At 61.5% G+C, this 42393-nt stretch carries 33 protein-coding genes, 1 tRNA gene and 2 pseudogenes; 22 read left to right on the top strand and 14 right to left on the bottom strand.

Features of this window, described 5'->3' with window-relative positions; genetic code table 11:
* The 11 genes and pseudogenes from tuf to ACIQ36_RS03560 form a co-directional block, all read left to right on the top strand.
* Positions 1-128: pseudogene (gene tuf / locus ACIQ36_RS03610) on the top strand (elongation factor Tu); the annotation flags it as partial.
* A gap of 104 nt (positions 129-232) precedes the next feature.
* Positions 233-308: transfer RNA gene (locus tag ACIQ36_RS03605), tRNA-Trp, on the top strand.
* A gap of 108 nt (positions 309-416) precedes the next feature.
* Entirely contained in the window at positions 417-614 is a 198-nt protein-coding gene (gene secE, locus ACIQ36_RS03600) for a preprotein translocase subunit SecE (RefSeq protein WP_395825982.1), read from the top strand.
* 4 nt (positions 615-618) lie between these two features.
* A complete protein-coding gene (gene nusG / locus ACIQ36_RS03595; protein WP_395825979.1) occupies positions 619-1149 on the top strand; it encodes a transcription termination/antitermination protein NusG in 531 nt (176 codons plus the stop codon).
* Positions 1150-1219: 70 nt separating this feature from the next.
* Complete coding sequence (gene rplK / locus ACIQ36_RS03590) at positions 1220-1651, top strand: 50S ribosomal protein L11 (RefSeq protein ID WP_395825976.1); 432 nt, start codon at positions 1220-1222, stop codon at positions 1649-1651.
* Positions 1652-1654: 3 nt separating this feature from the next.
* On the top strand, positions 1655-2353 hold the full coding sequence (gene rplA, locus ACIQ36_RS03585) for a 50S ribosomal protein L1 (RefSeq protein ID WP_395825973.1): 699 nt from the start codon (positions 1655-1657) through the stop codon (positions 2351-2353).
* A gap of 321 nt (positions 2354-2674) precedes the next feature.
* A complete protein-coding gene (gene rplJ / locus ACIQ36_RS03580) occupies positions 2675-3196 on the top strand; it encodes a 50S ribosomal protein L10 (protein WP_395825970.1) in 522 nt (173 codons plus the stop codon).
* A gap of 49 nt (positions 3197-3245) precedes the next feature.
* On the top strand, positions 3246-3620 hold the full coding sequence (gene rplL, locus ACIQ36_RS03575; RefSeq protein ID WP_395825967.1) for a 50S ribosomal protein L7/L12: 375 nt from the start codon (positions 3246-3248) through the stop codon (positions 3618-3620).
* Between the two features lie 245 nt (positions 3621-3865).
* Positions 3866-8038 carry a DNA-directed RNA polymerase subunit beta gene (rpoB, locus tag ACIQ36_RS03570; RefSeq protein ID WP_395825964.1) on the top strand — a complete coding sequence of 1391 codons (4173 nt, stop codon included), beginning with the start codon at positions 3866-3868 and terminating at the stop codon, positions 8036-8038.
* A gap of 81 nt (positions 8039-8119) precedes the next feature.
* Positions 8120-12364, top strand: a pseudogene (rpoC, locus tag ACIQ36_RS03565) (DNA-directed RNA polymerase subunit beta'); the annotation flags it as partial.
* A 192-nt stretch (positions 12365-12556) separates the two neighbouring features.
* A complete protein-coding gene (locus ACIQ36_RS03560; protein ID WP_395825962.1) occupies positions 12557-13459 on the top strand; it encodes a hypothetical protein in 903 nt (300 codons plus the stop codon).
* Here the strand turns inward: ACIQ36_RS03560 and ACIQ36_RS03555 are convergent.
* From ACIQ36_RS03555 to ACIQ36_RS03540, 4 genes are all read right to left on the bottom strand, one after another.
* A complete protein-coding gene (locus tag ACIQ36_RS03555; RefSeq protein WP_395825959.1) occupies positions 13456-14856 on the bottom strand; it encodes an FAD-dependent oxidoreductase in 1401 nt (466 codons plus the stop codon). The genes ACIQ36_RS03560 and ACIQ36_RS03555 overlap by 4 nt on opposite strands.
* 4 nt (positions 14857-14860) lie before the next feature.
* Positions 14861-16087 (bottom strand): Bcr/CflA family multidrug efflux MFS transporter, encoded by a 1227-nt coding sequence (locus ACIQ36_RS03550; protein ID WP_395825957.1) that lies wholly within the window; start codon positions 16085-16087, stop codon positions 14861-14863.
* A gap of 75 nt (positions 16088-16162) precedes the next feature.
* Positions 16163-17227, bottom strand: a complete 1065-nt coding sequence (locus tag ACIQ36_RS03545) for a threonine aldolase family protein (RefSeq protein ID WP_395825954.1) — start codon at positions 17225-17227, stop codon at positions 16163-16165.
* Entirely contained in the window at positions 17224-17505 is a 282-nt protein-coding gene (locus ACIQ36_RS03540) for a DUF6476 family protein (protein WP_395825951.1), read from the bottom strand. Before ACIQ36_RS03540 ends, ACIQ36_RS03545 begins: the two co-directional genes overlap by 4 nt.
* A 21-nt stretch (positions 17506-17526) precedes the next feature.
* Here ACIQ36_RS03540 and ACIQ36_RS03535 point away from each other — a divergent pair, with 21 nt between their 5' ends.
* A complete protein-coding gene (locus tag ACIQ36_RS03535; protein WP_395825948.1) occupies positions 17527-18576 on the top strand; it encodes an RluA family pseudouridine synthase in 1050 nt (349 codons plus the stop codon).
* A gap of 182 nt (positions 18577-18758) precedes the next feature.
* Positions 18759-19643, top strand: coding sequence for an RNA polymerase sigma factor RpoH (gene rpoH, locus ACIQ36_RS03530; protein ID WP_395825945.1), 885 nt, complete (start codon positions 18759-18761; stop codon positions 19641-19643).
* Between the two features lie 11 nt (positions 19644-19654).
* On the opposite strand, the gene ACIQ36_RS03525 is transcribed toward rpoH, so the two are convergent.
* Positions 19655-20290: a TetR/AcrR family transcriptional regulator gene (locus ACIQ36_RS03525; RefSeq protein ID WP_395825942.1), complete on the bottom strand. Its 636-nt coding sequence runs from the start codon at positions 20288-20290 to the stop codon at positions 19655-19657.
* 127 nt (positions 20291-20417) lie between these two features.
* On the opposite strand from ACIQ36_RS03525, the gene ACIQ36_RS03520 reads away from it, so the two are divergent.
* Positions 20418-21167, top strand: a complete 750-nt coding sequence (locus ACIQ36_RS03520; RefSeq protein WP_395825939.1) for an SDR family NAD(P)-dependent oxidoreductase — start codon at positions 20418-20420, stop codon at positions 21165-21167.
* 58 nt (positions 21168-21225) lie between these two features.
* Here ACIQ36_RS03520 and ACIQ36_RS03515 read toward each other — a convergent pair whose 3' ends face one another.
* Both ACIQ36_RS03515 and ACIQ36_RS03510 read right to left on the bottom strand, forming a co-directional pair.
* The gene (locus tag ACIQ36_RS03515) at positions 21226-21867 is read right to left on the bottom strand and encodes an SGNH/GDSL hydrolase family protein (RefSeq protein ID WP_395825936.1); all 642 of its coding nucleotides are present in this window, start codon (positions 21865-21867) and stop codon (positions 21226-21228) included.
* A gap of 67 nt (positions 21868-21934) precedes the next feature.
* The gene (locus ACIQ36_RS03510; RefSeq protein WP_395825932.1) at positions 21935-22951 is read right to left on the bottom strand and encodes an NAD(P)/FAD-dependent oxidoreductase; all 1017 of its coding nucleotides are present in this window, start codon (positions 22949-22951) and stop codon (positions 21935-21937) included.
* Between the two features lie 156 nt (positions 22952-23107).
* Here ACIQ36_RS03510 and tsaE point away from each other — a divergent pair, with 156 nt between their 5' ends.
* From tsaE to ACIQ36_RS03485, 5 genes are all read left to right on the top strand, one after another.
* Complete coding sequence (gene tsaE / locus ACIQ36_RS03505; RefSeq protein WP_395825929.1) at positions 23108-23596, top strand: tRNA (adenosine(37)-N6)-threonylcarbamoyltransferase complex ATPase subunit type 1 TsaE; 489 nt, start codon at positions 23108-23110, stop codon at positions 23594-23596.
* An 18-nt stretch (positions 23597-23614) separates the two neighbouring features.
* The gene (gene addB / locus ACIQ36_RS03500) at positions 23615-26578 is read left to right on the top strand and encodes a double-strand break repair protein AddB (protein ID WP_395825926.1); all 2964 of its coding nucleotides are present in this window, start codon (positions 23615-23617) and stop codon (positions 26576-26578) included.
* Positions 26575-30135 (top strand): double-strand break repair helicase AddA, encoded by a 3561-nt coding sequence (gene addA, locus ACIQ36_RS03495; RefSeq protein WP_395825923.1) that lies wholly within the window; start codon positions 26575-26577, stop codon positions 30133-30135. The genes addB and addA overlap by 4 nt, the downstream gene beginning before the upstream one ends.
* Positions 30136-30233: 98 nt before the next feature.
* On the top strand, positions 30234-30554 hold the full coding sequence (trxA, locus tag ACIQ36_RS03490) for a thioredoxin TrxA (protein ID WP_395825920.1): 321 nt from the start codon (positions 30234-30236) through the stop codon (positions 30552-30554).
* A gap of 130 nt (positions 30555-30684) precedes the next feature.
* Positions 30685-31128 (top strand): DUF29 domain-containing protein, encoded by a 444-nt coding sequence (locus ACIQ36_RS03485; protein ID WP_395825917.1) that lies wholly within the window; start codon positions 30685-30687, stop codon positions 31126-31128.
* Between the two features lie 79 nt (positions 31129-31207).
* On the opposite strand, the gene ACIQ36_RS03480 is transcribed toward ACIQ36_RS03485, so the two are convergent.
* Entirely contained in the window at positions 31208-32407 is a 1200-nt protein-coding gene (locus ACIQ36_RS03480) for an MFS transporter (protein WP_395825914.1), read from the bottom strand.
* A 112-nt stretch (positions 32408-32519) separates the two neighbouring features.
* Here ACIQ36_RS03480 and ACIQ36_RS03475 point away from each other — a divergent pair, with 112 nt between their 5' ends.
* Positions 32520-33563, top strand: coding sequence for a GlxA family transcriptional regulator (locus ACIQ36_RS03475; RefSeq protein WP_395825911.1), 1044 nt, complete (start codon positions 32520-32522; stop codon positions 33561-33563).
* Here ACIQ36_RS03475 and ACIQ36_RS03470 read toward each other — a convergent pair.
* The gene (locus tag ACIQ36_RS03470; RefSeq protein WP_395825908.1) at positions 33475-34752 is read right to left on the bottom strand and encodes an ATP-binding protein; all 1278 of its coding nucleotides are present in this window, start codon (positions 34750-34752) and stop codon (positions 33475-33477) included. The two genes, ACIQ36_RS03475 and ACIQ36_RS03470, sit on opposite strands and share 89 nt — an antisense overlap.
* Positions 34753-34832: 80 nt before the next feature.
* On the opposite strand from ACIQ36_RS03470, the gene ACIQ36_RS03465 reads away from it, so the two are divergent.
* Together ACIQ36_RS03465 and ACIQ36_RS03460 are read left to right on the top strand one after the other, a co-directional pair.
* A complete protein-coding gene (locus ACIQ36_RS03465; RefSeq protein ID WP_395825905.1) occupies positions 34833-35615 on the top strand; it encodes a hypothetical protein in 783 nt (260 codons plus the stop codon).
* A complete protein-coding gene (locus ACIQ36_RS03460) occupies positions 35612-36502 on the top strand; it encodes a BadF/BadG/BcrA/BcrD ATPase family protein (RefSeq protein ID WP_395825902.1) in 891 nt (296 codons plus the stop codon). Before ACIQ36_RS03465 ends, ACIQ36_RS03460 begins: the two co-directional genes overlap by 4 nt.
* A gap of 2 nt (positions 36503-36504) precedes the next feature.
* On the opposite strand, the gene ACIQ36_RS03455 is transcribed toward ACIQ36_RS03460, so the two are convergent.
* From ACIQ36_RS03455 to ACIQ36_RS03435, 5 genes are all read right to left on the bottom strand, one after another.
* Positions 36505-38124 (bottom strand): methyl-accepting chemotaxis protein, encoded by a 1620-nt coding sequence (locus tag ACIQ36_RS03455; RefSeq protein WP_395825899.1) that lies wholly within the window; start codon positions 38122-38124, stop codon positions 36505-36507.
* 304 nt (positions 38125-38428) lie between these two features.
* The gene (locus ACIQ36_RS03450) at positions 38429-40123 is read right to left on the bottom strand and encodes a methyl-accepting chemotaxis protein (protein WP_395825896.1); all 1695 of its coding nucleotides are present in this window, start codon (positions 40121-40123) and stop codon (positions 38429-38431) included.
* A 200-nt stretch (positions 40124-40323) separates the two neighbouring features.
* A complete protein-coding gene (gene phoB, locus ACIQ36_RS03445; protein ID WP_395825893.1) occupies positions 40324-41034 on the bottom strand; it encodes a phosphate regulon transcriptional regulator PhoB in 711 nt (236 codons plus the stop codon).
* A gap of 4 nt (positions 41035-41038) precedes the next feature.
* Positions 41039-41782 carry a phosphate signaling complex protein PhoU gene (gene phoU / locus ACIQ36_RS03440; RefSeq protein ID WP_395825890.1) on the bottom strand — a complete coding sequence of 248 codons (744 nt, stop codon included), beginning with the start codon at positions 41780-41782 and terminating at the stop codon, positions 41039-41041.
* A gap of 32 nt (positions 41783-41814) precedes the next feature.
* Positions 41815-42393: phosphate ABC transporter ATP-binding protein (locus ACIQ36_RS03435; RefSeq protein WP_395825887.1), on the bottom strand; the 579-nt coding region annotated here is incomplete at its 5' end.

Genomic DNA, 42393 nt, shown 5'->3' with positions numbered 1-42393 from the left:
CGGGCGATAACGTCTCGATGGATGTGGAACTCATCCAACCGATCGCGATGGACGAAGGCTTGCGCTTCGCTATCCGCGAAGGCGGCCGCACCGTTGGTGCAGGCGTCGTCGCATCGATCGTTGCGTAAGACTGCTTAAACGAGATGCCAGGGTCGCGTAGCGTCCCTGGCTTTTTCGTAACAAAAGCCTTGCAATGCGGGTTGGCCCTTGGTAAATCCAGCGGCCCATCTGGAGGAGCATAGCTCAACTGGTAGAGCACCGGTCTCCAAAACCGGGGGTTGGGGGTTCGATCCCCTCTGCTCCTGCCATTCTTCCAAAAAGAATGGTATCCGCCAGCAGGGCACATATAGGACCGATTGAGGCGGCGGAACCCTTCCCCGCCTTATCCATTCGGACCGGAGATGTTGAGTAAGCGCATGGCGAAGACTAGCCCGGTTCAATTTTTCAAGGAAGTACGGCTCGAAGCCCGCAAGGTGACGTGGCCGACCTGGAAAGAAACGTGGATCAGCACCGCAATGGTGTTCGTGATGGGGCTGCTTGCGGCCTTATTCTTCTTTCTGGTGGATCAAGGCCTGTCGTATGGCATTCGCCTGATTCTCGGTCTGGGAAAGTAGGGCTATGACGCAGCGCTGGTACGTGGTTCACGTCTATTCCGGTTTTGAAAAAAAGGTGGCCCAGGCCATCCGCGAGACCGCCGAGCAAAAAGGTATGGCCGATTTGATCGGCGATATCATGGTTCCGACTGAAGAAGTCGTTGAAGTCCGGCGCGGCGCGAAAGTGAATTCGGAGCGTAAGCTCATTCCCGGCTATGTGCTGGTGAAGATGGAAATGAACGACCAGACTTGGCACATCGTCACCTCGACGGCGAAAGTGACCGGGTTCTTGGGTGCTAAGGGCAAGCCGTCGCCGGTGAGCGATGCCGAAGCCGAACGGCTGGCCCGCCAAGTGAAGGAAGGCACGAACCGTCCGCGTCCGTCTGTCCGCTTCGAAATCGGCGAACAGGTGCGGGTGGCAGATGGTCCGTTCGCGTCCTTCAATGGGATGGTGGAAGAAGTGGACGAAGAGCGCTCGCGCCTCAAGGTAGCGGTGTCGATCTTTGGGCGCTCGACCCCAGTGGAATTGGAATACAGCCAGGTCGAAAAAGTCTAAGACCAGGCTGGTGATGCGCGGGAGGCTCGCCATGGCCGCACCGCGCCCCTATCTCGTGTGAGAGGACCAAATGGCAAAAAAGATTGTTGGCTACATCAAGCTACAGGTGCCGGCGGGCAAAGCAAATCCGTCGCCGCCCATCGGCCCGGCGCTGGGTCAGCGCGGTCTGAACATTATGGAATTCTGCAAAGCGTTCAATGCGCAGACGCAGCAACTTGAAGTCGGCATGCCGATTCCGGTGGTAATCACCGCCTACGGCGACCGTACCTTCACGTTCGTAATGAAGACCCCGCCCGTGACCTACTTCGTCAAGAAGGCCGCCGGGATCGACAAAGGCTCCCAGACCACCGGTAAGGGTGCCAAAGTCGGCAAAATCACCATGGATCAGATTCGCGAAATCGCCGCGAAGAAGATGCAGGACCTCAATGCCAATGACATTGACGCCGCTGCAACCATGATCGTCGGCTCGGCCCGGTCCGTGGGCCTGGAAGTGGTGGAGTAACCGATGGCCCGCATTGGCAAGCGTCTGAAGAAGGCGTACGAGGGCGTTGATTCCGAAGCGATGGTATCGCTGGAACAAGCCGTTAGCATGATTAAAGGTCGGGCGACCGCAAAGTTCGATGAAACCATCGAAATTGCGATGAACCTGAACATCGATCCCCGCAAGGCCGATCAGGCGCTGCGCGGTGTTGTCTCGCTGCCGAATGGCACGGGCAAGACCTTGCGCGTCGGTGTTTTTGCGCGCGGTGCCAAGGCTGAAGAAGCCAAGGCCGCCGGGGCCGATGTTGTCGGTGCCGAAGACCTGATGGAAATCGTCCAAGGCGGCAAGATCGAATTCGATCGCTGCATTGCGACCCCGGACATGATGGCGATTGTCGGCCGTCTCGGTAAGGTGCTCGGGCCGCGCGGTCTGATGCCGAACCCGAAGCTCGGCACCGTCACCACCGATGTGGCTGCCGCCGTGGCTGCTGCAAAGGGCGGTCAGGTTCAGTTCCGCGCCGAAAAAGCCGGGATTGTCCATGCCGGTGTTGGCAAGGCGAGCTTCTCCGAAGAAGCGCTGCTGGAAAATGTCAAAGCGTTCGTTGGCGCGATCAATCGCAACAAGCCGACCGGCGTGAAGGGCATTTACATTAAAAAAGTCAGCTTGAGCTCGACCATGGGTCCGGGCGTAAAGCTGGAAATCGGCACGCTGTCGGCCCTCTAGGCCGATAGTAATCCGATAAAAGTTCCCCGAAGCGCTTCGGCGCTTCGGTCGGACTGAAGAGAAAGGGGCGACCCCAAAACTTCAGTCCCCTGTCCAAGACCATTGGTGCCAAAGAGCCTAGCTCCAAAGCTTAATTTTCCAACGGTAGACGGGAAGTGAAACGAACCAAAGCCTTAGGGATGTTGGGGAAAGACTTCTCGCGGACAGGCGAACCTTGGATGACCTTCGGGTCATCATTGTGTGCCTCGGGGATTTTTTGAAATCCTTGGGTCGAATCGGGAAGGCAGATTGTCTGCCCTCCCTTGATGACGGAGACGAGACGTGGACCGTTCCGAGAAAAAGGAGCTGGTTTCGTCCTTGCACAATGCGTTGCTGAACGCCGGTTTGGTGGTCGTTACCCAACAAAAGGGTATGACGGTTGCTGAAACGACGAATCTGCGGCGCAAGATGCGGGCCGGACAGGCTTCCTTCAAAGTTGCGAAGAACAGGCTCGCTAAGCTCGCCCTCGTCGGCACGCCTTACGAAAACCTCAGCCATCTGCTGAAGGGTCCGACTGCGCTTGCGTATTCGACCGACCCGGTTGCAGCGGCCAAGGTGATCGTCGAGTTCGCCAAGACAAACGACAAGCTCACCGTTGTCGGCGGTGCCCTTCCGGGCACGGTGCTGAATACCGACGGTGTGAAGGCCCTGGCTACGCTGCCGTCGCTCGACGAGCTGCGCGGCAAGCTCATTGGTGTTCTGCAAGCCCCGGCCCAAAAGGTCGCTGCGGTTATTCAGGCTCCGGTCAGCCAGTTGGCCCGTGTTGTCAAGGCGTATGCCGACAAGGACGAAGCAGCGGCCTAATTGTCGCAAGCTTAACCTTTCCCAAACTTACCCTCCTAGGAGATAGACCATGGCTGATTTGGCCAAAATCGTTGACGATCTCTCGGCGCTGACCGTTCTGGAAGCCGCTGAGCTTGCAAAGCTGCTCGAAGAAAAGTGGGGCGTCACCGCCGCCGCTCCGGTTGCCGTTGCTGCTGCCGGTCCGGCCGCTGCCGCTGCTCCGGTTGAAGAGCAGACCGAATTCAACGTGATCCTCGTTGATGCCGGCGAAAAGAAGATCAACGTGATTAAGGAAGTTCGCGCGATCACGGGCCTCGGCCTGAAGGAAGCGAAAGACCTGGTTGAAGGCGCACCGAAGCCCGTCAAGGAAGCCGTCTCGAAGGACGAAGCTGCCAAGATTAAGAAGGTGCTTGAAGAAGCCGGTGCTAAGGTCGAAGTAAAGTAAGTTTCTTGCGGCCTTAGGGCGGCAAGGTGCTAAGCTGTTCGGCTAGCTTTGGGGGTATGGTGGCGTTCGCGTGAGCGCCCCATATCCTCAACCGAGCAGCAGAGTGTGCGTACTGCAGAGCGGGCCTGCGGGGCGCCGGATAATCCGGGGCAGCAAGGGCCTGTTCCCGTTTGCGGAAGAATCGACGGCCACGCGAGGCCCGATTCCGGGCGCGGCGGCGGAACATAGACGATTGAGGGGCAGCAATGGCGAAGTCGTTCACGGGTCGGAAGCGGGTTCGGAAGAGCTTCGGGCGTATCCCGGAAGTGGCACAAATGCCGAATCTGATCGAGGTGCAAAAAAGCTCCTACGATCACTTCCTGCAAATGAACGTCGCGCCGGAACAGCGCGCCGCAGTTGGGCTCCAAGAAGTGTTCCGGTCGGTCTTCCCGATTAAGGACTTCTCCGAGCGCTCGCAGCTTGAGTTCGTGAAATACGAACTGGAAGAGCCGAAATATGACGTTGAAGAGTGCCAACAGCGCGGCATTACCTTTGCTGCACCGCTGAAGGTTACGCTCCGTCTGGTCGTGTGGGATATCGACGAGGACACGGGTGCCCGGTCGATCCGCGACATTAAAGAACAAGAAGTTTACATGGGCGATATGCCCCTGATGACCGGCAACGGGACGTTTATTATTAACGGCACCGAGCGTGTGATTGTCAGCCAGATGCACCGGTCGCCGGGCGTGTTCTTCGATCACGATCGCGGCAAGACCCATTCCTCCGGGAAATACCTGTTTGCCGCGCGCGTTATCCCCTATCGCGGCTCCTGGCTCGATTTCGAGTTCGACGCGAAGGATATCGTCTACGTCCGTATCGACCGCCGCCGCAAATTGCCCGCGACCACGCTGATGCTGGCGCTCGATTCGGCGATGACCGAAGAGCTGCGCGTGAAGCGCGCGGAAGACGGTGGCACTTTGGCCCCGTTTGAAGCGACGGGGATGCCCGCCGAAGAAATTTTGCAGCATTTCTACGAAACGCTCCCGTTCGAGCGCACGCCGGGCGGCTGGAAAATGCCGTTCCGTCCCGAACAGTTCAAGGGCATGAAGCTGGCCTATGATCTGGTCGATGCGACGACCGGCGAAGTCCGCCTGCCCAAAGAAACCAAGATCACGCCGCGCCTTGCGAATAAGCTTGTCGCCGAAGGTCTTGAAGCCGTTATCGTGCCGACCGATGATCTGGTTGGGCGCTATGTGGCGGCCGATATCATCAATGAAATCACGGGCGAAATTTACGTCGAAGCCGGGGAAGAGGTTAGCGAACAGCTTCTCGAAACTCTGGCTGATGTGAATGTGAATGACCTGCCAACGCTGAATATCGATCATGTGAACGTGGGTCCCTACATCCGCAACACGCTGGCCGTGGACCGGAATAAGACCCGCGAAGACGCGCTGATCGATATCTACCGCGTCATGCGCCCCGGCGAGCCGCCGACCCTCGAGACGGCGGAAAAGCTGTTCGGCGATCTGTTCTTTGATTCGGAACGTTATGATCTGTCGGCGGTGGGCCGCGTGAAGATGAACGCGCGCTTGGGCCTGGATGTGCCGGACACGATGCGCGTGCTGCGCAAGCATGACGTGCTCGCCATCGTCAAGCTGCTCTGCGATCTGAAAGACGGTCGCGGCGAAATCGACGATATCGACCATCTCGGCAACCGCCGTGTTCGCTCGGTCGGCGAGTTGATGGAAAATCAATATCGTCTCGGCCTGCTGCGCATGGAACGCGCCATTCGCGAGCGCATGTCGTCGGTGGAAATCGACACGGTCATGCCCCACGATCTGATCAACGCCAAGCCGGCAGCGGCGGCAGTGCGCGAGTTCTTTGGCTCGTCGCAGCTCAGCCAGTTTATGGATCAGACCAACCCGCTTTCGGAAATCACCCATAAGCGCCGCCTGTCGGCGCTTGGGCCGGGCGGTTTGACGCGTGAGCGCGCGGGCTTCGAAGTCCGCGACGTGCATCCGACCCATTATGGCCGTATCTGCCCGATTGAAACGCCGGAAGGCCCGAATATCGGTCTCATCAACTCGCTCGCCACTTACGCGCGGGTGAACCAATACGGGTTTATCGAAAGCCCTTATCGCAAGGTCAAAGACGGGGTCGTCTCCAGCGACGTCGTCTACCTCTCCGCGATGGAAGAAGGCCGCTACACGATTGCTGAAGCGAATGCGGAACTTGATTCCGATATGCGCTTCGTCAGCGAGTTGGTGCCGAGCCGTCAGGGCGGCGAATATATCGTGGCCCGTCCGGTCGATATCGATCTCATCGACGTGTCGCCGAAGCAGTTGGTGTCGGTTGCGGCAGCGCTCATTCCCTTCCTTGAAAACGACGATGCGAACCGCGCCCTCATGGGCTCGAACATGCAACGTCAGGCTGTGCCGCTGATCCGGGCCGAAGCGCCGCTGGTTGGCACCGGCATGGAAGCGACTGTGGCGCGCGACTCGGGCGTGGCGATTTCGGCCAAACGCGGCGGGATCGTCGATCAGATCGACGCGACGCGTATCGTGATCCGGGTGACGGATGCGACCGACGCTTCGACCTCGGCGGTGGATATTTATAATCTGCTGAAGTTCCAGCGCTCCAACCAGAATACCTGCATCAATCAGCGTCCGCTGGTGAAGGTGGGCGATATTGTGGACGCGGGCGATATCATCGCCGATGGCCCTTCCACCGAACTGGGCGAACTCGCGCTGGGCCGGAACGTGCTCGTCGCGTTCATGCCCTGGAACGGTTACAACTTCGAAGATTCGATCCTGATCTCCGAGCGCATCGTGTCGGAAGACGTGTTTACGTCGATCCACATCGAAGAGTTCGAAGTGATGGCGCGCGATACTAAGCTTGGCCAAGAAGATATCACCCGTGATATCCCCAACGTCGGTGAAGAAGCGCTGAAGAACCTCGACGAAGCCGGGATCGTTTACATCGGTGCCGAAGTGAAGGCGGGCGATATTCTGGTGGGTAAGGTGACGCCGAAGGGCGAATCGCCGATGACGCCGGAAGAAAAACTGCTGCGCGCCATCTTCGGGGAAAAAGCTTCGGACGTGCGCGATACGTCGCTGCGGGTTCCGCCCGGCGTGACGGGCACCATCGTTGAAGTCCGCGTCTTCTCGCGGCGCGGCGTCGATAAGGACGAGCGCGCGATTGCCATCGAACGCTTGGAAATCGAACGCCTCGCCAAGGATCGCGACGACGAACGCGCCATTCTGGAGCGCAGCTTCAATGGTCGTTTGAAGGAACTGCTGCTGGGTCAAACCATTGCCTCGGGTCCGCGCGGGGTGAAGGCTGGCGCGATTGTCGATACCGAAACGCTGGCGGGTCTCACGCCGGGTCAATGGCGTCAAATCGCCGTGTCCGACGATAAGGTGCTGGACGATCTCGAAGCCTTGAAGAAGCAGATGGATGCCTCCATCGATCGCCTCAACAAGCGTTTTGAAAACAAGGTCGAAAAGCTCCAGCGCGGCGACGAACTGCCGCCGGGCGTGATGAAGATGGTCAAAGTGTTCGTCGCGGTGAAGCGCAAGCTGCAACCGGGCGATAAGATGGCCGGTCGTCACGGTAACAAGGGGGTTATCAGCCGCATTACGCCGATCGAAGATATGCCCTATCTCGAAGACGGCACGGCGGTCGATATCGTCTTGAACCCGCTGGGCGTGCCAAGCCGCATGAACGTCGGGCAGATTCTCGAAACCCATTTGGGTTGGGCGTCCGCTGGTTTGGGCCGTCAGATCAAAGACCTGATGGATACCTTCCGCCGCGAAGGCAAACACGATACCGGCCCGCTGCACGCTTACTTCAAAGATATCTACGGCGATAAGGTCTATGGCGAAGATATCGCCGACCTTAACGAAGGCGAGACTTTGGAACTGGCGCAGAATTTGACGCGCGGTATTCCTTTCGCCACCCCGGTTTTCGACGGGGCGCGGGAAGAAGACATTGTTCATATGCTGGAGAAAGCCGGTATCCATCGCTCGGGTCAGATGACCCTGGTCGATGGTCGTACCGGTGAGCCCTTCGACCGCTCCGTGACCGTTGGCTACATCTATATGTTGAAGCTGCATCACTTGGTCGACGACAAGATCCATGCGCGTTCCATCGGCCCGTACAGCCTTGTTACCCAGCAGCCGCTGGGCGGTAAGGCGCAGTTCGGTGGTCAGCGCTTCGGGGAAATGGAAGTGTGGGCGCTCGAAGCTTACGGCGCGGCCTATACGCTCCAGGAAATGCTCACCGTGAAGTCGGATGACGTGTCGGGTCGTACCAAAGTGTACGAAGCCATCGTGCGCGGCGACGATAACTTCGAGGCGGGTATCCCTGAATCCTTCAACGTGCTCGTGAAGGAACTGCGGTCGCTGTGCTTGAATGTGGAACTGGAAAACCGCGCTTAGTCGCGCGGTTCTTTCAGCGTCTCGGACCTTAGAAGTACGAGTCTTCTAACAGGCTGGCCCGAGGGCTAGCAGGAGTAAGACATGAACGAGTTGATGAATCTCTTTGGTCAAGTGACCAGCCCGCAGAGCTTTGACGAGATCAAGATCTCGATCGCCAGCCCGGAGCGCATCCGGTCCTGGTCGTTCGGCGAAGTCAAAAAGCCTGAGACCATCAACTATCGTACCTTCAAGCCGGAACGGGACGGTTTGTTCTGCGCCCGCATTTTCGGCCCGATTAAGGATTACGAATGCTTGTGCGGTAAGTACAAGCGCATGAAGTATCGCGGCATTATCTGCGAAAAATGCGGCGTTGAAGTAACGCTCGCCAAGGTTCGGCGCGAGCGGATGGGCCATATCGAACTGGCCTCGCCGGTTGCGCATATTTGGTTCTTGAAGTCGCTCCCCAGCCGTATCGGCCTGCTGCTCGATATGACGCTGAAAGATCTCGAGCGCGTTCTGTACTTCGAAAACTACGTCGTCATCGAGCCGGGCCTGACCCCACTGAAGCTGAAGCAGCTTCTGTCGGAAGAAGATTACCTGAAGGCCCAGGATGATTACGGCGAAGAGAATTTCACCGCCAAGATTGGTGCGGAAGCGCTGCGCGATATGCTCGTGCAGATCGATCTGGAAGATGAAGTTGAAACGCTGAAGGTTGAGCTGCGCGAAACCGCCTCGGAAGCGCGCCGCAAGAAGCTGGTGAAGCGCCTGAAGCTGGTCGAAGCCTTCCACGCCTCGGGCTCGCGCCCGGAATGGATGATTCTGGAAGTCGTTCCGGTCATTCCGCCCGAGTTGCGCCCGCTGGTGCCGCTGGATGGTGGCCGCTTTGCCACCTCCGATCTGAACGATCTCTACCGCCGCGTTATCAACCGTAACAACCGCTTGAAGCGGCTGATCGAGTTGAAGGCGCCGGACATTATCGTCCGCAACGAAAAGCGCATGCTGCAAGAAGCGGTGGATGCGCTGTTCGATAACGGCCGCCGTGGCCGCGTCATCACCGGCGCGAACAAGCGTCCGCTGAAGTCGCTGTCCGACATGCTGAAGGGTAAGCAGGGCCGCTTCCGTCAGAACTTGCTCGGGAAACGCGTCGATTATTCGGGCCGTTCGGTTATCGTCGTCGGGCCGGAATTGAAGCTGCATCAGTGCGGCTTGCCGAAGAAGATGGCGCTCGAACTCTTCAAGCCGTTCATCTACGCCAAGCTTGAGCTTTACGGTCACGCTAGCACCATCAAAGCGGCAAAGCGCATGGTGGAAAAAGAGCGCCCGGAAGTGTGGGATATCCTCGAAGAGGTGATCCGCGAACATCCGGTGATGCTGAACCGCGCGCCGACGCTGCATCGCCTTGGCATTCAAGCCTTTGAGCCGACGCTGATCGAAGGCAAGGCCATCCAACTGCATCCGCTCGTTTGTACGGCGTTTAATGCCGACTTCGACGGGGACCAAATGGCCGTTCACGTGCCGCTCTCGCTGGAAGCCCAGCTTGAAGCCCGCGTGTTGATGATGTCGACCAACAACATCCTCTCGCCCGCGAACGGCAAGCCGATCATCGTGCCGAGCCAGGATATTGTTCTGGGTCTCTATTACCTCTCGATGGAAGATTTCCGCCGCCTGACGGATGAAATCGACATCAGCGGGCTGACCGACGCCGAGATTGATGCCGCCATCACCAATGGCAAGCTCATCCTGCGCGAAGGCGATACTAATTATCCGAAGCCCTTGGGTGCCGAACTTGCCGCAAAACGCAGCAAGCTGGTTGGCCTGCGCGTGCCTTACTATTCCAACATCTCGGAAATCGAAGCGGCTTTGCAGGAAAAGACCCTGCATCTGCACACGCCGGTTCGGGGCCGTTGGACGACGGTGGATGCAGCGGGCAAGCCCGTGCAGCTCGACGTGCGCGCCACGGCGGGCCGTATGATTATGGCCGAAATTCTGCCGAAAAGTGTTCTGGTCAGCTTCGATCTGGTGAACCGTCAGCTCACCAAGAAGGAAGTTTCGTCGATCATCGATATCGTCTACCGCCATTGCGGTCAGAAAGAGACCGTGATCTTCGCCGACCGCATGATGGCGCTGGGCTTCGGCCACGCCTGCCGGTCGGGGATTTCCTTCGGTAAGGACGATATGATTATCCCCGAAGCCAAGGGCGGTTTGGTGGATGAAGCCCAGGAAAAGATCAAAGAATACGAACAACAGTATCTCGATGGTCTGATCACCCAGGGCGAAAAATACAATAAGGTCGTGGACGTCTGGTCGCAGTGCACTGAAAAGGTCGCTGACGCCATGATGAAGACCATGCAGGCCGTTCACGGCTCGGGCAAACTGAACTCGGTTTACATGATGGCCCACTCCGGGGCGCGTGGTTCGGCGGCGCAGATTAAGCAGCTTGCTGGGATGCGCGGCTTGATGGCGAAGCCGTCGGGTGAAATCATCGAAACCCCGATTATTTCGAACTTTAAAGAAGGCCTGACCGTGCTGGAGTACTTCAACTCCACCCACGGTGCGCGTAAGGGCTTGGCCGATACCGCGCTCAAAACCGCGAACTCCGGGTATCTTACCCGCCGTCTCGTGGACGTGGCGCAGGATTGTATCATCACCGAAGATGATTGCGGCACGCAGCAGGGCATCACCATCCGCGCCGTCGTGGACGGCGGTGAAGTGATCTCGCCGCTCGCCGAACGCATCCTCGGGCGCTGCTCGGTGGCCGATATCGTTCACCCGAAGACCAAGCAATTGATTTGTAAGGCTGGGGTGATCCTCGACGAAGACGCGGTGGAGCAGGTCGAGAAAGCCGGGATCGACTCGATCCTGATCCGCTCGGTGCTGACCTGCGAAAGCCATGTCGGCGTTTGCGCCACCTGCTACGGGCGCGATCTGGCGCGCGGCACCCAGGTTAACCAGGGCGAAGCGGTCGGTGTTATTGCCGCGCAATCCATCGGCGAGCCGGGCACCCAGCTTACGATGCGTACCTTCCACATCGGCGGCGCGGTGCAGCGCGGGGCGGAACAATCCTCGATCGAAGCCACCCATGACGGGACGATCAAGTTCATCAACCGCACGGTTGTGATGAATGGTCAGGGCTTCCAGATCGTCATGGGCCGCAATGTCGAGCTGATTTTGCAAGATGCTGAAGGGCGCGACCGTGCCCGTCATCGCCTGCCCTATGGCTCGAAGCTGATGTTCGACGAAACCAAGCCGGTTGTTAAAGGTCAGCGCTTGGCCGAGTGGGACCCCTACACCCTGCCGATCATCGCCGAGCAGGAGGGCGTCGCCCATTACGTCGACCTCGTCGATGGTCTCTCCATCCGCGAAGTCATGGACGAAGCGACCGGAATTTCGAACCGCGTCGTCACCGACTGGCGTCAGCAGACGCGCGGTGCGGACCTCAAGCCGCGCATTATGCTGCGCGACGAAAAGGGCGAGGCGATTAAGCTGCAAAACGGCCTCGAAGCCCGGTATTTCCTGCCCGTCGATGCCATTCTCTCCATCGAGAATGCGCAGCGGGTGAAGGCCGGGGACGTGGTGGCGCGTATCCCGCGCGAAAGCTCCAAGACCCGCGATATCACCGGGGGTCTGCCGCGCGTCGCCGAACTCTTCGAAGCGCGCAAGCCGAAAGATTATGCGATCATCTCGGAATCCGAGGGCCGCGTTGAATTTGGCCGCGATTATAAGACCAAGCGCCGCATTCTGGTGGTCCCGACCGAGGAAGGCCGCGAAGCCGTCGAATATATGATCCCCAAGGGCAAGCATATCAGCGTGCACGAAGGCGATTATGTGCAGAAGGGCGACCTTCTGATGGACGGGAATCCGGTTCCGCACGATATTCTGCGCGTGCTCGGCATCGAAGCCTTGGCCAATTATCTGACCAATGAAATCCAGGACGTGTATCGTCTGCAGGGCGTGAAGATCAACGATAAGCATATCGAAGTGATCGTCCGGCAGATGTTGCAAAAGATCGAAATCGACGAAGTGGGTGATAGCACTTACCTCGTCGGCGAACAGGTCGATAAGCTGGAATATGACGCCGAAAACCGGAAGTTGGTAAAGGAAGGCCTGCGCCCCGCGCACGGGCATCCGGTGCTGCAAGGCATCACCAAGGCGTCGCTGCAGACGAACTCGTTCATCTCGGCGGCCTCCTTCCAGGAAACCACCCGCGTGCTGACCGAAGCCGCAGTATCGGGCAAAACCGATACGCTGAACGGTCTGAAGGAAAACGTCATCGTCGGTCGCCTCATCCCGGCGGGGACGGGCTCCATCGTGGCGGAATTCCGCCGCGTGGCCGCCGAGCGCGACAAGGTCGTCCTTGCCGCCGAAGCCCCTGGCGAGGCGCTGACGGACGAACGCGAAAGCGCGTAAATAGACGTTTAAGACACGAAACCCCCGGTAGCGCCTGCTGCCGGGGGTTTTCTTTTTTTTGGCGAAGGGGCTTGGTGATTACTCGCGCAATAGGATAGGCTGTTACCCTGTTAACGGCTTGGTCTAGGTGCAATGACACTCCCTTTGCCTGCGGCTCCCGTACCCGATTCCGATTCGCACGCCTTTCTGGCCACGAAAATCGACGCGCTTCAGCGCATGATTCTCTATTGCGCCCAATCGCAAAAATTCGAGTTGGGCAGCGATATCATTCAAAAATACGCCGCTGTGCGCACGCAGTTTAACGATCCGCAGCAGGCTGGAACGGCGGTGTTTTTAGCGGATGTGATCGGGCTGTACGATCAACTCTCGCGCCTGATCGCGCCGGTTACGCCAACCTCCATTGCCGTTGCCCATGATTTTGAGAGTGACGGGCTGCGCGATCCCGTGAGCCACTTGATCCGCGTTCAGATCGCGATTCTCTTGGGTGCCTTGGTTCTCGTTATTCTGAACCCACTCCTGGCGAACTTACGGATAGACACGGGCAAAGCTATCGCCTGGGGGTTCGAGCCATGGGTGTGGCAGGATATTTTTCAAAGCTTTTTCTATTTTATGATCGGCGTTCTCGCCTCTTCGATTTATTCGATGCGACTGCTGTATGCCCGGGTTCGGGACCGAACGCTGTATATTACCGATGCCTATTATTACATCGTGCGAAACCTGATCGGCGGCGTTATGGCGTTTGCTTTCGTCAGCTACTTCCGCCCGTTCTTGGGCGATGAAAGCGTGCTTTCGAACCTCGCCCAAGCCCCCGTGAACCCCACCGATCCGGTCGCGGCTGGGGCGATTGCCTTTTTGGCGGGCTATGGTGTCGAAGTGATTTACACGGCCCTTGACTCAATGGTCCTGCGTTTGCGTGATCTATTGGCGAGTTTGCCGAAACTGCCGGGCCTCCCGGCTTCGGTAAAAGTATCGCTGCCCCAGGGGCAAGCCCCGGCCCCGATTGACGACGGAACGGGGAAAACGCCGCAAAGCTAATCGCCGCCCCCACCGCCGTCGCCCCCATCCGCGCTGGAACTATTGCCGCCGCCTACATCCCCGCCATCGACAAGAATCGACGCGAAGCTGAGGGCTACCCCCACATCGCGAAAGCCGGACGCGCGCGCTTGGCCAGGGGCGCTGAGGCCATAGGCCGGGGCCCAACCCGCCGGATCGATGCGGGAGAATATCCCCGTTTTCACCCCTGCGAGCACCTGCGCGCCGATCCACTGGGTTAGCGGAAACCAGCAGGGCAGGGCACAGAGCGGGTACCGCAGCCAGGGCAGCAGGCGCGAGTCCGACTGAAAGAAGGGCGTCAGCGCGCGGCTGGCCCATTGGTAGAAGCGCTGGTGCCGGTGGCGGGTCTTTCGGTAGCGGATGAGCGCCTGTTTGAGCGTGTGGGAGCCCTCGGCCAGCACCCGGCTGAGCACCAGGGCGTCGAGCAGGGCGAGGTTCGCGCCTTGCCCCAGTTGCGGGCTGGTGCAATGGGCGGCATCGCCGATGAACAGCAACCGCCCATTATCGGGCCGCGCCAGCATCACGTCACTATAGGCGGCGCGGGCAAGTTGATCATGGTCGGTAATCTGGGCCAACAGGGGGGCGGTTTCCGGCCACAGGCGGCGCACCGCGTCGCGCCAAACCGTCAGCGGGGTTTCCCGCCAAGGGGTGAAATCTTGCGTCGGAAGGCTCCAGAAGAAAGCGCCGCGCAGCCCTGTGCCATCGGCGCGCGGCCCCACGGGCAGAACGCCAATCATATGGCGGGCACGGGCGTAGCGCTGGTCGAGCCGGTCGGCGGCAAAGTCGGTTCCGGTAAGATCGACCAAGCCCCAGAGCGCGCCGAAGGGATAGGGCCGGTCGCGTAGGATGTCGCCGAACTGCGGGCGCAGGCGCGAGTTGGTGCCGCTGGCGTCGATCACCAGATCGAAGGGGCCGAAGCGCTGGCGGCGGGTTATCACCGTCACGCCGGGGCCGTTGAGGTCGAGCCCGTCCAGGGTCAAGACCGGCGCATCGGTTTCGATCTGAACGCCATAATCTTGCGCGGCTTGAAGCAGGGTCTCGAATAACGCCGCGCGCGTCGTGCCGATGCCGAAGAGATTGGGCGCGAGTGCATCATAGCGCACGTTCAGCAGCGCTAACTTTCCACCCACCGCGCGCCCGTAGAGATTGGAAATCCGGCTGCCCTGGGCGATCACGGGTCGGTCGAGCCCGAGTAGGGAGAGCGCGGCAAGGCCAATGGGTTGCAACAGCAGGCCGGAGCCGAGCGGCTTCGGTTCGGCGAAAGCTTCGATCAGCGTTACCCGATGCCCGCTTTCCGCCAGAAAACACGCTGCTGCCAATCCGCCAACGCCCGCCCCAATCACCGCTATCGTCAGGGGATCATAGGCAGGGTCCGGCATGGGATTAGCTCGCGTTGGTCTTTACAACCAGAAGACGGTGCGTGAGAACGCCCAAAACCACCAGCGTAAACATTATAATCGCCATCGGTCGGGCCGAGGCATCGTGAAAAAGCCCCAGCACGAAGCCCGCGCCGGTGCCCACAACGAAGGGCAGCACGCCGCCTAAGGCCGACGCCGCCCCGGCCATCGTCGGAAAAGCGGCGAGCGCCCCCGCCGTTCCGTTCGCGCCAACCATCCCGAGGGACGCCAGCAAAATAAATAAGGGCACGGCAATCCCCGGAATACCGAACAGGCCGCCAAGTCCGGTGATGAGCAGCAGCACGGCCCCTAACAACATCAGCATGAGCCCGTAGGTCAACATCCGGTCCGAACCGACGCGGGTGACAATGCGGCTGTTGATGGCGGAGAGAATCATCATCCCGACCACATTCACCCCAAAGAGGTAGCCGAAGTTCTGCGGGCTCACCCCCATCACCGTGATGTAAACGTGCGGCGTGCCGGAAATATAGGTGAACATGGCGGCATAGACGAACCCAAGGGTTAGGCTATAGCCGAGAAACCGGCGGGAATGCAGCAGGTCGCGGTAATGGTGCAGCGCTGTGAGGATTGATCCCCGGCTGCGGCGCGTGCGCGGCAGGGTCTCGGGCGCGAAGACGGACGCCACGATGAGGCAGAGAGTGCCGAACGCCGTCAGCGTCCAGAAAATCGCCCGCCAGTCAAAATAGACCAGCAACTGCCCGCCCGCGACCGGGGCAATCATTGGCGCGGCCCCCATCAGCAGCATCAGAATCGAGTACATTTTCGCCGATTCGTCGCGGCTATACAGGTCGCGCACCATTGCCCGCGCCATCACCGGCCCGGCGGACGCGCCAAGGCCCTGCAACAGCCGGGCGACGACGAGCGAGGCGGCGGTGTCGGCGGTCGCACACAGAATGCTGCCGATAATGTACAGAAGGATACCGCCAATCAGCACCGGCCGCCGCCCGATGGAATCGGACAGCGGGCCGAACAGCAGTTGCGCCAGCCCAAAGCCGAGCAAAAACCCGCCGAGCGTCATTTGAATCAGCGCCGGATCGGCCTGCAATGCCGCCTCCAGCGCGGGCAGCGCCGGAAGATACATATCGATGGAAATGGCCCCGAACATCGACATCAGGCCAAGCACGGCGGCCAGGAGCGGAAAGGGCAGGGGTTTCGGTGCAGCCGCGATGGCGGCGGACGATTGGTTATCCATGCAACCAGTTAGCGGGGTTAAGCGCGGGGCGACAAGCGGTTTTCCGGCAAGGCGGGATTGCGCTTTGGAGCCAATCTAAGCGGTTCGCCCCCCGCGCGCCGCGTGCATCAGCGCCCGATCCACAAGATAATCGACATCCTCCGGCTTCGTCCCCCAGTTGGTGACAAACCGCAGGTCCGACGACCCCGGCCCGCCCCAGCGGTAGAAGCCGATGCCCTCGGCTTCGAGCCCATCGGCGACGCCTTCGGGCACGGTGACGAAAACCTCATTGGCCTCGCGCGGATAGAGCAGCCGGGTGCCCGGCACGCGCAGCAGGCCGGAGACCATGCGCTCGGCCATCAGATTCGCCTGATTGGCCCACGATAGCCAGCGCCCATCGGCAAGGCTGGCGGCGAGTTGGGCCGAGAGGAAGCGCATTTTCGAAAACAGATGCCCGCCGCGCTTGCGGCGAAAGGCGGCTTCGGCCGCCAGGTTGGGATCGAAAAACAGCACGGCTTCCGCCGCCATCGCGCCGTTTTTGGTGGCCCCAAACGACAGAACATCCACCCCGGCTTCCCAGGTGATTTCCGAAGGGGCGGTTGCCAGGGTGGCGACGGCATTGGCGAAGCGCGCGCCATCCATATGCACCTTCAGCCCATGGGCGTGGGCGATTTCGCTCAGCGTGCGGATTTCATCGGGCTGGTAGAGCGTGCCGCATTCGGTGGCTTGGCTGAGGGAGAGCGCCGCCGGTTGGGTTTTCTGCGGATTGCCCGGCGCGGTCGCGGCCAGGGTGCGGCTCAGGGCGTCGGGCGTGATCTTGCCGTTCTCACCCTGGATATGCACCAGCTTCGCGCCATTGGTGAAAAACTCCGGCGCGCCGCATTCGCTTTCGGTGATATGGGCGTCGGCATGGCAATAGATTTCGCCCCAGGGCGGGCAGATGCAGGCGAGCGCCAGGGCATTGGCGGCGGTGCCGGTGGCGACCGCGATCATTTCAAGGTCACACTCAAAGAGTTCGCGGAACCGGCGCAGGGCGAGGGCGGTCATATCATCCGCGCCGTAAGGCATGGCGCTGGATTGATTGGCCACCGCAATCGCTTCCAGAATCTCTTGCGGAACTGGCGCGACATTGTCGGAGGCGAAATTCAGCTTGGTATTCATGGCGCAGCCCCTTCAATCGCAATGCGGCCCAGGGTTTTGCCGGTCGTGGGATCGACGGCGAGCAACAGGGCTTCGCCCTTGGGGCCGCGCGTGTGCAGGATCACCCGGTCTTGCGTTCCGGCGACGCCAACCAGGCCGAAACCTTCTGGCAAGCTAACGCGGCTCTCCCAAGCCTGTTTATTCCCGGCCATGCGAGAGGCTAAGGTAGCGAACAGCACTACGACGCCCACGATGATGAGAATTCCCATTCCAATGACCAAAGCCTTCAACGCCGCCACTTTTATGCCCTCCGTACTGCCATGACACCCACCCCGATTCTCACCATCTCCGAAGAGTTGGCGGGCGAACGGCTGGACCGTGCCTTGGCAAGTTTGCTGCCCGATCTGTCGCGCTCGCGCCTCAAGGCCCTCATCGAAGCGGGCCAGCTTATGACGCTGGTGGAACTTCCCGACGAAGGCGAGGAGGACGGCCCCCTATCCGGGCAGACAGTAACGGAGCCCTCGGGCCGGGTCAAAGCAGGGCAGATCTTCGCGCTGCGCTTACCGGAAGCTGAATCGGCCATTCCGCTGCCCCAGGATATTCCGCTGACGATTCTGTATGAAGACGCCAGCGTGATCGTCATCAATAAGCCCGCCGGAATGGTGGTTCACCCCGCGCCGGGCAACGCGGATGGCACGTTGGTGAACGCGCTCCTCTACCATTGCGGCGATAGCTTGACCGGCATCGGCGGGGTGGCGCGGCCCGGCATCGTCCATCGCATCGATAAGGAAACCAGCGGCATTCTGGTGGTGGCGAAAACCGATACGGCCCACGCGCATCTGTCGGCGCAGTTTGCCGACCATTCGGTGGATCGCACCTATCGCGCCTTCGTGTGGGGCGGGCCGGTGCCGCTGGAAGACCGCATTGAGGGCGCTATTGGTCGCCACCCGACGGATCGGAAGCGCATGGCTATTACCGCCAAGGGCAAGCCCGCCGTGACCTGTTACGAAACCCTCGCCCGCTACGGCGTGCCCGATGTGCCTTTGGTGACGCAACTGGCCTGCCGCCTTGAAACCGGGCGCACCCACCAGATTCGCGTTCACCTCACCCAGCGCGGGCACCCGCTGTTGGGCGACCCGGTGTACGGCCAGCCGTCGAAGCAATCGCTCTCCTCCCTACGCGGCGTGCAAAAATCTTCGGCCCTAACGCGCTGGGATCAGATCGCCGCCTACGTAAAGGGATGGGAGCGCCAAGCGCTGCACGCGGCGGCGCTGGGGTTCATTCACCCGGTATCGGGGGAGCATCTTCTCTTTGAAAGTCCGTTGCCGCCGGACTTGGCAGCGTTGGAGGCTTTTTTAGAACAGGCCTAAAATAGCACTTGAAACAGTGTTAAGGTGCGATATGCTCTGAACATCCGAGGGGTTATCCCGACATTATCTCGCCTTTTTTGGGAGATAGCGTCAGCGCACCGCAGAATTGGGTGCCGAACTCGGACCAGGAGCCTGCCCAGGGGGAGTCCCCCCGACACACGAACGCCATAGGAGGGTTCATCATGGCCGCGAGCTTGCCGATCATTGGAAGCGATGGAAATCTATCCCGGTATCTTTCGGAAATTCGGAAGTTCCCGATGCTGACGGTTGAGGATGAGTTTTCCCTCGCCAAAAAATTCAAAGACGAAGGCGATATTGAAGCTGCGCATAAGATGGTCACGAGCCATCTGCGCCTTGTCGCCAAAATCGCTATGGGTTATCGGGGCTACGGTTTGCCGGTCTCCGAGCTTATCTCCGAAGGCAATGTTGGCATGATGCAGGCGGTGAAGCGCTTTGATGCCGACAAGGGTTTCCGCCTTGCTACTTATGCCATGTGGTGGATCCGCGCCGCGATTCAAGAATATATCCTGCATAGCTGGAGCCTCGTAAAGATGGGCACCACGGCGGCGCAGAAGAAGCTGTTCTTCAATCTGCGCCGGCTGAAGGGCCAGATGCGCGCGATTGACGATGGCGATATGACGCCGGAGCAGGTGGCGAAAATCGCAACCGACCTCGCCGTGAGCGAAGACGATGTGGTGCAGATGAACCGCCGCCTTGGCGCGCCCGATCATAGCCTGAACGCGCCCTTGCGCATCGATGGCGACGGCGAGTGGCAAGATTGGCTGGTCGATGAAACCGAAAGCCAAGAAGCCGCCCTGGCCGAACACGATGAATCGAGCAAGCGCCGCGTGCTGCTGAACGACGCCCTGGCGCAACTCAACGAGCGCGAACGCACCATTCTGGTCGCCCGTCGCCTGTCCGAAGAGCCGCAAACGCTCGAAGACTTGTCCCAGCGCTATAGCATCAGCCGGGAGCGCGTGCGCCAAATCGAAGTGCGCGCCTTCGAGAAGCTGCAAAAGGCGATCCGCGAAGCCGCCACCGATAAAAGGTTGCTGACGGTCGCCTAAATCTGCCGCGCTTAGCCCGGGGACTGGGTCAGTCGCCGGGCGAGTGCGTTTGCCGAAAACGCTGCCACCTCTAAAAGCTGCGCCCGCGTCGCGCCCGACGCGGCGTCGATGGCCATGCCGCGACAGAGGGCGGTCACGGTCCCGGCGAGGGTTTCCGGTACCACATCGGCGGGTAAATCGCCTTCGGCGGCGGCGCGCTTTAGCCGGGCGGTGAGGGCTCGACCCGCTAAATTGCGTTGTTCCATCAAAGCGTCGCGCAGGCTTTGCGCGGTTTCATCGTCGGGGAGATGGGTGCTGAGCAGTAGGCACCCCGGCGGGCGGCCCGGCTGGGTTTGCGCTTTCGCCGACCCGCGCAATATGGCCCGGATCACCTCGGCGGCGGTTTTCTGCGAGAGTGCCCTCTCCAGAAAATCCAGATATTGCGCCCCATAGCGTTCCATCACCCGCAGAAACACCCCCTCCTTATTGCCGAAAGCGGCATAGAGGCTCGGGCGGTTTATACCCATCGCGTCGGTCAGATCGGTCAGCGACGTGGCCTCATAGCCTTTTTCCCAAAAGACCGGCAAAGCCGCATCCAACACCCTATCGGGATCGAATGCGCGCGGGCGGCCTGGCGAGCAGGATTTGGGGGAGTAGGGATCTGTCATGATATTTTACCGCTTAGTACAAAAATAGCTTGCCATCGGTTCTAGGGAGGCATATTTGTACCGTACAGTATAAAACGCGGTTTCGCCAGTCCTTCGGCAAAGCCCCCTCTCGAAAGACCCCCTTATAATGGCTCAGAAACTTTCTGGTAAAATTGCCCTCGTCACCGGCGGCTCACGCGGGATTGGCGCGGCCTCGGCCAAAGCGCTGGCGGTGGACGGCGCGACGGTTGCCCTTAGCTATAATGCGTCTTCCGCTGCCGCCGACGCGGTCGTTGCCGCCATCATCGCGGCGGGCGGCAAGGCGGTCGCCTTCCAGGCCGATCAAGCCGACGCGACCCAGGTGAAAGCCCTCGTGCAAAAGGTTCACGCCCAGTTCGGGCGGCTCGATATTCTGGTGAATAACGCCGGGGTTTTCGCGGGCAGCCCGGTGGACGCGCCCGACGCCGATATCGCGGCGCTTGACCGGCTGTGGGCGGTGAATGTTTCGGGCGTGGTGACGGCGATCCGCGCGGCTTCCCCGCTGTTGTCCGAAGGCGGGCGCATCATCACCATCGGCTCTTGTGTGAATGTTCAGGTGCCTTTCCCCGGTATCGCCGATTATACCGCAACGAAATCCGCCGTGCTCGGCTACTCTAAGGGCGCGGCCCATGATCTGGCCCCGCGCAAGATCACTGTGAACGTGGTTCAACCCGGCCCCATCGGCACCGAAATGGCCCCGGCTGAAGGGCCGGTGGAGGAGTTGCTGCGCAATTCGACCCTGTTCAAACGCTATGGCACGCCCGAAGAAGTGGCGGCGGGCGTGCTATTCCTCGCAAGCCCGGAAGCCTCCTACATCACCGGCACGACGCTGAATATCGATGGCGGGCTTGCGGCGTAAGATCTGGCCAATGAACTCGCGTCGTGCGTTCAATAAGACGCACGACGCGAGTGGCTCTTTAAAGCCCTAGAATACGCCGAACGACAGGTTCGAGCCCGCGCCCAATGGCGCGGGTATATTCTGCGTCAAGATGAACGCCATCGACGGGCGTTGTTCGGGCAACCGTTCCCGCATCAAAGAACGCGCAGCCGAGTTGATCGGCCAGATCGGCATAGAGGGGTGCCAGCTTTTGCGCCTCTGGAACCCCGCCCTGAAATATACGGGCGAAGAGAGGGTTATTCGTCTCGCAAAGCGGCGGGGGCGAAACAATGAGAATCTCGGGGTCCTTATAGGCCTGTCCCCAGTCATGAAAGCGGACAAGGCTAACCAACTTCTTCATCCCCTGCCGCGCGCCGATGGCGGTTCCGTGGATGATGGGCTTCAGATCGTTCGTGCCCAGCATCAAGATGACCAGATCAAGCGGACAATGGGTTTGAAGAAGGGTCGGCAACAGCCGGGCGCCATTGCGGTCGCAGTCTGCAAGACCATCGTCATAGGCGGTTGTCCGACCCCCAAGGCCTTCCGCGATCACCTCGACCGATGGCCCCAGCGCGGCTTGCAACACAGTCGGCCAGCGATCTTCAAAATTATGCCGCTCGCCGCTCGCCGCATCCGCTCCCCACGTCAGCGAATCCCCATAACAAAGAACCGTTTTTTTCATTGGTGTATTTTCTCCTGCTAAGGCTGACGAGTATGGGAGGAATTTTCGCCCGCGCCACCCTTTTGGTTTACGCCCCGCCCGGCACGCCTTTCGTCGTCGAATATTCGAAATGCACCACTTCGCCGGGGTGAACGATGGCGTGGGCGGAATGGGCGGCGGAGGCGGCTTCGGCAAAGCCCGACAGGATGAGCTTCAGCTTGCCGGGGTAGGTCGCAATATCGCCAATCGCAAAAATGCCGGGGGCGGAAGTCGCGGCGGTGGCCTGGGTTACGGCGATCTGGTTGCGCTCCAGGTTCAGGCCCCAGTCGGCAATCGGCCCCAAGGTCATGGCGAGGCCGAAGAAGGGGAGTAGATGATCGGCCTCTAGCGTGCGGTGCTGGCCGTCCAAGGTTTCCACCACCACGCCGGACAGCACGCCGTTCGCGCCCTCAAGCCCCGCCAATTGATAGGGAATGACCAGATCAATCGCGCCATCTTTGGCGAGTTGATCGAGGCGCGCGGCGCTTTCTGGGGCCGCGCGGAACTTGGGGCGGCGGTGGACTACCTGCACGCGGGCCGCAACCTCCGCCAAGGAAATCGCCCAATCGACCGCCGAATCGCCGCCGCCCGCGATCACCACCTTCTTGCCGCGAAAGGCTTCGCGCCGTTGCACGAAATAGTGAACGCCGCCGGTGGCCTCATAAGCCTCTAGCCCGTCGAGCGGCGGACGGTTCGGGCCGAACGCGCCGCAGCCTGCGGCGATCATCACCACCGGCGCTTCCAGGGTGGTGCCCTTCAACGTCACCACGCGCCAAGTGCCCGCTTCGGTGCGGGTAAGGCTCATGACCTGTTCGCCGAAATGGAAGGTCGGCGCAAAGGGGGCGGCCTGCTGCATCAGATTATCGATGAGATCCGCGCCGGAAATAGCGGGATGGGCCGGAATATCGTAGATCGGCTTTTCGGGATAAAGCGCGGTGCATTGGCCGCCCGCCTCGGCCAAAGTATCGATCACATGAGCCTTGAGGCGTAGCATGCCGCATTCGAACACCGCAAACAGCCCCACGGGGCCCGCCCCAATAATCACCACGTCGGTCTTAACCGTCATAAGCCTTCTCACATTCTCGTCATACGCCAATTGGTCCGCAGAGTGGCGCGGCTCCCGCGGCGATGCAACCCCTCCCGGTTTGGGGATTTGCCGCACGGGGGTGTTGCGGTTTGCGATCTTTGCGCCTTTCCGCTTTTCCGGTACGCTAAGACCATCATGAAAATTACCGTTCAGTCCGCGACCTCCGTCACCACCCACGCCCAAAATCTTGCGGCCACCCAAAGCCTTGCGCAGGAATTGGCCGCGATTGCCGATAAGGGCGATGTTATTGCCCTGCGCGGCGATCTCGGCATGGGCAAAAGCGCCTTTGCCCGTGCCTTCATTCAGGCGCGGGCTGGGGTTCCGATTGAGGTTCCCAGCCCCACGTTTACGCTGGTGCAATCCTATGAGTTGCCGTCCGGCCTGATTACCCATTTCGATCTCTACCGCCTGCGCGACGCCAGCGACGCCTATGAACTCGGGCTCGATGATGCGTTCGGCGGGATTATTCTAATCGAATGGCCCGAGCGCTTGGGCGATGGTTTGCCGCGTGACCCGCTGGTCATCAGCTTCGTCCCCGGCGCCACGGCGGATGCGCGTACGATCACGCTGGAAGGCGGGGCCTCCTGGGCGGGGCGGCTTGAGTTCTTGAAGCTGAAGTTCTAATCGATCGGCGGGGGTCCCGTGGCGCTTTATACAATCCCCGCTGGAATCGGCTTTGCTGACGCGCTGGTGCGGGGGCTCCTCCCGGACGCCGACCGCGACCCGCTGGCCTTTGCCCGTCTGCGCTTGCTGCTCCCGTCGCGCCGGGCGTGCCGGACGATCCGCGACGCCTTTTTGCGCGCGGCCCAAGGCCGGGCCTTGGTGCTGCCGAGCTTCAGCGCGCTGGGCGATATCGACGATGACGATCTGACCTTCAGCGATTCGATTGCCGTTGGCAGTCTCGCGGCTTCCCTGCCGCCCGCAATTCCGCCGGTGCGCCGTCAAGCGATGTTGGCGCAATTGATCCGCGCGCGCGACCCTGGCTTGCCGCTCGACCGGGCGGCGGCGCTCGCGGCGGAACTGGCGCGGCTGATGAATCAGGCGCAGGCGGAGGGGCTGGGCTTCGACGGGCTTACGAACCTCGTGCCCGAAAGCCTCGCCCACCATTGGCAGATCACCCTCGATTTTCTGCGCATCGTTACCGAAACTTGGCCGCTGGTCTTGGCGGAAGAGCAGGCACTGGACCCGATCGACCGGCGCGACACGCTCATTCGACTGCAAGCGCAAGTTTGGGCCGAAACCCCGCCGCCGGGCCGCGTGATCGTGGCGGGCACGACGGGCAGTCAGAAATCGGCGCGGGAGTTGATCGCGGTGATTGCCCAACTCCCGCAGGGCGACGTGATCCTGCCGGGGCTCGATACCGATATGCCCGAAGCGGAATGGGCGCTGCTGCCGGAGCATCCGACCCATCCGCAAGCGGGGTTGCAGGATTTGCTGAGCGCGCTCGATCTGCCGCGCACGGCGGTGGCGATTTGGCCGGGGTGTGGCGGGGCGGCGCAGACGGTGCCCGCGCGGGCACGGTTGCTGGCCCAAGCGCTCTCGGTTGCTGCGCCGGAAGATCATATCGCCGAGCCGCTCGATCTCGACGCGGCCATTGCCGAGATCAGCCGCATTGATGCCGGCAGCCCGCAGGAGGAGGCGATGATGATCGCCGTCGCCCTGCGCCACGCGCTCGAAACCCCGGAACGGACGGCGGCCCTTATTACGCCCGACCGCGACCTTGCCCGCCGGGTGGCTGCCGAACTGGCGCGCTACGGCGTGCGCTGCGACGATTCCGCCGGGCAGCCGCTCAGCGGTTCGGTGCCCGGCGTGTTCTTGCGCCTGCTGGCCGAAGCCGCGCGCGACGCTTTCGCCCCGGTCCCCCTGCTGGCGCTGTTAAAGCATCCGCTGACGGGCCTCGGCCTGTCGCTCCCGGACGCCCGGCGGGGGGCGCAGCTTTTGGAAGAGCGCGTCTTGCGCGGTCCGCGCCCGGAAAGCGGCCTCAGCGGTCTGCGGGCGGCGACCGAACTCGCCTTGGCCGAACTCTCCCCGGAGCGCGCGGCGCGCGATGGTCTGGTGCTGCGCCCCTATCTCGACCGGCTTGATGCGTGTTTGCGCCCGTGGGAAGCGGCGATGGCTGTGCGTGGCCAGACGTTTCGCACCGCCATTCTGGCCCATTTAACGGCGGCGGAAGCCTTGTGCGCAACCGATACGCAGCCCGGCGAAGAGCGGCTCTGGGCGGGACCGGCGGGCGAAGCTGCGGCGGATTTTCTCTCGGATCTCGTCGAAAACGCCGGGGCACTGGTTCTGGACGATCCGTCCGACTATCCGGCGCTGCTGATGACGTTCATGGGACCGGTGGCGGTGCGGCAAGTCTATGACCGTCACCCGCGCCTCGCCATTCTGGGGCCGCTCGAAGCGCGCCTTGCCCGGCCCGATCTGATGATTCTGGCGGGGCTCAACGAGGGCACTTGGCCCGCTGAGCCGCCGGGCGACCCGTGGATGTCGCGGCCCATGCGCCAGCAGTTCGGCCTGCCCGCCCTGGAGCGGCGAATCGGCCTCTCGGCCCATGATTTCGTGCAAGCCGCAATGGCCCCTTCCGTCATTTTCTCCCGCGCCGACCGGGTAGAGGGCACGCCAACGGTGCCGTCGCGTTGGCTGCAACGGCTCGATGTGCTGCTGGCGGGCCAAGGGCGGAAACTGGCGGGCTCGGCGCTGCCGCTGTGGGCGGCAGCGCTGGATCGGCCCCCACGCTACGCGCCCCATCCCGCGCCCGAACCCTGCCCGCCGGTGCATTTGCGCCCGCGCAGCCTGTACGTCACCGATATCGAACTGTGGCGGCGCGACCCCTATGGGCTTTATGCCAAGCGGATTTTGGGGTTGAAGGCACTCGATCCGCTCGATGCCGATCCGGGTGCGGCGGAGCGCGGGCAGGTGATCCACGAGGCGCTTGATCTGTTCGTAAAAGCCTATCCCGGCCCGCTGCCCGTCGATGCGATGCCCAAGCTGCTGCAGATTGGGCGCACGGCGTTCGGCAAGCTGCTGGCCTCCCCCAGTCTGCATGCTTTCTGGTGGCCGCGGTTCGAGCGGGTGGCGGACTGGTTCATCGCCGAAGAGCGCCGCCGCCGGGCGCAGATTGCGATGATTCGAACCGAAGTGAGCGGCGCGCTGACGGTGGAAGGTCCGGCGGGGCCGTTCACCATTAAGGCCAAGGCCGACCGCATCGAGCGCACGGCGGACGGCGGCTATCGCATCATCGATTATAAAACCGGCACGCCGCCAACCGAAACAACCCTGCAAGCGGGCTATGCCCCGCAACTTCCGCTCGAAGCACTCATTGCCGAGGCGGGCGGTTTTGCCGATCTTCCGGCGCTGCCCGTTGAAGCTTTGGAATTCTGGCATCTGTCGGGCGGCACGACGGCTGGCAAAATTCAAGCGGTGAAGGGGGCGATGGCCAATCTGCTGCTGGAAACGCGCGGCGGTATCGCCTCGCTCATCGCCCATTATGACGAGGCCGAAACCCCCTATCCGGTCACACCGCGCGCGCAGTTCGCACCGCGCTTTTCCGACTATACCCATCTCGCCCGCGTGGCCGAGTGGAGCGGTGGCGAGGAGGGCGAGGAATGAGCGCCGGGGCTGATCTTGAAAAGCTGCGCCAGGATGTCCGCACGGCGGCGGGCGACAAGCAAACCTTAGCGACGATTCCGGATCGGTCGGTCTGGGTGGCGGCCTCGGCGGGGACGGGGAAAACCACCGTTCTGACGCGCCGGGTGTTGCGGCTACTGTTGGCGGGCACCGCGCCCCATCGGATCCTCTGCATTACCTATACGAAGGCCGCCGCTGCCGAAATGCAGAAACGGCTGATGGAACTTTTGGGTAAATGGGCGTCGATGCCGCTTGCCGAGCTTGTTCAATCGCTCACGGCGCTGTCGGGCAATCGCCCACCGGAGGAGCACGAAATTCGCCGGGCACGCCGCCTGTTCGGCATTGTGCTGGAATCGCCCGGCGGGCTGAAAATCCAAACCATTCATTCCTTCTGCCAGTCCGTGCTGGCGCGCTTTCCGCTCGAAGCCGGGTTGCCGCCGCATTTCCAAGCGATGGACGAAGCCAGCGCGGAAGAGCTTTTGCTGGACGCGCGCGAGCATGTGCTGAGCAGGGCCCGCAGCGGCGAGGGGCTGGCCGATCTCGGGGCCGCCTTGCAAATCATCGCCGACCGGCTACACGAGGATAGTTTTCACCAACTGCTGAAAACCCTCGCCGCCGAGCGCGGCAAATGGCAACGCCTGCACGCGCAGTTGGGCGGGATCGAACCGATGATTGCGGCCCTGGCCGATGTGCTGGGCGTCGATCCGTTCGAAACCCCCGATTCGGTGCGCTTTGCTGCGCTGGAAGCCACCCGCGCCCAAGGGGCCGACCTGCGGGCGGCGGCGGCGGCTTTGGCGAAAGGCACCGAAAAGACCGATCAACCGGCCGGGCGAAAAATCCAAGCGTTTATCGAGCAACCCGACGCGCTGAATTTTGCCGCCTATCTGCAAATCTTCTTGAAGCTTGATGGCGGTATTCGCGTCACGCTCTGCACTAAGGCGGTTCAGAAAGCCGCGCCGGACGTGTTGGACTGGATGCAGATCGAGGCCGAGCGGTTGAACCGCCTCGCCCGCGCGATTGCCGCCGTCGAGATTTTCACCGGAACCGTGGCGGTGTTGCGCCTGGGCGAGGCGATTCTTGGCACCTATACCGATCTGAAACGCCAGCGCGCGTGGCTCGACTACGACGACCTCATTCTGCACACGGTCCAGCTTCTCCAGCGCGACGGCGGGGCCTCCTGGGTGCTGTTCAAGCTCGACGGCGGCCTTGATCATATTTTGATCGACGAGGCGCAGGATACGAACCCTGACCAGTGGCATATCGTCCGGCTGCTGGCGCAGGAGTTCTTCGTCGGGCAAAGCCGGGCGGAGGGTTTGCGCACTTTGTTCGTGGTGGGGGACGCGAAACAATCGATCTACAGCTTTCAAGGGGCGGACCCACGCGCCTTCCAGACGATGCGCATGGCCTTCGCCAAGCTGCTGGAACAGGTCGATCAACACCTCTGGATCGAATCGCTCGACCATTCCTTCCGGTCCACGGCGGCGGTGCTGGGGTCGGTCGATGCCGTCTTCGCGCAAACCGAGGCGGCGGACGGGGTGGTCGAGCCCGATCAGCGCTTGCAGCACGCGGTGTCGCGGTTGGGGGAGGCGGGCTTAGTCGAACTCTGGCCCGTGCTGCCGAAACGCAAAAGCGAAGACCCGGATAGTTCCGACTGGCGTTTGCCGCTCACCCGTGAAGGCGCGAGCAATCCGCCCGCCGTGGTCGCGCGCGTTATCGCCCGGCGGATTCGGGCGTGGCTCGATCAGGGCGAAATGCTCACCGCGAAAGCCCGGCCCGTAAGGGCGGGGGATATTCTCATTCTGGTGCGGCGGCGCGGCCAGTTCGTCGGCGAGTTGGTGCGCGCGCTGAAACAGGAAGGGGTGCCGGTGGCGGGGGCCGACCGTCTTCGCCTTACCACCCATTTGGCCGTGATGGACCTGCTGGCGCTCGGGCGCTTCCTGCTGCTGCCCGCCGATGATCTGTCGCTGGCCTGCCTGCTGAAATCGCCGCTGATTGGCTTGACGGAGGACGAGCTTTTCGTTGCGGCCTCGGACCGGGGGAATCAGTCGCTCTGGTCGGCCCTGCGGGCGCGGGTGGAGGATCATCCGGCCCTGGCGGCGGCAGTGGACAAAATCAACCGCTGGCGCGCGAAGGTCGATTTCGCCCGGCCTTACGAGTTCTACGCCGATATTCTGAGCCGCGAGGGCGGGCGGCGTGCGCTGCTCGAACGCTTGGGCGCGGAGGCGGCGGACCCGATTGATGAGTTTCTGAATCAGTCCCTTGCGTTCGAGCGCATTCATACGCCCAGTCTACAGGGCTTTATCCATTGGCTCGATCTGTCGGACCAGGAAATTAAGCGCGACAGCGATACCGCCGGGCGTAACGAAGTGCGGATTATGACCGTTCACGGCGCGAAGGGGCTGCAAGCGCCCATCGTCTTCCTGCCCGATTGCGCCAGCGCGCCGAAATCGCGCCGAACGCTGTTTTGGCCAGAGGACGGCACTTGGGGGCCGGTGTGGTCGCCGCGCAAAGCGGGGGACGATCCCGTTACCGAAGCCTTGCGCGCGGAACAGGCGGCGCAGGAGGCGGCGGAATATCGGCGTTTGCTTTATGTGGCGCTCACCCGGGCCGAGGACCGGCTCTATATCACCGGCTGGCTGGGGGCGCGTGAGGAGGAGGCGAAGGAGGGCACTTGGTACGCCCTGCTGCAAACCGTGCTGGAGCGGCAGGCGGTGCGTGGGGAGGCCGAAACCCTTGATCTCGATTTCACGGCGGATGGCGCGCCGGAATGGGGCGGCAAGGGCGTGCGGATTTCCTGCGACCAGACGTGGCCAGTGACGGCGAAGGAGGGGCTGAAGTCCGACACGCCGGGCGAGACTGAGATACCGTCCTGGCTGTTCAGCCCGCCCCCCGAGGAGCCGACGCCGAGCAAGCCGCTCACCCCGTCGCGCCTTGCCGAAGAGCCGCCCGCGCGTTCGCCCTTGGTCGGGCAGCGGGCGGAGGGACCGGAGGAAGGCGCGCGCGCCGCAGGGTTAAAGCGCGGGCGGCTGGTGCACCGGCTGCTGCAAATGCTGCCCGATCTTGCACCGCCGCGCTGGCAGGCGAGTGCCGCCGCCTATCTCGCCCGGCCCATCCATCAGCTTGCCGAAACCGAGCAGGCGGCGCTGTGGCGGGAGGCTGAAACCGTGCTGACCCATCCCGATCTCGCGCCCCTGTTCGGGGCCGAGGCGCGGGCGGAAGTGCCGCTGGTGGGGCGGGTGGGCGATGTCATCGTCTCGGGGCAGGTAGACCGGCTCTGGGTCGGGCCGGATGAAGTGCTGCTGGCCGATTTCAAAACCAACCGCCCGCCCCCCTTGCGCGAAGCGGGTGTGTCGCGCGCCTATCGGCAACAAATGGCGCTCTATCGCGCCGTGCTGCGCCAGCTTTACCCCGGTAAACCCGTGCGCTGCTGGCTGATTTGGACCGACGGCGCGCGGATCATGCCGCTCTCCGAAGCCCTCCTGGACGATCCCGATTTGCTCAAACTGACTCTTTCGGGGGAAACCGCTGAACAGCGTTAAGTTTTCCGCATGTCTCAGGCATTGACGGGCGGGGGGACGGCTCCCTAAGTTTCAGTCTGTCAGGTCGGGGGCTCCCGGCGTTCAAAAAGGAAAAGATCATGGCGACCGTTCCCGTTACCGATGCCAGCTTTGAAGCGGATGTTCTCAATGCCCCCGGCCCCGTGCTGGTCGATTTTTGGGCGGAATGGTGCGGCCCCTGCAAGGCGATTGGCCCCGCGCTCGAAGAAATCTCCACCGAGCTTGCGGGCAAAGTGACCATCGCCAAAGTGGATATCGACAATAACCCCGCCTCCCCCGCCAAATACGGCGTGCGCGGCATTCCCACGATGCTGCTGTTCAAGAACGGTCAGGTCGTGGCGCAGAAGGTCGGCGCGATGCCGAAATCGATGCTGCAAGCTTGGCTGACGAGCGCCCTCTAAACCGGGCTGCCGCCCGCACCGGTTCGGGGAGCAAGCTCCCCGAACCGTTCCAGCCTTAACGGTGATTATCGCGGCAAAACTGGCGAACGACCTCAACGACGCAATTTCAGACGGATAGGAGGGGCGGCCAATGTCTAAATCCAATCTGTACGAACAAGACTTCTACGCCTGGGCTAATGAACAGGCAAATTTGCTTCGGACTGGGCAAGTGTCCGCCGCCGATATCGAGCATATTGCCGAGGAAATCGAAAGCATGGGCAAGACCGAGAAGCGCGAACTCGTGAGCCGCTTGACGGTCTTATTGCTACACCTCCTGAAATGGCACTTCCAACCGATTTACCGGGGCGCGTCGTGGCGTCTCTCCATCGCCAATACGCGTGACCAATTGGCGGATCATTTGGCCGATAATCCCAGCCTCAAAGCTAAAATGACCGAGGCCATCGCCTCCGCCTACCGCTATGCCCGCCGCGATGCGGCCAGAGAAACCAACCTGGACGTTGCGACTTTTCCGGCCGATTGCCCCTGGACGGTCGATCAAATGATGGATGCCGATTTCTGGCCGGATCAGCACTGAGTAGGGCGGAGCTTCAACCGAGTGAGCCAAAGGCGAACCCGCGCCGGTTTGGGCGGTGGCCCGATATCCGTGTGAGTTCCTAAGCGGGCGCGCGATGTGCGCCGGTGATCCGATAGGCGAGCACGCCGAGGCTTAGTAGGGCGACCGGCACGAGGCTGATCCCCAGAACCCCGTCCCACCCCAACCCAACTTCGGCGGGACCGGCACTCAGCGAGGCTAGGGCTGACAGGCCGAAGACGCTGAACTCGGAGAGGGCTTGCAGACGGGCGCGGTCTTTGGGCGCGCTCGCGGACTGGGCGATCAGCGTCGATCCACCGACGAACAGCAGGTTCCACGCGACCCCACAGAGAACTAGCGCAGCGGTGAAATGGGGCAGGCTCAGCCCGCTCAGGCCCGCCACGGCGCTCAAGACAAAGAGCGCTAGCCCCAAAGTCACAATCGGCACCACGCCAAACCGGCTGATAAGTTTCCCGGTGAAAAACGCCGGGGCGAACATTCCGAGCAGATGCCCCTGAATAACCCCCGCCGACGCATCGACCGAAAAGCCGCAAGCGACAACGGCAAGCGGGGTTGCCGTCATCACAAATGTCATTGTTCCATAGGCAAGGGCCGTGCAGAGCAACCCCAAGAGGAAACCCGGTTGGGCAATCAGGCCCGCCAGCGACTGCCCGGCGTCCTGCGCGGCGCGCGCAACGGGCTGATGGGGCAGGGTTGCAAGCCCGGCAATCGCCAAAATACCCAAGCCGGCAATCGCGCCATAAGAGCCCGCGAAAGGAACAATCCCCCAGACATCGCGGGAGACGCTAGCAATTTGCGGCCCGAGAAACGCGGCAACCAAGCCCCCGAGCATAACCCACGATAGGGCACGGGCTTTATCGGCGGCGTCCGGAACGGTGTCGGTCGCGGCATAGCGATAGTATTGTGAACTGGCTTGAAACAGCCCCAAGAAAGCATTCCCGACGCAAAACAGGATAAAATCGCGCTGATAAATCGCCGCGGCGGCCAAGATGCCGCTCACAACCGCCCCAAACGCCCCGACGATAAAGACCGGCCGCCGTCCGAAGCGGCCCATCAAGAGGGAAAGCGGCACGGTTGTGATGGCAGACGTGAGGATCAGCAGCGCGAAGGGCAGGGTGGCGAGGCTTGCGCGCGGGGCCAATTGGCTTCCCACGATCCCGGTCAAGGTTACGCCGATGGCGATGCTACAGGTGTAGAGGCATTGGGCGAACGCAAGCGTTAGCGCGGTTCGACGGGCGAGGGGCGATAGGGCGGACGGCACGGGGAACCTCGTCGGACAATCTTGAAGTGATCTCACCTTAGTCGATTGTCCTCTTGTCAGAAAGGACAGAGAGACCGCATATTCTGCCAACTCCCTGAACCGAGGCCCGGCGATGCGCACAATCGTTCTGCTCACCTTCCCCCTGTGCCAAAGCCTCGATTGCCTGGGGCCGACCGAGGTTTTCACTAAGGCCAATCTCCATTTTCGTCTCAAGCAAGGCGCGGTGGAGGAATTGCCCTATCGCATCCTTCATGGATCGGTTGCGGGCGGGCCAGTGACGACCAGTTGCGGCCTTGCCTTCGGCCCGACGCTGCCGCTAGCGGACTTGCCCGACCAGATCGACACGCTCGTGATCGTTGGCGGCAATCCGGGGGTCGAGATGGCGTTAGCGGAAGGGATTCTTCCGGCCTGGGTGCGCCAGAAAGCCCCCTCCTGCCGCCGTATCGTCAGCGTGTGCACGGGGGCGTTTTTGCTGGCGGAAACGGGGTTGATGGCTGGGCGGCGGATGACGACGCACTGGCATTCCTGCACTCAACTTGCTGAAACCTACCCGGATATCCGGGTGGAACCCGACGCGATTTATGTCAGCGCGCCGCCCTTCTATAGTTCCGCTGGAATTACCGCCGCCATCGATCTGGCGCTCGCCCTAGTGGAGGAAGATTTAGGCCAGGCGATTGCGCTGGCGGTGGCGCGGGAGTTGGTGCTGTACCTGCGCCGTCCGGGCGGCCAGTCACAATTCTCCACCCTGCTGGCAACGCAAGCGCGGTCAGCCGAAAGAACCACCGACGGCAAGTTGGGCGATCTGCTGACCTGGATTGCCGCCCATCCGGCGGAAGATTTGCGGGTTCCAGCGCTGGCGGCGCGGGTCGGGCTGGCGGAGCGGAGTTTTATTCGCCATTTCACCGCGCGAACCGGGCAAACCCCGGCGCGCTATGTGGAGGGGGTGCGCTTGGAGCGGGCGCGACTGTTGCTGGAAACCGGGGCTCAGGCGCTGGCGGAAATCGCTTCGGCGGCGGGGTTCGGCTCGACTGATTCCCTCACCCGCGCCCTGCGGCGGGCGCTGGGCGTTACGCCCGATCTCTATCGGGCGCGATTTGGGGGCGGGGCTCATGCCCCGGCAGCGGCGCGTCGGGGGCAACCGGAAGCCGCAGCGTAACGCGGGTTCCGTGATCGGGCTTGCTGGTGAAGGCAACCGATCCGCCCATTGCTTGCAACAGCCGCCGCGACAGGGCGATGCCAAGCCCGGTGCCGCGCTCGGTGGTGATCAAAGCGCTGTCGGGCCGCAAGAAGGGATCGCCGAGTTTAGCCAGGGTCGCCGGCGGAATACCAATGCCGGTATCGGCGATTGTGAGGTTCGCCCACTGCTCCTCCCCCCAGGTTTGCGCAATCTGGGCGGTAAGGCGCACGGAGCCTTCGGCGGGGGTAAATTTCACGGCATTCTCAAGCAAATGCACAAGGACTTGATTGAGGGCGGACGCATCGGCCCGAACCGTTAGCAGCGTTGGCAGCGTGAGTTTGATTTGAACGCGCCGCCGGTCGGCCAACGGGCGAATCTGGCGCACCGCGCCCAGAATCGCCCCATCCAGGTCGAGTGCTTCGATGGTTAACGGGCGCTCGCCCGCTTCAATTTGCCCATAGTCCAGAATATCATCGACCAACTGCAACAGGCCGGTGCCGCCCTGATGGATGGCGCGGGCGTAATCGGCGATACGGTCGGTCGGCGATTGCAGCAGAATCATTTCGCTAAAGCCCATAATGGCATTCAGCGGCGTGCGCAGTTCGTGGCTGAGGCTGGACAGGAACCGCGTGCGGGACAAATTATCTTGGCGGGTCTGCTGAATAATGCGGTGCAGATCGAGCGTATCGACCGCCATTTGCGCCAATTCCTTCAGCAAACTCTGCTGCACATCGGTGAATTGACGGGGGCGCTGATCGATGACGCACAGGGTTCCGAGCCGAAAGCCCGTTTCAGAGATCAACGGCGCCCCGGCATAGAAGCGAATATGGGGGCTGTCGGTGACAAGCGGATTTGCGGCAAAGCGCGGATCGTCCAAAGCGTCTTCCACGATCATGACGTCATCGTCCAAGATCGCGTAGGCACAAAAGGCGATTTGCCGGGGCGTTTCTTTGGTTGCCAGCCCGGCTTTGGCCTTAAACCATTGCCGGTCCGAATCGAGGAGGCTGACGAGAGCGATGGGGCAATCGAGCAGCCGCGTTGCCAGTTGGACCAGATGGTCCAACCGGGGGTCGTCCGGTGTGTCGAGAGCGCAGAAGCTGTGAAGCTCCTCAAGGCGCGCGGCCTCGTTCGGCGGAACCGGAGGAAGTGAAGAAGGGATTGCCGTCATTGTCCGAAGTGTGCCATAGCGCCTAAGGCTTGACTATATCACTGCTCGAAATTTTCAAGTCAACCCAGTGGGGAGGTCGGATGGAGTCGCGACGACTAGCAGGAAATGACCCGGAGAAAACCGGTGCTTTTTCCTTTCTCCGCCACTTGCCGCAGGAGTGGCGGGAACGCCGCGTTCTGGCCCTCGTCGAAGACCTTGGCCATCAGATGGGGCGCGATCCGATGGCGGCTTTGGGGCGGCTGGATGCGCTGGCGCAAACCCTTCCCGATGATCCCAGCGCCCACGCGGGCTGGTCGATGAGCGTCTGCGCCTGGGTGGAGCGCTGGGCGAGCGCCGAGCCGATTATTGCCCGGCGTTTGCTGGACGATCTCGCCGATCACGCGGCACGTCACCCCGGTGAAGCCGCGCTTAAGGCCCATTGGGCGGTCGCGATTCTGCATTTCGTGGCGGCGCGGGCGGGGGCCGACCCAGAAGGGTGCCGCGTGTTGCTGGCAACCTTGGAGCCCCATTTGCTCGCCCCCGGCGCGCCGCTGGCACTGCGGCGGCTATGGGCGATGGCGGGCCAACGCTGGGTTATCGCACTTTCGGGCACTAACGGACAGGCCGCCCTCGCCGGGCTGGGTGCGGTGGCATCGCTTGCGCTGCGGATTGCTTCAGAAACCCCAACCGATCTATCTATCGTCTCGCTTTGGCTCGAAACCGTCATGGGCATGATGACGCCTGAAAATCTTCAGGAGGCTTGGGTACGCGCCGCGATTTTCCAACAGGCGCAGGCGCTCGAAGCGGCCTATTATCGGCATGGCACTATCGCGGCGGCCCTATCGGGGCTTCAGCTTATTTTGAGAGAGGACACTCCTGCATGATCTATATCGGTGTCGATGGCGGGGGCAGCGGAACCCGGGTGCTCATCGAAGCCGAGGATGGGTCGCCGCTCAGCCAAGCGCGGGGGGCCGCCTCGGGCCTCAGTCAGGGCATTGGGCAGGCCTGGGAAGCGGTTGTCCAAACCGTGGCGGCGGCGCTGGAGCCCTTGGGGCTCGCGCCGGAAAGCCTGCGCGACGCGCGGGTCGTTCTGGGGCTTGCGGGGGTTAATCTGCTTGCCCAGCGGCATTTATTCGAAGCGCTGAATCCCTTGCGGGCCCCGACGTGGATTTGCACAGATTCTTATACGACACTGGTGGGCGCATTGGGGTTCGCGCCCGGTGTATCGGTCGCCGTTGGCACGGGCTCGGTCGCGGCGGCGCGGGCCGAGACGGGGGAATGGTGCGAGGTTGGCGGATGGGGGTTTCCCAGCGGCGACGAGGGTAGCGGCGCGTGGCTTGGCTTGCTGCTCGTCAACCTCACCCAACGCGCGATCGACGGTCGCCGCCCGTGGGAGCCGTTGACCCGCCTGTGCTTTAGCCTATGGGGCGGAACCTGGGAGCGGTTTTTTGCAACGGTGGGCACGGCAACCCCGGCGCTCTATGCCGAGATTGCCCCGCTCATTGTGGAAATGGCCGAGGCGGGCGACGAGCTTGCGGTTCTGCTCATGCGCGAAGCCGGGCAGGAGATTGGCGCGCTGATTTCGACCGCCGATCCGAGCGCGACGCTTCCGGTGGCCCTGGGGGGCAGTCTCGCCCCTGCCATCGGCGATTATTTGCCGCCCGAGATTGTGCCGCGCGTGGTGCGACCGCTGGGAACGGCGGTTCAGGGGGCGGTTTTTCTGGCCCGACAGCCGGAGCCGCCCCCGCCGCCGGTAAGCCTTAGCGTTTAGGATTAAGCCGCATCGGCGGCCTGGACGGCGGCAAAGAAGCGCATTACTTCCGTTCGAAGTACGGCAGCTTGCCCCGTGAGGCTGGCGACGGCGGCACGAATATCGGCCGAGGTTGCGCTGGTTTGGGCGGCAGCATCGCTCATTTCCCGCGTGGTTCCGCTCATGGTCTCGGTACTGCTGGCGGCTTCACTCACATTCCGGGCAATTTCGGACGTTGCGGCGCTTTGCTGCTCCACCGCCGATTTGACCCCAAGATTGAGACCGTTAATCCGCTCGATGGTTTGCGCAATGGTGCCGATGGCATCGACGGCCTGGCCGGTTGCGGCCTGAATGGCGCTGATTTGGGCGTGGATATCGTCGGTCGCCCGCGCGGTCTGCCCGGCCAGGCTTTTGACTTCGGCAGCGACCACGGCAAAACCTTTCCCCGCCTCCCCGGCGCGCGCGGCTTCGATGGTGGCATTTAAGGCCAGAAGATTGGTTTGTGCCGCAATATCGGTAATAAGGCTGACCACTTCGCCAATGCGCTGGCTGGCTTCGGACAGGGTGTTAACGACCGCGCCGGTTTGCCGGGCTTCATCTACGGCCGTTCCGGCGATGGTGGCGGCCTGGCCGATCTGGCGGGCGATTTCGCGGATCGAGGCGTTCAATTCTTCCGTCGCCGAGGCTACCGTTTGCACATTTCCGGTCGTCTGATGGGCGGCCGCAGCAACATCGCCGCTATGGTGCGAGGTCAGCGCGGCATTTTGGTTCAGGGTTTCGGAATTTTGATGCAATTGTTCAGAGGCCGAAACCAGGGACGTGATGACCTGATCAACGCTCACGCTAAACCCGGCAATGGCTTTCTCCACGGTGGCCTTGCGGCGCAATTGCTCCTCGGTATGGCGTTTTTCCTCCTCGGCGAGGCTGCGGGCGCGCTGAAGCTGTTCGGAATAATCGACGAGGGCTCGGGCGAGGGTGCCGATTTCATCTCTCCGGTCTGTATCGGCGATCTGGAGCGGTTCGGTCTGGGTTTGCAGCACCTTGAACAGCCCGGCCAGATAGCTAACGTGGCGCATCTGCCCCCGAACCACCCAGGCGATTATCCCCGCCCCGAGCAGCACGAGCACGGCGACGACCAGCAGGTTTTCTTGCATGATCTTCCCGCTTTCGGCATCGACTTGCGCCATCGGCCTGCCGACGACGGTAGCGCCGATAACCGCGCGGTTGCTGTCCAGAATCGGCTCGAAGCGCCCCAGATACGGTTTGCCGGAGATCTGCACGAGGCCCTCATAGGGCTTTTTGTCTCTAAACACGGCATCATAGGCGGCACTGGCTTCCATGCGCGTACCGACAATGCGTTTACCGCTTGCGTCGAGAACCGTAGTGCTGATGCGCTCATTCCCTTGCAAGATTGTCGCAACGCCACCCGACAGGCGGGCAAATTCATCCACCACCGTAAAATCGCCCGCAAGCGGTTTACCACCGAGGCTCAGTTTGCCATCGATGATTTCCAACTTACCGCGATGGGCGACGAGCGTTTTTAAAAGATTACTATTGCGTTCTAACGCAGCTTCGGCATCGTGGGAAAGAGCGGATCGAATAATAAAGTAAGAACTGATGATGGCAGAGGCAGATGTGATCACCGAAATGGTTATAAAAATGGCAATAAGCCTCTGAGTTAAGCTCATGGTTTGTAAGAAAAATTTCACAATCTGGCTCCTGTATATTGTTTCGAGGACCGTCATACGAAAAAGTAGTTGAGAGTTATGAAAGTTTCGATGGCAATTATTTGCCTATCTACGCACGCATATATGCGTGAGCCGCATGGCTTGCCCTCTTTGCTCCGACATTGATCGACGACAAAACGCCCGGATGACGGGTGAACCGTCTTCCGGGCGTTCAGTAATACGATGGGGGGGAGGGAAAGCTTGCGCGACCGTGGCGGTTTTACGCCGCGTCGTGCTGGACCTTGCCGAGGAAGTGACGAACCTCGTGCTTTAGGGTTTCGGTTTGCTCGGTCAGGCTTCCGACCGCCGCCAGAACTTCGCTCGCCAGACTGCCAGTTTCGACCGCAGCGGTCGTAACGGTGATGGTAATGTTTGTCACATTCTGCGTGCTGCTGGCGGCTTCGGAAACGTTGCGCGCGATTTCCGAAGTGGCGGCCCCTTGCTCTTCCATCGCGAATTTTACGCCGAGATTGATTTCGTTGATATGGCCGATGGTATTGGAAATGGAGGCGATAGCGGCAACCGCCTGCTGGGTCGCGCTCTGAATCGCCCCGACTTGGTTTTGAATATCTTCCGTCGCGCGCGCGGTTTGCCCCGCGAGGTTTTTCACCTCCCCGGCGACGACGGCGAAGCCCTTACCGGCCTCCCCCGCCCGCGCGGCTTCGATAGTGGCATTCAGCGCCAAAAGATTGGTTTGGGCGGCAATATCCGAAATCAAGCTAACCACTTCGCCGATCCGCTGCCCTGCTTCGGAGAGCGTGCGGACGATCATGCCGGTTTGCTCCGCTTCCGATACGGCGGCGCCGGCAAATTTGGCGGCGTCGGCGACCTGGCGATTGATCTCGCGGACCGAGGCATTCAGTTCCTCCGAGGCGGACGCCACGGTTTGCACATTGGCGGTGGCCTGCTCGGCGGCAACGGCCACCTCGTTGCTCTGCTCCGAGGTGAGTAGCGCATTGCTATTCACCGTTTCGGCATTCTGCTGTAATTGCGCTGCTGCCGAAACGACGGTAGCGATCACGCCGTCGATAGTATTGCCGAAGCTGGCAATCGCGCCCTCGATCATCTGCTTACGGGCGATTTCGCGCTCGGTATGCTGCTTTTCCTGCTCTGCCAGGCGGCGGGCCGTTACGATTTGGTTAGAGTAATCCACCAAAGCCCGCGCCAGCGCGCCGATTTCGTCGCTGCGGTGGGTATCCTCCAACTGCAGAACTTTTGGATCATTCTCGAGCACGCCGAAAAGTTCGGTGAGGCGCGACACGCGGCGCATCTGCGAGCGCACGACCCAGGCGACGATAACGGACCCGGCGATGAGCGCGAGACCAACCCCAATCAAATTATCGCGCAGAATAGCATTACTCTCTTGAGTCACGAGCGATGCGGGCATGCCGACGAATAAAATGCCAATCACCTGGCCCGCCCCATCCAGAATCGGCTCGTAAACGGCAATATGGGGCTTGCCCAAAATATCGACTGGCCCGTGATAGGTTTTTTTGTCGCGAAATACACTGTTGTAGGCGGGTCCTTGCGCGAGCTTCGTTCCGATGGCGCGCGATCCGTCGGGTTTTAGAACGGTCGTTGTGACGCGCTCATCTTTTTGGAAGATGGTCGCAACGCCGCCCGTCACTTTGCTAACGCTATCGACCAAACTTACATCGAAGCCAACGGCAAGATTGTTCAACATCAATTGACCATTGACCATAGCGAAACTGCCGCCGCGCGCCTCGATAAGCTGCTTCATCACCCCCAGCCCACGATCGACGCTGATCTGCGCATCTTTGAGGAGTGCTGTATGGATGACGCGGTAGGAATTTAGGGTGATCGCTCCCGTGATGATGGCGACCAAAGCGATAAATGTTAGGATCAAGCGTTGTTGAACGCCTAAATTCTTCAACGAAATTAGACCAAAAGACACTGCCTAACCCTCCTTAGGGGAATACCACCCGGTGCGACCGGAACACTCATATTACATATATATTTTACTGTTTTTTAGTAAAGATCGAGTGGATATTTTCAAGGTGCCCCTGCGCCATCCGCATGCCTATGGGCTGCTCATAAAAAAAAGCCAGAGCAAAGCCCTGGCCAAAATTTGTAAGGAACGGCGCGGTGTTCGGCTTATCCGTTAACGTCCACCGTCTCATCGAGCGCATAACCCGCCGAGCGCACGGTGCGGACGATATCGGTTTCGCCCTCGGCATTCAGGGCTTTGCGCAAGCGCCGGATATGCACGTCGACCGTACGGGGTTCGACATAAACATCCGCCCCCCACACGGCATCGAGCAGTTGCTCGCGGCTGAAAACCCGGCCCGGATGCTCCATCAGGTAGCGCAGCAGGCGAAACTCGGTTGGCCCTAAGTGAATATCGCGGTTGTTCCGGCGCACCCGATGGGCGGCGAGATCCAACATCACATCGGCGAAAGTCAGGCTCTCGCCATCCACCGACGGGCGGGTCCGGCGCAAAACGGCCTTTACCCGCGCGATCAGTTCCGAGACCGAAAACGGCTTCGTCACATAATCGTCGGCCCCGCTATCGAGCCCGCGAATTTTATCGCCCTCTTCCCCTCGGGCCGTCAGCATGATGATCGGCGTCGCGCGCGCGTTCGGCAGGCGGCGCAGGCGGCGGCACACTTCGATACCCGAGAGCATCGGCAGCATCCAGTCGAGCAGCACCAAATCGGGGTTTTGCTCGGCGGCGATAATCAGGGCTTCTTCGCCGTCGGTGGCGATACAGACGCGAAAGCCCTCCCGCTCCAGATTATAGCGGAGCAGGGTGGCAATCGCGGTTTCATCTTCGACGACCAGCACCAGAGGGGTTACTGGGGACATGCCCTCAACTTCCCTTACTGTCGGCAACGTAGGTTACGCCCTTATCGGTCATCGCCGTCATGCTGGACAGATCGCCCTTGGCGCGCTCTTCGTCCGGAACCTTACCGCGCACGATATAGTAGATCGTTTCGGCAATATTGGTGGCATGATCGCCGATGCGCTCCAGGTTCTTCGACATGAAGAGCACATGGGTGCAGGCGGTGATGTTGCGCGGGTCTTCCATCATATAGGTGAGAAGCTCGCGGAAGATCGACGTGTAGAGTTCATCGACTTCCGTATCGCGCTCGCGGATGGCTGCCGCCCGCTCGGCATTGCGTTCGGCGTAAGCGTCGAGCACATCATTGACGATGCTTTGGACGATCTTGCCCATGCGCAGCACGCCCGACGCCGGTTTCACCGTCGGCGATACGTTCAACGCTAAGGTGCGTTTGGCGATATTCGCCGCGTAATCGCCAATCCGTTCCAGATCGGTCGCGATGCGGAGCGAGGCGACGACGGTGCGCAGGTCCGACGCCATCGGCTGGCGCAGGGCCAGCATGCGCACAACCTGCTCGTCGATCTCGTGATGCAGCGCGTCTACCTTGGCGTCGGCCGCGACCACGGCGGAGGCGAGCTGGCTGTCGCGGCGGCCCATCGCCTGCATCGATTGGGCAATCTGGGCTTCGACCAATCCGCCCATCTGCATGATCGACTTGTGCAGCGCGCGCAACTCTTCGTCGAAGGACGAAACGATATGTTCATTCGACATGGGGATTTCCTTCTACCCAGGGGGCGTTCGGCTCAGCCGAAGCGGCCGGTGATATAGCCCTGAGTGCGTTCATCGTTCGGATTGGTGAAGATCTGCGCGGTATCGCCCACTTCCACCAAATCGCCCAAGTGGAAGAACGCCGTGCGCTGCGAGACGCGGGCGGCCTGCTGCATCGAGTGGGTTACGATCACGATGGTGTAATTCGTGCGCAACTCGTCGATCAGCTCTTCGATCTTGGCGGTGGCGATGGGATCGAGCGCCGAGCAAGGCTCGTCCATCAGAATGACTTCCGGGTCCACGGCAATAGCGCGGGCAATGCACAGGCGCTGCTGCTGACCGCCGGAAAGGCCCGTTCCGCCTTCGTGCAGACGATCCTTAACCTCTTTCCATAGGCCAGCGCGTTCTAGCGACTTTTGCACCACCGTGTCGGTTTCTTCACGGCTGCGCACAAGGCCGTGAATACGCGGACCATAGGCGACATTGTCGTAGATCGACTTGGGGAAGGGGTTCGGCTTTTGGAACACCATGCCGACGCGGGCACGCAACTGCACCACGTCGATATTCGGATCGTAGATATCTTGCTTGTCCAGCAAGATCTTGCCCGCCATCCG

Source organism: Elstera sp. (assembly GCF_044372965.1).
GTDB lineage: Bacteria > Pseudomonadota > Alphaproteobacteria > Elsterales > Elsteraceae > Elstera.
This window is presented reverse-complemented; position numbering and strand designations above follow the sequence as displayed.

Coding starts and splice junctions, on each gene's coding strand:
- secE (WP_395825982.1), top strand. CDS start 417: ATGGCGAAGACTAGCCCGGTTCAATTTTTCAAGGAAGTACGGCTCGAA.
- nusG (WP_395825979.1), top strand. CDS start 619: ATGACGCAGCGCTGGTACGTGGTTCACGTCTATTCCGGTTTTGAAAAA.
- rplK (WP_395825976.1), top strand. CDS start 1,220: ATGGCAAAAAAGATTGTTGGCTACATCAAGCTACAGGTGCCGGCGGGC.
- rplA (WP_395825973.1), top strand. CDS start 1,655: ATGGCCCGCATTGGCAAGCGTCTGAAGAAGGCGTACGAGGGCGTTGAT.
- rplL (WP_395825967.1), top strand. CDS start 3,246: ATGGCTGATTTGGCCAAAATCGTTGACGATCTCTCGGCGCTGACCGTT.
- rpoB (WP_395825964.1), top strand. CDS start 3,866: ATGGCGAAGTCGTTCACGGGTCGGAAGCGGGTTCGGAAGAGCTTCGGG.
- ACIQ36_RS03560 (WP_395825962.1), top strand. CDS start 12,557: ATGACACTCCCTTTGCCTGCGGCTCCCGTACCCGATTCCGATTCGCAC.
- ACIQ36_RS03555 (WP_395825959.1), bottom strand. CDS start 14,856: ATGCCGGACCCTGCCTATGATCCCCTGACGATAGCGGTGATTGGGGCG.
- ACIQ36_RS03550 (WP_395825957.1), bottom strand. CDS start 16,087: ATGGATAACCAATCGTCCGCCGCCATCGCGGCTGCACCGAAACCCCTG.
- ACIQ36_RS03545 (WP_395825954.1), bottom strand. CDS start 17,227: ATGAATACCAAGCTGAATTTCGCCTCCGACAATGTCGCGCCAGTTCCG.
- ACIQ36_RS03535 (WP_395825948.1), top strand. CDS start 17,527: ATGACACCCACCCCGATTCTCACCATCTCCGAAGAGTTGGCGGGCGAA.
- rpoH (WP_395825945.1), top strand. CDS start 18,759: ATGGCCGCGAGCTTGCCGATCATTGGAAGCGATGGAAATCTATCCCGG.
- ACIQ36_RS03525 (WP_395825942.1), bottom strand. CDS start 20,290: ATGACAGATCCCTACTCCCCCAAATCCTGCTCGCCAGGCCGCCCGCGC.
- ACIQ36_RS03520 (WP_395825939.1), top strand. CDS start 20,418: ATGGCTCAGAAACTTTCTGGTAAAATTGCCCTCGTCACCGGCGGCTCA.
- ACIQ36_RS03515 (WP_395825936.1), bottom strand. CDS start 21,867: ATGAAAAAAACGGTTCTTTGTTATGGGGATTCGCTGACGTGGGGAGCG.
- ACIQ36_RS03510 (WP_395825932.1), bottom strand. CDS start 22,951: ATGACGGTTAAGACCGACGTGGTGATTATTGGGGCGGGCCCCGTGGGG.
- tsaE (WP_395825929.1), top strand. CDS start 23,108: ATGAAAATTACCGTTCAGTCCGCGACCTCCGTCACCACCCACGCCCAA.
- addA (WP_395825923.1), top strand. CDS start 26,575: ATGAGCGCCGGGGCTGATCTTGAAAAGCTGCGCCAGGATGTCCGCACG.
- trxA (WP_395825920.1), top strand. CDS start 30,234: ATGGCGACCGTTCCCGTTACCGATGCCAGCTTTGAAGCGGATGTTCTC.
- ACIQ36_RS03485 (WP_395825917.1), top strand. CDS start 30,685: ATGTCTAAATCCAATCTGTACGAACAAGACTTCTACGCCTGGGCTAAT.
- ACIQ36_RS03475 (WP_395825911.1), top strand. CDS start 32,520: ATGCGCACAATCGTTCTGCTCACCTTCCCCCTGTGCCAAAGCCTCGAT.
- ACIQ36_RS03470 (WP_395825908.1), bottom strand. CDS start 34,752: ATGACGGCAATCCCTTCTTCACTTCCTCCGGTTCCGCCGAACGAGGCC.
- ACIQ36_RS03465 (WP_395825905.1), top strand. CDS start 34,833: ATGGAGTCGCGACGACTAGCAGGAAATGACCCGGAGAAAACCGGTGCT.
- ACIQ36_RS03460 (WP_395825902.1), top strand. CDS start 35,612: ATGATCTATATCGGTGTCGATGGCGGGGGCAGCGGAACCCGGGTGCTC.
- phoB (WP_395825893.1), bottom strand. CDS start 41,034: ATGTCCCCAGTAACCCCTCTGGTGCTGGTCGTCGAAGATGAAACCGCG.
- phoU (WP_395825890.1), bottom strand. CDS start 41,782: ATGTCGAATGAACATATCGTTTCGTCCTTCGACGAAGAGTTGCGCGCG.